A 57,671-nucleotide genomic window follows, 5' to 3' on the forward strand; every position below is an offset into this window, starting at 1 on the left:
GGTTCAAATCCAACCCCCGCAACCATCAAACCACACACAGCCGCCCCACACCGGGCGGCCTTTTTATTGCCCAACGCTCAGCGTTGAATCATGCGAAAAAGGCCGTCCCCTTCGGGACAGCCTTTTTGCGTTCTGCAGCCGCTTACACGTCAGGCCGGCGTACGAGCAGTTTGTCGCGAAGCTTCGCGATGCTCGCGGCGTCCATGCCTAGCTTCTCGCGATAATAGGCCTCAGGACCGCCGGGATAGGCATCGACCGTCGCGAGTGCAGCCTCGAGGTAGCTGCGATCGACGCCCATCAGTGCCTGACGGGCTTCGGTGGGCAGGCGGGCGAAGAAGGCGACCTGCGGATCCTTGGGGTTGGTCTCCGCTCCATCGGGTTTGAAATAGGTGTTTGAGAGCAGGTAATCTTCGACCACCGTCTCCCGCGGAACGCCGAGTGCGATGAGGAGAAGCGCGGAGGCGACGCCGGTGCGGTCCTTGCCGGCCGAGCAATTGAAGGCGAGCGGCGTGTCGCCGGCCAGAATTTCGGCAAAGATCACGCTGTACTGATCGGCAAAGCTGATCGGAACCTCGCGATAGAAGCGCGCCATCGTCGCCTTGACCTCGGCCGCGGTCAGGCCGGGCTTGGCGAGCGACGCGAAGAAGGTGCGATTGTCGAGCTCATAGTCCTTGGTATGGACCTGCGGCTTCATCGCTTCGGGCCACGCCACGGCTTCCCGGGTGCGTTCGCTGGTCGAACGCAGGTCGACCACCGTCTTGAGCCCGGCACTGGCGAGGAAGCGGAAATCGTCCGCGGTCAGCCGGTGCATCGTGCCCGAGCGGTAGATGGTGCCCCATTTGACGACCCGGCCGTCGGCGGTGCGGTAGCCACCCAGATCGCGGAAATTCTGGCCGCCCTGAAGGGGTAGCACGCGGTTGTGCTCGACCTTGGCGGTCTTCGGGGCCGGGGCGGCTGCCTGGCGCGCCGCGATCGGCGTCAGCGGAGCGCCGGCAGCGAGTGCGAGCGCGGCGGCGGAAAGTATCAACAGATTACGCATGGGGAGTTCCTTTCTCAAAAGGCGAAACGGGCGCCGAACAGGAAGCGGCGGCCGATCTGTTCGACCTCCGTCGGGCGGCTCTTGTCGCCCTCGTAAGCGAGGTAGACGGCGTCGGTGAGGTTGGAGGCGTCGGCGAACAGCGTGAACTGTTCGGTCACGGCGTAGCGCAGCGACACGTCGAGATTGTCATAGCCCTTGCGATACTCGCCGCTGCCGAAGCCGCCGAGCGTATCGAGCCAGTCGCTGCGCCACTGATAGCTGACGCGCGCCGAGAGGCCGTATTTCTCATAGTAGAGCGAGGCGTTGACGACGGTGTCGGACAGGCCCTGGAACGCGATGCCCTTGAGCGTCGGCGTGTCGAACTCGCCGCCGAGCAGCGCGAGGTTGCCCTGGAAGCCAAAACCGTCGATCGCGCCCGGCAGGAAGGTGAAGCGCTGCTGATAGTTGAGCTCGACGCCGTAGAGGCGGCCATTCTCACCATTGAAGGTCGAGGTGAGCAGATAGTTGGAGCGATCGACGCCGTTGCTGTCGAACACGCTGCTGCCGACGCGCTGCTGGTTCTGGTAGAGGACGTTGTCGACCCAGCGGTGGAAGCCCGACAGCGCAAGGATGCCGCCGCCGGGCAGATAATATTCGAGGCTGGCGTCGAGACCCCAAGTGTATTCGGGCTTGAGCATCGGGTTGCCGCCGCCGATCGTGCCGGGCGTGGTGGTGTCGTTGATCGCGCTGCCGACGCGAATCTCGCCGAACGACGGGCGCGCGACGCCACGCTGGCCGGCGAGGCGCAGGACGAGATCGTCCGACAGGTCGAAGCGCGCGTTGATGCTGGGGAAAAAGTCGGTGTGCTCCTGCGGTGCAGAGAGCGGACGCAGCCCGGTGGACGTGCGCGCGGTGCCCTTGTTCTCGAGCAGGAAGCGCTCGACACGGACGCCCGCGACGACCTGACCGCCGTCGAACTTGAACTTGCCCATCACATAGCCGGCGAGCGTGCGCTCGTTGAGCGTGTAGTAATTCTCCGCCGGGACGTTGTTGTTGGGATTATAGGCGCCCGTGCCCTGAAGCGCGGTGAGCAGCGCATCGACGTCTGCGCGCATCTTGACGTTGTCGACATAGTTGATGCGGAAGCCGAGGGGGAAGTTCGTGTCCCAGGTCTGGCTGGTCAGATAGTTGGCGATGCTGAACGGCTTGCCCACGGTGGCGCCGAGCGCGAGGGGGACGACGTTTGAGGTGGCGAAGGTGAAGCCGTTGATGTCGCGATCGGCGTAGAGCATGCCCGCTGACACGGTGATATCGCCCATCTCCTTCGAGAGGTCGAACTTCGCGGTATAGCTGTTCGAGAAGGTGTCCTGACGGGCGGGGATGACGATGCCGCTGGACGTGACCGCGGCCTGGTCGATCCCGGAAAGCGGCGCGCCGCGGACGCGCGTGGCACCGCTCATCACGGTCGAGAAGACGCTGACCAGCGGAAAGCGCGGATCGCTGTTGTCATAGCTGATCGACGGCGAGGCGAGCCCCGAGGTGCGCAGCTGGGTCAGTGGAAGATAGGTCGTGTTCTCGGTGCGGGTATAGTTGAGGTTGATCGTGGCCTTGAGGCCGTCGCCGCTCTCATAGCTGCCGCCGATCGTGTTGATGTAGTTGCGAGTACGGTACTGGCCGTAGTTGAAGGTCGACACGACCGGCACGCCGACCAGGTCGCCGCGCACCATGCTGCGCGTGCCGGTGGCCCCGCTGCTGTCGAGATCGAACTCATATTGGTTGCGCTGCTCGTCGTCCCTGAATTCGGTGTAGATGGTGCGCGCCCACAAGCGCTGCCCTTCGGCCGGCTCCCATTCCACCGCGGCGAACAGGCCGTTATTCTCGCGCTCGAGCAGGTAATTGCGGATGTCGAACTCGGTCGGTCCGAGTGCGTCATAGGCGCCCACCTCGCGATTGTCGGTGGTCTGCTTGCGGCGATAGTGCGAGGCACCGAGGACGATGCCGAGCACGTCGTTCGACCAGCTTGCGCGGATCGAGCCCTGACGCTGCTCGCCGCCGCCCAGTTCCATCCAGCCATAGCCAAGGTCGCCCTGAAGACTGAAGCCCTTCACCGCGAGCGGCGAATAGGTGCGCAGATCGATATTGGCGACGATCGCCTCGGCCTGAAGATCCGAGGTCAGCGATTTGTTGACCACCATAGAGCTCAGCAGCACCGCGGGGACCGCGTCGAAACGATAGGCGCGGGTCGTCCCGCCCTCGTCGACGCCGATCATCGGCACGCCATCGATGCTGACCGAGGTCCAGCGATTGGGGGCGCCGCGCACCTGGATATAGCGTTCCTGACCCTGATCGCGCTGTACCGCGACTGCGGGAAGGCGCGAAAGCGCTGCGGCGCTGTTCTGATCGGGGAAGCGGCCGACGGCATCGGCGGCGGCGATATCGACGAGGTTGTCGGCCTCTCGCTTCTCACGCACCGAGGCGGCCTGGGCCTGCGAGATCGAGCCGGTGACGAGGATCTCGGTATCCTCGCTGACGCTCTCCGCAGCGGCGTTGATCGCCTGCGCCTGGGCCTGGGCGGTGAGGCCGAGCGTGGCGGCGGTGGCGAGAATCGCGGCGCGGTGCCGGACAGGGTTGGACGAACGGAATCGCATTGCATTGCCCCCTTATGTGACTGAACTCGGGGTGCGATTAGAACGATCGTATGTCAGCCCGGCGACTCGGCTGTTACAGTTTGGCGCGCGTGGGATTTTGAACTTTGCTGGCGATCTGGTAGCGCCGCGCCGGCGGGTTTCCGCGGCAAGAGCAACGAGATAGCGACAATGCAGGGCGTATCCGTTCGAGAAGAATCGTCGAGACGCCGCGACCTGGTTGCCGCCGTACTCGCCCTTTGGCCGGAACAGGGAAGTGGCGAGATCTCTGCGCGAAACCTTGCCTCAGCTGCGGGGGTGAATGCCTCCTCTATCTATTATCATTTCAATGATTTTGAACATTTGTATGAAGCGGCTCAAGCCGAGGCGCTGACGCTTGCCGCGCAATGGGCGGACGGTTGGCGGGCGAAACTCGATGGGGTCGATGCCATGCCGTTGCAGGCATTGGGATCCCTGACCGCGCAGCTGATCGACGATTGGTGCGAAGGTGCGCGCGCGCTCGCCTTTGCCTGGCGCGAATGCCAGCTTCTCGCCGCGCGCAACCCGCGCTTCGTGCCGCTACGTGACGCATGGAACGCGCTATGGCGCGGATTCTGGGCCGATATCTGCGCACGCTTCGGTGCCGCCGCTTCGGCCGACGCGGCAGCGTTGTTCTTCGATGGTGAAGGCCTGCTCCACTTGATGCGCTGGCGCCGGCCGATCGACCGCGCCGCGCTCGAGGAATCCGCGCGTAGCTGGGCAGGGTGGCTGGACGGGCGGCTTCCGGAACCGGCGCCGTGGCGTGTTCACGCCCGCGCATGTGCCCGCGCGGCGGACCGGACAATGGCGATCCCCGAGGGCAATCTGCAGTTGATCGCAATGGCAGCCGCGCGCCTGCTCACACAGAAGGGGGCAGGGGCCGTGACTCACCGTGCGGTCGCGGCGGAGGCAGGGCTGACGCTTGGCGTGGTCTCGCACAATTGCAAGCGCACCAGCGACCTGCTCAAGCTCGCCTATTCGGAAATCTATGTGCAGCTGACGGGCGGCCTGCCCGACCGACCGGGTGCGAATCCGCAAGCGCCGGACAAGCAAACACTGGACAGGCGCGCGCAGCCGGACCTGTCGCGCATGCTGGCCATCGACGAGCTGGTGCTGGCCGTCGCGCGCGGGCGGGTCGGCGAAGATCTGATCGGCCTGCTCCGCTATCTTCGCGGAAGCACGAGCGTACATACGGTGCGCGAGCGGGTGAAGTGTACCGAAGCGCAGAGCGTGGCGCTGGCGGCGGTCTATTCGAGCATTGCCATGGGCTATTGGCGTTCTGCCGGACAGAGCGCGAACGCCGGCGCCGATTATGACCGCTTCCTGGACAGGCTGTTCGCGGTTTACGCTTGAGTTCGGATCGCGGCCGCCAGCGTACTGAATGCAGCGCTGCAGGCGTAGGGCGACGCGGGCCTGCCCGCTTGGCGAGGGCGGCGACTGTGACAGCGTGGTGACAGGCGAGCGTCTCACATTGCCGTCAAAGAGCCGAGGGGAGTGAGGGCTTGAGCGAGTTTCGTTACACGCGACGGCGTATCGGGCAGCTGACGATGGGTGCGGGTGCCTATCTGCTCGCAGGCGGCTGTGCGCGGCCGCTGGCGCAGGGCATGGGACTGCCGCCGGGCGTGGGGCCGGTCCGGCCCGACGATTATCGCGACGGCCTGCTGCGCAGCACGCCTGAGGCGCAAGGCGTCTCGTCCGAACGGATCCTGGCCTTCCTTGCCGATGTCGAGGCGGCGGGACTGGAACTCCACAGCTTCATGCTGATGCGCAACGAGCATGTCGTCGCCGAAGGCTGGTGGTGGCCCTATTCGCCCGGCCGGATCCATATCACCCATTCGCTGACCAAGAGCGCGACTGCGGCTGCGGCCGGGCTGGCGATCGACGAAGGCCGGTTCGGCTTCGACGACAAGGTGGCCTCCTTCTTTCCCGAATATGTGCCCGCGGACGCCAGCGCGAATTTGCGCGCGATGACGGTGCGCAACCTGCTGACGATGCAGTGTGGGCACGACCGCGAGACCTCCGGTTCCGCCTGGCGGCCGATCGATACGCCGTGGGTCGCCGAGTTCTTCAAGATCCCGGTCGTCCACCAGCCGGGTACGTATTTCAAGTACACCAGCGCGGCGAGCTTCATGCTCTCGGCGATCATCAGCAAGACCACCGGCCAGTCGATGGCCGACTATCTGCGGCCGCGGTTCATGGAACCGCTCGGGATCGACCGGTGGCATTGGGACAGCAGCCCCGGCGGGGTGAGTCCGGGCGGCAACGGCCTCACCTGGAACACCGCGGCCTCGCTCAAGCTGGGTGCTGTGCATGCGAGCGGGGGCATGTGGAACGGCAAGCGCATCCTGTCCGAAGCCTGGGTGCGTGCGGCGACGACCGAGCAGACGCCGGGCGATGCGGACGGCGCCTATGGCTATCAATGGTGGATGGGGCCGGGCCGCGCTTATTATGCGCTCGGACTGTTCAGCCAGTTCGCGATCGTCTTTCCCGAGCAGAATGCGGTGCTCGCGCTGTTCTCCGCAATCAATGGCAGCAAGAAGATCAAGCCGTTCATCTGGAAGCACTTCCCGGCTGCGTTCGGTGATGTGTCGCAGCCGGGTCCGGCGGCGGTCGAACTGCGGCGCAAAACCGCCGGGCTCCGGTTGCTCCCGCCGCTGGCGGGCGGCGGTGCGCCGACGGCGGCGGCTGCCGGGTTGAGCGGCAAAAGGCTGGCGGTCGGGCCCAATGATCAGGGGGTCGAATGGCTCTCGTTCGATTTCAGCCGCGGCGCCTGCACCTACCGGATGCGCGATGCGCATGGCGAGCATCAGGTCACCGCCGGGTTTGCCGACTATCTCGAGCAGGACACGAGCATGACCGGCAACCGCCTGCATCACGAGTACCGGCCGGCGCGCCAGCGCGTGGTCGCGGGTGCGCGGTGGCTGTCGCCCGGCCAACTCGAGATGAGCTGGCAGTTCGTCGAGACCGCGTTCCGCGACACGCTGGTGTGCAGCTTCATCGATGGCGGCGTGCGTGTGGACCGGCGGGTCAATGTGAACTCGGCCGAGACATCGCTGCCGACGCTGACGGCGCGCATCGCCTGATTGGATCATAAGAGGGGAGAGTAATGGGGAGCACGCTGCGATATCTGGCTGCGGGGGCGATGGCGGTGATGTGGCCGGGGCTGGCCGAGGCCGGGCAGAAAGAGCCGGCGATCCCCGAGCCGGCCGCCGAGTGCGAGGCGCGCGTCGGCTATGACCGCGACCGCAAGATGCCCGGCTATATTCTGCCGACCAAAGCGGGGCCGCGAACCTGCATCCCCTTTTCGACCGTCGCGGCGCGCCCGCCCGCGGGCTATCGCGGCGACTTCTATGTCGATGCGTTCAGCGACCGGGAACTCCGCGCGAAATGGGCGTCGTGCAAGAAGGACAAGAAGTGCCGCAAGCGCGTCGGCAAGCAGATCCATGCGCGCCGGCCGCCGAACAAGGAATATCGCACCCGCGATCCGCGGCATCTGCACCTGCTCGGCAAGCTGCCGTCGGACGAGACCGGCGACATCGATCTTGGTCGCGTGCGGCGGCCCGCCTTCTTCGCGGAGGCGCCATGGAACGAGGCGTTCGCGGCGCTCGATCCGCGTACCTTCACCGTCGAGTTCACCGCACCGCGCGACCCGCACGAGCGTATCCACCACAAGATGACCGGCGATGTCCGGTTGCGCGGCTGGTATGTGCGCGGGGAGGGCGTGGACGACGGCACGGGCGGGAAGAAGCGCGCGCTGATCGTGATGACGCCGGGCGGCGGCGGGCGCATCGCCGCGATCACCCATCCCGATGACCGGCTCTACCGGATCAAGGACGACGGCGAGACCAAGATCAACGATTTCCCCAGCGAGCGCAGCGGCGGAAGCGGGCAGCAATTGTGGCGCGACCTGGCGCGCATGTTCAATGCTGCGGGCTTCGACGTGCTGCTCTACGACCGGCGCGGGGTCGGGCTGTCGACCGGCTATGCCGACACCAATACGCTGCAGCAGGGCCGCGACATTCTGGCGATGATCGCCAGCCTGCGGTCGGGCGACGGGCTGCGCCTGCGTACCCCGGCAGGTGAGGAGCGGCGCGGCGCCGATGCTGCGGCGATGCTGCGCGGTGGCGATGCCAAGGGCGGGCTGCCGGTGATGCTGTTCGGCAATTCGCGCGGGACGATGGCGAGCGGCTGGGCGATGACGATGAACTTCGATCGCGACTGCAGCTACGACATGCCCAAGATCCGCTGTACCAAGCCGGTCGGTGACCGCAGCATCAAGGGCGCGATGCTGATGGCGGAGTTCACCAGCGGCCCCGGCTTCGTGATGAAGCATCCGAGCGAGGAGGATGAGGAACGCGGGCTTGGCCGTGACCGTCCCTACTTCATTGGCGGCAACGCGGTTGAGAACAATCTGGTGTTCTTCCCCAGCTCGGCGATCCTGGGCGGCGTCCACAAATGGCCGGCGGCGTTCTTCGCGCGCGGGTTGTGGGACTATGCCGCATCGCTCCAGGGGACGATGGAGAGCTACCGCCGCGTGCAGGGGCCCAGAGAGCTGGTCGTGGTGCGCGCGCCGCATCCGTACGAGGTGTGGCCGGAGGCCGAGCAGCAGCGCGTGCAGGCGCGGTTGGTCGCGTTCGCGACCGGTGTGATCCAGGGCAAGGCGAGCATTCCCGGCGCCCGGCCGTGGCGCGACATGAAGGAGCTGGTCGCGACCAGCTCGGACGTGTGGGAGCCCTCGACCAAGCCGACCGTGCTTCCCTGAACGATCCGCTCCGGAGGACCGTTGGCCCTCCGGAGCGCGGTATTCACTGCGCCGGCTTGTACGTCAGCACCGTGAAACTGTCGGGGTGGAAGGTCGGCGGGATCGCGGGCGCGCCCGCCGCCGACGCCGGGAAGGTCGCGTCGGCGGTGACAGTAAAGAGCCGTCCGCTGGCCGGATCGATCGCCATCACGCGCGCCTGAGGCCGGGTCTGGACATTGCCGAGCAGGCGATAGTCGTCCGGCCCGCGCTGCTCGATCACCGTCAGCGACGAATCGGCGCCGTTGCTGGTGATGATACGGTGCCGGGTCTCGTCCACCGCCATGCCGTCGATGCCCTTGCCGATCGGCAGCCGCGCCACTTCGGCGCCCGTCGCCGGATCGATCGCGAGGAAGACCGGCACATCGCCGCGGCAGCCGACGAGGATACGGTCGCTCGCCGCATGATATTCCACGGCAACGACCTGGTCGCATGCGATCTTCCACCGGGCCTGCTCGGTGAGCGTGGCGGAGTCGAGGCGCAGCAACAGATTGTCGTAGCGCGCGGGGGCGAAGAGGTGGCCCTTCCCGTCGGGCGCTGGGTCGTCCATCTTCCGGAACGGGAAGACGCGCCGTTCGATGAGCTTGCCGGTGGCGGCGTCGAGCACGAACCAGGCGGATTGTGCGGTTCGTGCGCCCACCACGGCATAGATGCGCTTCGTCGTCGCATCATAGACCACACCATTTAGTCCGCCATCGTCGGCCAGCCGCCGGCGTTCAATTACCTTGAGCGACTTGAGTTCGAAGATGAGCAGCGTGCCGTCGGTCATCGCGACATAGCCGCGGTCGAACTGCGGCAGCAGCAGCGGTCCGTTCGCGCCAGCCGAATCGGCGACCTGGCCGACCAGCTTGCGCGTCCGCACGTCGAACACGCTGAGCCCGTCCTTGCGCCGTGCGATGAACAGGCGGTCGCTTTCCGGGGCGTATTTGATATAGTCCCAGTCGGTATCCCCACTCGCCAGCACGGTTGCATTCTCGAGCGTGTAGAGCGGGTCGGCCGCGGCGACCGACATGGCCGCGACGCCGCCCAGCGCCAGTAATTTCCACAAGCGTGTCCGCATCTCTCTCTCCTTGTCGAATGATCGTTGGAGCAGACGGCCTAGGGGCGGCGGCTGTCATTGTGCTGTCAGCCGGATGATCCTGCCCGTGACAGGAGCATGACAGGACTGACCCCATAGCAAGGCGTTGGCGGACGATGCGCGATGAACAGGCGCAGCCGCAGAGATGGGGATGATGCTGACACTTCTCGCTTTCGCCATGGTCGCGACGTTCATGGTCCTGATCATGACCAAGCGGCTGTCCGCGCTGATCGCGCTGATCGTCGTGCCGACCGCCTTTGCTCTTGTCGCCGGGTTCGGCGCGGGGCTGGGCGACATGATGCTGCAGGGCGTGCGCGACCTTGCGCCGACCGGCGTGATGCTGCTGTTCGCGATCCTCTATTTCGGGCTGATGATCGACGTCGGGCTGTTCGATCCGCTGGTCAAGACGATCGTCAAGCTGGTGCATGGCGATCCGATGCGGATCTGCATCGGCACCGCGGTGATGACGCTGATCGTCGCGCTCGATGGCGACGGCACCACCACCTACATGATCACCGTCTCCGCACTGCTGCCGCTGTACCGGCACATGAAGATGGACGTGCGCATCATGGCGTGTCTGATCATGATGTCGGTCGCGGTGACCAACCTCGTCCCCTGGGGCGGGCCGACGACGCGCGCCGCGCTGGCGCTGGGCGTCGATCCGCGCGACCTGTTCGTGTCGCTGATCCCGGCGATGGTGACCACGGCGGTCTGGGTGCTGGTCGTCGCCTGGATGTTCGGGCTGCGCGAGCGTAAGCGGCTTGCCGCACTGCCCGCCGATGCGGTCGACGAGGACGCAACGGGCGAGGAGGTGATCCGCGAGCAGATGGACGGCGAGGATACACGCCGGCCCAAATTGTTCTGGTTCAACCTGGTGCTGACCGCCGCGCTGCTCGGCATGCTCGTCGCCGGATCCTTCCCGCTCGTCATCCTGTTCATGGGCGCCTTCGCGATCGCGGCGACGGTCAACTATCCCAACCTCCAGCACCAGAAGGCGCGGGTGCAGGCGCATGCCGGCAACGCGCTGGCGACGGTGAGCCTGGTCTTCGCGGCGGGCATCTTCACCGGCATCCTGTCGGGCACCAAGATGGTCGATGCGATGGCTGCGTCGGTGATCGCGGTGATCCCGCCTGAACTCGGCCCCTATATGGCGCCGATCACAGCGCTGCTGAGCATGCCGTTCACGGTGCTGATCTCCAACGACGCCTTCTATTTCGGCATGCTGCCGATCCTCGCGAAGACTGCGGCGGAATATGGCGTGACGTCGATGGAGATCGCGCGCGCATCACTGGTCGGGCAGCAGATCCATTTGCTCAGCCCGCTGGTCGCCTCGACCTATCTGCTGGTCGGCATGTCGGGCATCGAGCTGGGCGACCATCAGAAGTTCATCTTCCGCTGGGCAGTGGGTGCCTGTCTGGTGTTCCTGGTGACCTGCCTGGTGCTCGGCCTGTTCCCGCTGCGAGCGGGGTGACGGTGGCGCCGCCGCTACTTGTCCGGCTCGGCCAATGCGGTCTGCCACTGGTTGATGATGCGGCGGCGCTTGATCTGATCGAGATTGGCGATGAGCGCCGGGCCGATGCGCAGCGCGCGCGCGGTGTTCGCAGGCGCGCGGGCGCCGGCACGCGCCGGGACGTCGTCGCGTACCGGTGTCATGTAGCGCCGCGCGAGCTCGATCTGCCCCTCACGCGAGAGCATGAAATCGAGGAACAGCTTCGCCGTGTTGGGATGCCGCGCCTGATCGGGGATGATCGCGATCCGCGACATGATCAGCGTATAGTCGCTCGGCATCACCACGCCGATCGCAGGGTCGTGCGATTGACGCTCGAGCGCGTAGGAGCCGATCATGTTGTAGACGAAGATCAGCCGGCCCTCGCTGAGCCGGGTGAGCATTTCCTGGCTGGTGGCGTAGACCCCGACCTGCGCGCCGCCGAGCGCCGCCATCAGCGGAACGGTGTCGCGGCTGACCTGCAGGTCCTGGCTGAGGAACAGATAGCCCGCGCTCGACCGGCGCGGATCATAGGTCGCGATGCGGCTGCGGTAGAAGCGCGGCTTCGCCCGCAGCAGCCGGGTCAGCGCGGCATGCGTCTGCGGCACGTCCGCGGCCGGAACCAGCTTGCGGTTATAGGCGAAGACGATCGGCTCGGCCGTGGTGCCCCAGGCTTCGTTCTTCCACGACGCCCAGGAAGGCAGATTGGGCTTTTCGGGCGAGGCATAGGCCTGGGCGTAGCCATCGTTGACCAGCTTGGTCTGGAGATCCATCGCGGCGCTCCACAACAGGTCGGCACCGGGGCGCTTCAGCCGGTCGTCCGCGATCACGGTGCGGTGGAGCACCTCCGTCGAGAGTTCGCGATAGTCCACCCGCACGAACGGATAGCGCTTCGCGAACGCTGCGATCAGTCCCTCGGCCTGGCGCTTGTCGGTCGTCGAGTAGATGACCAGCGTCCGCTCGCCGAGCGCAGCTTCCATGATCTGGCGGTAGGAGCGCGGATAGCCCTTGGGCGGATCGCCGACCGGCGGAATCGCGGAGGCGAGCAGCGGCACGGCAAGGGCGAGCAATGTCGCAGATGCAAGCTTCCCCGGCCTGCGCAAATGCGCCACGCTTCCATCTCCCCAGCTGATTTTATCTTGTTGGTTGGCGAAGGAAACATGGTCAAGCTTTCAACCAGCTGTCACGGACCCATGGCATGGCACGCGTACTCCTGATCGAAGACGACCCCGCACTGGCGCGCGGGCTGGTCGCGGCACTCACCTCGGAAGGTTATTCGGTCGATCCGGCGCCCGATGGCGCGTCGGGGCTGATGATGGCCGCCGACGAACCCTATGCGATCATCACGCTCGATATCGGCCTGCCCGACATGTCGGGGTTCGATGTGCTCAAGTCGCTGCGCGCCAAGGGCTGCCGCGCGCCCGTGCTGATCCTGACCGCGCGCGACGCGATCGACGACCGCGTGCTCGGGCTCGACCTCGGCGCGGACGACTATCTGCTCAAGCCGTTCGAGCCGAAGGAACTCGCCGCCCGCCTGCGGGCGCTGCTGCGCCGGCCGCAGGTCGATCCGGCACCGGTGATCCGCGTCGGCAAGCTCGAGTTCGACCGGTCGCACCACACCGCCCGGATCGGCGAGCGCGACCTTGACCTGCGACGCCGCGAATGGGTTGTGCTCGAACGGCTGATCTCGCGCGTCGGCCAGGTGGTGTCGAAGGATCGGCTCGCGTCGGAAGTGTTCGGCTATGACGAGGCGGTCGCGCCCAATGCGATCGAGGTCTATATCGCGCGGCTGCGCAAGAAGCTGGAGCCCGACGGGCCGACGATCCGCACCTTGCGCGGTCTGGGTTATTTGATGGAAGAAGACTGAATATGGCGCCACGCCGGACGAGCTCGATCACGCGGCGCATGCTGCTTGGGGTCGGGCTGCCGATGGCCACACTGGCGCTGCTGCTCGGCATCGGCGGCGCGATCACGATCAATCAGGTGGTGGAAGGGGTCAACGACCGCCTGCTCGGCGCATCAGCGCGCGCGATCGCCGAGACGCTGGCGCTGGAAAATGAGGAGGTGACGCTCGATTTGCCGGCGTCCGCGCTCGGCATGCTGGAGAATGATGCGCGCGATAATGTCTATTACAGCGTGCGCGCTGGCGGCGAACTGATCACCGGCTATGCCGATCTGCCGCGGGTCCGTCAGTTGCCCGATGCCGACGGCGAGATGGTGTTCGAATACGCCCAGTATCGCGACTATCGCATCCGCATCGCCGCGCTGGCGCGCAAGGTGCCGCGGGTAGAGCAGCCGGTGATTGTCGAGGTCGCCGAGACGCTCGACGCGCGCCACGATCTGCGCGACCGGATGCTGCTCGCGCTGGCCGCGCTGGAAGCCTTGCTCATCGCGCTTTCGCTGGGGCTGCTGCCGCTCGCGGTGCGCTGGGGGCTGCGGCCGCTCAAGCGCGTGCTGCGCGCGATGGAGACGCGGCGTGAGGCCGATTTCACGCCGCTGCCGACCGACTATGTCCCCGCCGAGCTGCGGGGACTGATCGGCGCGTTCAACGACCTGCTCGGCCGTCTCGATGCCGCGGTGCGTGGAATCCGGCGCTTCACCGCGGATGCATCGCACCAGATGCGCACGCCGCTTTCGATCCTGCGCGCGCATGTCGATGTGCTGCGCTCCGCCGAGTTGCCGGATGGTGCCGCGCGTCAGTCGGTGGCCGATATCGAGACGGCGACCATCCGCCTTCAGCGCCTGTTGACCCAACTGCTCGCATTGGCCCGCGCCGAGGGCACCCGCAACGCGGCGATCGCGCGGCGCAAGCCCGTTGATCTTGTCCAGATCGCGCGGGCGGCGAGCCTCGAACAAGCGCCGCAGGCGGTGAAGGCGGGAATCGACCTCCAGTTCGATGCGCCCGACACCGCTGTCACCATCAGCACCCAGCCCGATCTGGCTGGTGAACTGATCGGCAATCTGGTGGACAATGCGATCCGCTATAACCGCGACGGGGGCATGGTTTCGGTCGCGGTCCGGCCGGACGGCACGGTGACGGTGGAGGATGAGGGGCCGGGCATTCCCCCGGCGGACCGTGCGCTCGCCTTTCAGCGCTTCGGGCGGCTGGCGGCGGATCGCGGGCGCGTCGGCAGCGGACTCGGACTCGCGATCGTGCAGGCGCTGGCCGACGGTCTGGGCGCGACCGTGGCACTGGACGACCGCGGCGACCTGCCCGGCCTGCGTGTGACCGTCCGGTTTCCCGGCGTCGAAGCCTGAATTCTTGGTATCGGACCGCTACCGTAACCGTCCCGAAAACGTGACAGCGCGGTGACAGGAAGGCGGCATAGGCTCAGCCGATAATCACCGCCCGAAAAGGGCGGGACGCGGGATCCGCAGCCCGCATCACTGCCTTAGCTGGCCTTCTTGGGAGGGGTGTTATCGTGCGTCCGTTCGACGTCGTTCGTCTACTATTGTCTCGCGCCGCGATCGCATGTGCCGTGCTGCTTGCGGTCGCTCCGGCCGCCGCCTTCGCCCAGGCCGAACTGGCCGAGGGGCCGCGGACCGTCATCATCAACTATCGTGCCGATGCCGCGAAGCGCACCGCGTTCCGCCAGCATATGGCCGGTCCGTTCGCCGCGAAGCTCGCCGCGATGCGCAAGGCGGGCAAGCTCGCAGCCTATGAGGTCTATTACGCCTGGTATCGCCAGCCCGAGGTGTGGGACGCGATGGCCGTCCTCCATTTCGAGAATTACGCCGCGGTACGCGAGTGGCTGGCGGTCGAGCGCAGCCAGCCGGGCGGGCTCGATGCCGCTGGCCTCGCGCTCGGCGCGCCGGTCGCCACCTATTCGGCGGACCTGAGCTGGGAGAAGAGCGCCGACGATCTCGACGTCGGCGAGGTCTATTACGTCATTCCCTATTCCTACCGCGAGGCGGGGGAGTATCGCGACTATGTGAAGGGCTATGTCCTTCCGCAGTTCGACGGCTGGATCCGCGAGGGCGCGCTGTCGGGCTACCAGCTTTACATGAACCGCTACTCGGTCGGGGCGCCCTGGGACTCGCTGTTCATCCAGCGCTACCGCGATTTCGACGCCTTCGGGAAGCGCCAGCAGGTGCTCGACAAGGTTCGCGTCGGTCTGCGCGAAAGCCCCGAATGGATGGGCTGGCACAAGCGCAAGGGCGACATCCGCAGCGAAACGGAGAACAGCATTGCCGAACTCATCGCGCATTGATCGCCGCTGGCTGGCCGCGGCGGGGGCGCTGGCACTGGCCACGCCCGCGCTCGCCCAGGCAACCGCGGATGCCGGTCAGATGCGTTTCCGCGACATCTACAAGGAGCTGATCGAGACCGACACGACGCTGTCGAAGGGCGACTGCACGCTGGCGGCGAACCGGATGAAGGCGCGGCTGGTCGCGGCGGGCTATCCCGACGGCCAGTTCCGCGTGGTGGTCGCGCCCAACTTCCCCAAGCAGGGCAATCTGGTCGGCGAGATCGCGGGCAGCGATCCTAAGGTGCCGGCGATCCTGCTGGTCGCGCATATCGACGTGGTCGAGGCTAAACGACCCGACTGGGAGCGCGATCCGTTCAAGCTGGTCGAAGAGAAGGACTATTTCTTCGCGCGCGGGGCGATCGACGACAAGGCGATGGCGGCGATCTTCGTCGACTCGCTGATCCGCTATCGCGAGGAGAAATACCGTCCGCGCCGCACACTCAAGATCGCGCTGACCTGCGGCGAGGAGACCGACGCCAATTTCGACGGGGTCGAATATCTTCTGGCGACCGAGCCGAATACGCTCAAGGCCGGGTTCGCGATCAACGAGGGCGGCAAGGGCTGGCTCGACGATCAGGGCAAGCCGCGCACCTTCGGCGTACAGGCGGGCGAGAAGATCTATCAGGATTTCAAGCTGGTCACGACCGGTCCGGGCGGGCACAGCGCGCGGCCGCACGCCAACAACCCGATCAGCCGCCTTGCCGAGGCGCTGGCACGGATCGGCCGCTATCGCTTCCCGGCGGCGCCGGGTGAGGTGACGCGCAACTTCTTCGCGCGTTCCGCTGCGCTCTATCCGGGCGAGAAGGGTGATGCGATGCGCGTCGCCGGCAGCGGCAAGGACGATGCTGCCGCGCTCGACCTGTTGAGCGCCGCCGATCCGGTGTGGAACGCGATGATCCGCACCACCTGCATCAACACGCTGGTGACCGGCGGCCACGCGCCCAATGCGGTGCCGCAGCGTGCCGAGGCCAACGTCAACTGCCGCATCCTGCCCGGTACGAGCATCGAGACGATCCGCAAGGCGCTGGCCGACACGATCGCTGATCCGGCGATCGAACTGACGCTGGCCGATGAACCGGGGCCGGTCTCGCCGCCGCCGCCAATCACCCCGGCGATCATGGCGCCGATCGAGAAGCTCGCCGCGGAGATGTGGCCGGGCGTGCCGGTGATCCCGCAGATGAGCACCGGCGCAACCGACGGGCGTTTCCTGATGGCGGCGGGCATCCCGACCTACGGCGTTTCGGCGATCTTCGTCGATCCCGACGGCAATGGCGTGCACGGGCTCAATGAGCGCGTGCGGGTCAAGTCTCTCTATGATGCGCGCAGCTTCCTGCACCGCCTCGTCAAGACCTATGCGAGCGCGAAATGAAGCAGCTCAAGCCAAAATTGCTCAAGCTGCACCGCTGGGTCGGGCTGACGCTCGGTGTGCTGCTGTTCGTCCAGGGGCTTACCGGCGCGCTGCTGGTGTTCCGCGACGATATCGAGCGGGTGATCCACCCATCGCTGGTGGTCGAACCGATGGCGGCGCGGGTTCCGATCCAGGCGCTGATGGACACGGTGGAAAGGCTGCATCCGGACATCCCGGTCAACCGCGCCGAATTCTCAGACGCCGCCGACAGCGCGGTGCTGTTCAAGCTGGTCGCCAAGGACGGATCGCGCTGGCTGACCGCGGTCGATCCCTATCGCAACATCGTCGTGCGCGATGGACCGATGGCGGTGTGGCCGGGCGAGTGGATCTTCTACATCCATTATGGCCTGCTCGCCGGGCCGGTGGGACACATCATCGTCGGGATCGAAGGGCTGAGCCTGTTGTTCCTCGCCGTGACCGGGCCGATCGTGTGGTGGCCGGGGCGCAAGCGGCTGAAGCAGGGGCTGAAGGTCGTCACCGATCGGGGCGCCGACCTCAAATGGCGCTCGCTGCACCGGGCGGTCGGCGCGGTCGCTGGGATCGTGCTCGGCGCATCGGCCCTTACCGGCGCGTCGATGGTGTGGAAGGACGAGTTCCGCGCGGTGCTGCGGCTCGCCACCACGGTGACCGACAAGCCGTCGCCCAAGGTCGCCGAGCGACCGGGCGCAACGATGGTCCCGCTCGACCGGCTCGTCGTACAGGCGCAGGCCGACTATGGCGCGACGACGCTGCGCCAGATCCGCTTTTCGAGCGGGGAGCGCGTCGCCGCAGTGTATTTGGACAGCGACCTCACCATCCGTGCCGACGGCACCAAACAGGTCTTCTACAACCGCTATGACGGCAGCGACGTCGGTCACTATGTCGCGGGCGCCTTGCCGGTAGGGACCGAGATCGTCGACTGGCTGTTCCCGCTGCACACCGGTCTGTTCGGTGGCGTGGCGACGCGGCTGCTTGCGGTGATCTTCGGCCTTGTGCTGGCCGGGCTGTCCGCCAGCGGCCTGTGGCTCTGGTATTCGCGCACCTCGCGCAAGCGGAAGCGCAAGCCCGCACCCGCGGCGGCCATGGCGGAGAACGCATGATGCGCGTCGTCCGCCCGATCGAAACCCGTGACCTGGCCGCGCTGGTCGACCTGGCCGCAAGCCTGGGGCCGGGGATGACCACCTTGCCCGCTGACCCTGCCGCGCTGGCCGACAAGGTCGAGCGGTCGGTGGCGAGCTTTGCAGGCAGCGTTGAGCGCGCCGATGCGCATTACATGCTGGTGCTCGAGGATGCGGAAGGACGCCTGCTTGGTACCTCGGCGGTTTATCCGCATGTCGGATCGCCGTTCGGCTTTTTCTCGTACAAGCGGCTGAGGCTGGTGCAGCGCAGTCAGGCGGTCGGCGCGAGTTGCGACGTCGAGATGCTGACGCTGGCCAACGACTATACCGGAACGACCGAGGTCGGCACGCTCGCGGTACGGCCGGGCGAGAAGGGCAGCGGGGCGGGGCGGTTGCTGGCGCGGGCGCGCTACATGCTCGTCGCGATCCGGCCCGACCTGTTCGCGCCGCTTCTGATGGGCGAGATGCGCGGCTGGCAGGATGGGCAGGGCCGCAATCCCTTCTGGGATGCGGTCGGCGCGCGCTTCTTCAACATGGATTTCGCCACTGCTGACAAATTGAGCGCGATCCGCGGCAGCGACTTCATCGCCGACCTGCTGCCCAAGCATCCGATCTATATCGACCTGCTGCCCGAAGCGGCGCAGGCGGTGATCGGCCGCCCGCACCAAGCTTCCGCCCCGGCAATGGCGCTGCTCAAGCGCGAGGGGTTCCGCTACGAAGGCTATGTCGACGTGTTCGACGTCGGGCCGCAGGTGCATTGCGAGCGCGACCAGATCGCCACCGTGCGCCGATCGCGTACCGGGACGCCGGCCCAGCTTTCGCCCAATTTCGCGCCCGGCGCGGCCGAGCATCTTGTCTGCACCGAGGATCTGGCGCGCTTCCGTGTCGCCTCGGTACCCGCGCAGGTTGATGGCGAAGCGATTGCGCTGACCGATGATGCGCTGCGCGGGCTGGGCGGCGACCGGGGCGAGCGGCTGCGCGCGTCGCCGGTCCAGCTGGAGGCGGCGGCATGAGCCACGCCCGCTCAGCGCTGCGCGGCAGCCTCTGCGAGGATCCAGGCGCGCAGGCGTTCGAACTGCGGGCGCTCGCGCTGCCCGGCGGGATGGACGAGATAATAGGCATCCTCTCCGACCACGGCTTCGTCGAAGGGGCAGACCAGCGTTCCGGCTTCCAGCTCGGGCTCGACCATGAAGCTTGGCAGCAGCGCTGCGCCGGTGCCGGCGACGGCGGCCTGGGCGAGCATCAGGAAATGCTCGACCACCGGGCCGGCGATCATCTGGCCGTCGGGGACGTCCATGTGACGGAACCACTGACGCCAGGCATCGCGCCGCGCGGCCTGCGCCAGCAGCGGGAAGTGGAGCAGGTCGGCAGGGGTTCGCACCGGATGCTCGCGCAGCAGCGCCGGCGCGATCACCGGGATCGCCCGCTCACGGAACAGCAGGTCATGCTGCGCGCCCGGCCAGCTCGGCAAGCCGTAGTGGATCGCGGCATCGAAGCCTTCATCCGCGAAGTCGAACTCATGGCTGCGCGCAGCGAACTCGATCACGAGATCGGGCAGGTCGCGGGTAAGGCGGCCGAGCCGCGGTCCCAGCCAGCGCATGCCGAAGGTCGGCAGCGTTGCGATGCGCAGCGTGGTTTCGGCGGGCTCCGCCAGCGCACGCGCGGTGGCGAGGCGGATCGACGCCAGCGCCGGGCCGATCGCATCGGCATAGGCGCGGCCGGCTTCGCTGAGCTGCACCCGGCGGCCGTTCCGTTCGAACAGCTGCGTCTGCAGCCAGTCCTCCAGGGTCGCGATCTGACGGCTGACCGCGCCCTGTGTCAGGCCGATCTCGGCCGCGGCCCTGGAGAAGCTGCCATGGCGGGCAGCCGCCATGAAGCTGTGGAGCGCCGCCATCGGCGGCAGCAGGCGGCGGGCATGCTCATTCATGAGCATTACGCATATTCAATTGCGAAAGAATCACAAGACGCGAAGCGCAATTCGTGCGAGCAAAGAGGGTTTTGACAGTGGAGATCGGAAAATGACCCGCTTGTCTGAAAAACAAGGTTCAGGACATGGGAAGGCCGTTATCATGACAAACATGCATAAGTCAATACTCCTTGCCGGTGCCGCGCTGTGCGCGGTGCTGGCGCCGTCGGCCGTCTGGGCGCAGGAAGCTGCGCCGGAGCGGCAGGGCCCGGAGCTCGAAGAGATCGTCGTCACCGGTGACCGCACCGGTACCGAAGTCGTCCAGGTGGGCAGCTTCCGCGGCGCCAAGCAGCTCGACACGCCGCTGACCGTCGCGGTGATCCCGCGCGACGTGCTCGACACGCAGCAGGCGACCAGCCTGCTCGACGCGCTGCGCAACACTGCAGGCGTCACCACGTCGCAGACCTCGCCCACCGTGTACAACAACATGGCGATCCGCGGTATCGACGTGGAGAACCGCGGCAACTACCGCCTCAACGGCACGCTGCCGATCGTCAACCTCACCGACCTGCCGCTCGAGGACAAGGAGCGCGTCGAGGCGCTGAAGGGCGCGTCCGCGCTCTATTACGGCTTCACCACGCCGTCGGGCATCATCAACCTGACGATGAAGCGGCCGACACAGTCGCCCTATCTGGCGGCGAAGCTGTTCGGCAACAATCACGGCCGGATTGGCGGGCACGTCGATTTCGGCGGTACCAGCGGCATCCTCGGCTATCGCATCAACGCTGTGTACGACACGCCCGATTCGGGCATCGACAATACCGGTGGCCGCCGCACGGTGCTGGCTGGCGCGTTCGACATCAAGCCGACCGACAACCTCACCATCCAGATCGACGGCGAGCACCTCTACAAGAAGGTCAATGAGCCCGGCATCTACCGCTTCATTCTGGTGCCGACGCCGACTGCGACCAATCTGTATCCGGCGATCAAGCTCCCGTCGCTGATCGATCCGCACACCAATTTCGGTCCCGACTGGGCGTTCAACCGGACTGAGGCGACCAATTTGCTGGGCAAGGTGATCTGGAAGTTCAGCCCGGCCTGGGAGTTCATCGCCAGCGCGGGCATCTCGCAGCTGGAGCGGGCGCGTCACTTCAACACGATCGATCCCAACAACCCCAATACGAACGCCGCCAATGGCCCGTTGGGCGAGTTCCCTCTGGCGGTCAGCTACCAGCCGGTCGCGCGCTTCAAGAACCAGAATTATCGCGCCGAGATCGCGGGCGCGTTCGATACGTTCGGCGTCCGGCACGAGCTGCTGATCGGCGTGTCGAAGAATATCCGTGCCAACCGTTCGGCGGCGAACACCGCGCAGACCTGTTTCTACAACAATACGACGGGCGCGCTGGTCGGCGCGGGCTTCCCGACGACGCCGGTGCCCACCGGCACCACGCGCCGGACCTGCTACCAGAGCATCAGCAACCCGCATGCGATCCCGCAGCTGGGCGAGCCGCTGGCGGCGGAGAACAATCCCACCCAGATCACCGACACCGGCGCGTTCTTGTTCGACCGGATGGAGTTCAGCGAGTGGCTGCAGCTGCTCGGCGGGGTGCGCATCTCCGACTATCAGGAAAAGCGCCTCGACACCGGCGTGAAGACCTTCTCCGCCAAGCCGACCTCATGGTCGTTCGGCGCGGTGGTCAAGCCGGTCCCGTCGGTGAGCGTCTACGGCACCTATATCGAGGGGCTTGAATCGACCCCGGCGGCGCCGACCACCGCGGTCAACGCCAACGAGCAGCTGCCGCCGAGCCAGTCGATCCAGTATGAAGCCGGCCTCAAATGGGAGCCGTGGCGCGGCCTGTTGTTCCAGGCGGCCTATTTCGACATCAGCCGCGACTCCGCGGTGATCAACGGTGCCAACCGCTGGGTCAAGGACGGCCGCTCCTCCTATCGCGGCGTGGAGCTGAGCCTGACCGGCAACGTGACGCCGGACTGGTCGGTCTATGCCAGCGCGCTGTTCCTCGATGCCAAGTACAAGTCGGGCGCGCCGACGATCATCAACGGCGCCACTGTATCGCCGACCCTGGTCGGCAACCGGATCGAGAACTCGGCCAAGCAAACTTGGTCGCTCGCGACCGAGTATCGCTTCAGCAAGATGCTGCCGGGCCTCAGCGTCAATGCAGCGGTCTATCACACGGGCAACCGTGCGATTAACTCGCTCAATCAGGCGATTATTCCGGGGCATACGCTGCTAGACTTGGGTGCCGGCTACAAGACCGAGATCTCGGGGGTCGAGACGACCTTCCGCGTCAGCGCGGAGAATGTTACCGGCAAGCGTTACTGGGCATCGACCGCCGCGAACCTGCTGTCGCAGGGCGCACCCTCGACGATCAAATTCTCGATCGAGACGCGGTTCTTCTGAGCCGTGGAGCGGGGCGGGTGGCACCCCCGCCCCGCTCATTACCGTTACGAATATAGAGCCGACAAAAACTCCTAAGAACGGGTCGCGTATCCCATTCCTTATTGATCAATAGGAATTAGATTGGTGGCATCGCCGCCATTCGAGGATCCCATGACCAGCTCGCTCATGAACGTCTATGCCCGTGCCCCGATCGCGTTCGACCGTGGGGAGGGGGCCTGGCTCCATCCCGTCGGCGGCGGCGAACCCTATCTCGACTGCGTCGCGGGTGTCGCCACCAACGCCCTTGGCCATTGCCACCCGGTGCTGGTCGCCGCGCTGGAGGCGCAGGCGGCCAAGCTGTGGCACATCTCCAACATGTTCGAGATGCCGGGACAGGATGCGCTCGCCGAACGGCTGACCACCGCGTCCTTTGCCGACACCGTCTTCTTCACCAACTCAGGGACTGAGGCGGTCGAATGCGCGATCAAGGTGGCGCGCCGCTACCATGCCGCGCGGGGCGAGCCGCAGCGCCAGACGGTGATCGGCTTCAACGGCGCGTTCCACGGCCGCACCTATGGCGCGATGAACGCCGCGGGGAACCCGGCGCATCTCGACGGGTTCGGCGATCGCCTTCCCGGCTTCGTGCACTTCGCGGTCGATAACTGGCCGCCGCTGGCATTGGCGATCGCCGACCCGGCGACGGCTGCAGTGGTGGTCGAGCCGGTGCAGGGCGAGGGCGGCGCGCGTGCGATGATCGAGCCGTTCCTCGACAAGCTGCGCGCGGCCTGCACTGCGCGTGGCGTGCTGCTGATCTATGACGAGGTGCAGACCGGGATGGGCAGGACGGGCAAGCTGTTCGCGCATCAATGGTATCCCAATGCCACGCCCGACATCATGGCGCTCGCCAAGGCGCTGGGATCGGGATTCCCGGTCGGCGCATGTCTTGCGACCGCCGAGGCGGCGAGCGGGATGGCGCCGGGCACGCACGGCACGACCGCCGGCGGCAACCCGCTGGCGATGGCGGTGGCGATCGCGGCGTTCGACGAGATCGCCAAGCCTGAGACGCTGGCACATGCCCGCGCAGTTTCGCAGCATCTGCGCGCGGGCCTCGACCAGCTGGCGGCCGCGCACCCCGGGGTGATCGCGGAAATCCGAGGCAAAGGGCTGTTGATCGGCATGCGGCTGGTACCCAACAACCGTGCGTTCATGGCGGCGGCGCGCGAGCAGCGTCTGCTGGTGGCGGGCGGCGGCGACAATTGCATCCGGCTGCTGCCGCCGCTGACGCTTACGCTCGCGGAGGCGGATCAGATACTCGATCGGCTTGATGCAGCATGCCACGCGATGGCCACTGTGCAGGTGGCGGCATGAGCGCGGTGTTCGCTTCGACCGATCCCGCCACCGGCGAGACGCTGTGGGAAGGCACGTCGGCGACGGCGGAAGATTGCGCGGACGCCGTGGCGCGGGCACGGGCAGCTTTCCCCGGCTGGGCGGCGCGATCCGGCGACGAGCGCGCGGCGATCCTCTCCCGCTATGCCGCGCTGCTTGGCGAGCGAAAGGACGCGCTGGCCGAGGCGATCGCGCGAGAGACCGGCAAGCCCTTGTGGGAGACCCTGACCGAGGTCGCCTCGATGATCGGCAAGGTTGCGATCTCGATCGAGGCGATGGCGGCACGCACCGGCACGCGCGAGAGCGCAATGCCGTTCGGGCGCGCGGTGCTGGCGCATCGGCCGCATGGCGTGATGGCCGTGCTCGGGCCGTATAACTTCCCCGGGCACCTGCCCAACGGCCATATCGTGCCGGCGTTGCTCGCCGGGAACACGCTGGTGTTCAAGCCGTCGGAGGAAACCCCGCTCGTCGGCCAGTTGATGGTCGAGGCGCTGCATGCCGCAGGGGTTCCGCAAGACGTCGCAATCCTGCTTCAGGGCGGACGCGAGACCGGCGCCGCGCTGGTCGCGCAGGATATCGACGGGCTGTTGTTTACTGGATCGGCGGGAGCGGGAATGCACTTCCGCCGCGCCTTTGCCGAGCGGCCCGCGGTGATCCTCGCGCTTGAGCTTGGCGGCAACAATCCGCTGGTGGCGTGGGACGGCGAACGGGAAGCGGTTGCGTCGATCGTCGTGGCGTCCGCCTTCATCACCACCGGACAGCGCTGCTCGTGCGCGCGGCGACTGATCGTGCCGGAAGGCCCGGCGGGCGATGCCATCGTGGAGGCGGTGGCGACGCTGTCCGATCGTCTGCGCATCGGGCAATGGGACGAGACGCCCGAGCCGTTCATGGGGCCGCTCGTCTCGGCGCAGGCGGCCGGGCGCGCCGCGGCACAGGTCGCGGCGTTGGTCGAGCTTGGCGCGCGGGAGATCCGTCCGTTCGGCGGGGTCGAAGGGCGCTCGGGTGCATTCGTTCGGCCGGCGATCCTCGACGTGTCCGGGCTGAGCGTGCCGGACGAGGAGATCTTCGCGCCGGTGCTGCAGGTCCGCCGCGTGGCGGATTTCGACGCTGCGCTTGCCGCTGCGAACGATACGCGCTTCGGGCTCGCCGCGGGGCTGATCAGCGACGACGATGCACTATGGGTGCGCTTCCAGGTGGAGGCCCGCGCGGGCGTGGTCAATCGCAACCGGCCGACCACGGGCGCAGCCTCGTCGATGCCGTTCGGCGGGCTTGGCGATTCCGGCAATCACCGGCCGAGCGCCTATTATGCCGCCGACTATTGCGCCTATCCGGTTGCCAGCCTTGAGGCGGAGCGGGTGGTCGATCAGCTCGACGGGTTGCGCGGGATCAGCTGAACCCGATGCCGGCGGCGAGCCCGTGCTCGACCGCCGGCGGACTGGTGAAGAATCCGCCGACGAGGGCGCGCCATTCGGCGAAGTCGCGCGAGGCACGGAACGCCGCGTGGTCCTCGACGCGGCGCCAGTCGATCAGCAGCCAGTAGCGTCCGGCGATTTCGTGCGAGCGGAGCAGGTCCATGCGGATGCAGCCCGGCGCGCGGCGGAACAGCGGCACCGCGCGGCCGGCAGCGTCCTCGAACGCGCGCGTGCGTTCGGGATCGACGTCGAGGCGTGCGATCTCGCGCGCCATCTATTCCGCGTCGATGCGCGTGGTGATCCCGGTCGCGATCACCGTGCGGGTCGCGTCGATCGAGGCATAGGTCCAGAAGATCACCAGCGGCTCACTGCCCTCGAGATTGAGGAAGCAGTGCGGCACCTCGGGCGGGATCCAGCTGGTCACGCCGGGCGACACCGGATGCTCGGCGCCGTCGATATGGACGCGCCCCGACCCCGAGAGGACGACGACGCTCTCCTCGCAATTATGGATGTGCAGCGGGACCGCAGCGCCCGGCGCGATGCGGGTGATGCCGTTGAGCATCGATCGCGATCCGCGCCCGGCGGTGACGAGCGGGGTGGTGACCACGCCATTGCCGCGATCCTTGACCGGGAGTCCCTCGGGGATGAGGATTTTGGCTTCGCTCATGCCGCTTCCGCGACGCGGATCGTCTTCATGTTGGTGAACTCCTTCATCCCGGCCTCACCGAGCTCGCGGCCATAGCCCGAGCGCTTGATCCCGCCGAACGGCACGCGCGGGTCGGACGCGACCATCGCGTTGACGAACACCGCGCCGGCATCGATCCGCCGGGCGAGTACGCGGCCGCGATCGAGGTCGGCGGTCCAGATCGAGGCGCCTAGGCCAAAGCTGGTGCGGTTGGCGAGCGCGATTGCGGCTTCGGCGTCGGGCGCGCGGATGACCGCAGCGGCCGGACCGAACGTCTCCTCGTCGAACGCGGCCATGCCCGGCGCGACATGGTCGAGCAACGTGGCGGGGTAGAAAAAGCCCGGGCCGCCAGGGATGGCGCCGCCAGTGTGCAGCCGAGCGCCCGCGGCGACGCTGCGCTCGACCTGATCGTGGATCGCGTGACGCAGGTTGGCGCGGGCAAGCGGGCCGAGCGTGGTGGCGGTCTCGCGCGGATCGCCCAGCCTCAGTTCGGCGATGCCGGCGAGGAAGCGTTCGACAAAGGCGTCGGCGACGCTGCCCTCGACGATGAAGCGCTTGGCATTGACGCAGCTCTGCCCGGCATTGGTGAAGCGTGCCGTCACCGCCATCCGTGCGGCACGGTCGAGATCAGCGTCCGCGAGCACGATGAAGGGGTCCGAGCCGCCGAGTTCAAGCACCTGCTTCTTGAGCGCAGCGCCTGCCTGCCCGGCGACGATCGCGCCGACCTCGGTCGAGCCGGTCAGAGTGACGCCCGCAACGCGCGGATCGGCGATCACCATGGCCACCGCGGCTGGCTCGACGAACAGGTTGGCGAACAGGCCCTCGGGGAAGCCGGCCTCCGTCATCAGCCGCTCGAGCGCGAGCGCGGACTGGGGGACATTGGCGGCGTGCTTGAGGATCGCGCCATTGCCCGCCGCGAGCGCGGGCGCGACGAAGCGGATCACCTGCCACAGCGGATAGTTCCACGGCATGATCGCGAGGATCACGCCGAGCGGCTCGAATGCGATCGTGGTGCCGGGAACGGCGACGACGGGGGCGTCGGCGAGCATCGCGGGTGCGTTCTCGGCGTAGAAGTCGCAGTTGAGCGCGCATTTCTCGACCTCGGCGAGCGCTTCGCCGACCGGCTTGCCCATCTCGGTAGTGATCAGCGCAGCGAGCGCCTGCTTCTCGCTGCGCAAAAGGGCTGCGAGGCGGGGGAGGAGCGCGGCGCGCTCTGCAACTGGCCGGAGGCGCCATTGCGCCTGCGCGCGTGCTGCACGCTCAATCCGGGCATCGACCTCGGCGGGCGTGTGGACGTTGAACCAGGCAAGTGCCTCGCCAGTCGCGGGATCGACGGTTGCGATCATAGCGCGGCGATCACCGCATCGGTGAAGCCGCGCGTGTCGAGCGGTCCGCCGACGTCGCGCGTGCGGGTGGCGGGATCGGCGAGTGTCGCCTCGATCGCTGCCTCGATCCGGCGCGCGCAGCCGGACAGTGCGGGGTCGTTGCGGTTGCGGCCGAGCCAGTCGAACAGCATCGCCGCCGATAGGATCAGTGAGGTGGGGTTGGCGATACCGCGGCCGGCGATGTCAGGCGCCGAACCGTGCTGCGCCTGCGCGACGCAGATCGTGTCGCTGGCGTTGATCGACCCGCCCAGGCCGAGGCTGCCGCTCAGCTCCGAGGCTTCGTCGGACAGGATGTCGCCGAACATGTTGGTGGTGACGATGACGTCGAACCGCTCGGGATCGCGGATGAGCAAGGCGGCGGCGGCGTCGACGATCACCTCGTCGAGCGTCACGCCGGGGAAGTCCTGCGCCACCGCGCGCACCTCACGCAGGAACAGGCCATCGGTCAGCTTGAGCACGTTCGCTTTGTGGACCGCGGTGACCTTCCGGCGGCGCTCGGCCGCGAGCTCGAAGGCGGCACGGGCGACGCGACGGACGGCAGCTGCGGTGATCTTGCGGATCGAGAAGGCGCTGTCGGGATCGGGCATGAACTCGCCCGGGCCCATGTGCATCGACCGGTCGGCGTAGAAGCCCTCGGTATTCTCGCGCACGATGACCAGATCCATCGGCTTGCGCAGGAGCGTGAGGCCGTCGCGCGAGCGGCACGGGCGGATGTTGGCGAACAGGTTGAACTTGACGCGCAGCGCCGCCGAAGGGTTGGGCTGGCCTGCGGGATAGTCATAGTGCGACACCGGGCCGAGGATGACGCCGTCCGCTTCGGGGATCGCGGCAAGTACCGCATCGGGGAGCGTACTGCCTTGCGTGGCGAGGCTGGCAAGGCCGATGTCCATCGTCTCGAAGCGGAGCAGGTCGCCGGCGGCGGCGCGGGCGACAGCGAGCGTGGCTTCGGTGATTTCGGGGCCGATGCCGTCGCCGGGAAGGGTGAGGATGCGCGTCATGGCGTGGTGATGCATCAGCCTGGCTGTCATGTCGCTGACACGACCGGCGATTTTGCTTGAAGATTGCATTTCGGCAATTCAAGATTCCTCAATGCGCGAGCGCCTAGCCGACCGGATCGCACGTCAGATCATCGATCACATCCGCACCGCGGGGCTGGTGGAGGGCGATCACCTCGCCGCGCAAGCGCTTGCCGACCGCTTCCATGTTTCACGCGCGCCGGTCACCGCGGCGCTCAAGGTTTTGGCTGCGAAGGGCATGGTCGAAGCGGTGCCGAACCGCGGTTTCTTCGTGAAGGCCGCGCCCGCCGCGGCGGCGGATCCGGCGATCGACGAAGAGCCGCTCTATACCGCGATCGTCGAGGCTCGGTTGACGGGCGTGCTCCCGGACCGCGCGAGCGAGAACGAGATGATGCGCCGCTTCGGTGCGACGCGGGCGCGGCTGCAGCGCGTGCTTGCGCAGATCTCTGAGGAGGGGTGGGTGGAACGGCTTCCTGGTCATGGCTGGCTGTTCCGCGCAACGCTGGATTCGGCCGAAGCCTATGAACAGGCGTATCATTTCCGTGCGACGATCGAGACTGAAGCGCTGCTCCAGTCCGGCTATCGCTTCGTGCCGGCCGAACTCGACCGGCTGCGCCATGAACAGCAGGAATTGCTGGCGGGCGCGTTCCGGACGCTACCGCGCGCGCGGCTGTTCGAGATCAATGCCGGGTTCCACGAGACGCTGGTGGCCTGGTCGGGCAACCGCTTCTTCCTCGATGCGCTCAAGCGGGTGAACCGGTTGCGCCGACTGATCGAGTTCCGTGCCACCGCCGACCGCAGCCGGCTCGAGCAGCAATGCCGTGAGCATCTCGCGCTGCTTGATCTGATCGAGCGCGGCGACATGGCGCTCGCCGCCGATTTCCTGCGCGGCCATGTCGGTCACGCACTCGCGCTCAAGATGCGCGCAGCCGAATAATTGCATTATGAATTGACAAATATCGTCCAGCGGTCGAGCCATCGGACGATTTTTCGACGAGGTTTGGCATGATTCTCGACCTGGCAGGGCAGCGGCTGCGAATCGCCGATCTGGCCGCGCGGCTCGGCATCCGATTGGGCGCCATGCCGGTGATCCATCGGCTGATCGCGGAGAATCTGCTGCGCGCCGGGGGTGAGGACGGTGCCGCGGCGCTGGCGCGATGGATCGAGGGTGGGGACGACGGCGTGGAGCTGGTGTTCCACCCGGGCCGGATCATGATGCACGACACGACCTGCGTGCCGGCGCTGGTCGACCTCGCCGCCGCGCGCGACGCGGTCGCGGAGGCGGGCGGTGATCCGGGCCGCGTGGGTCCGGTGCTGCCGGTGGACGTATCGACCGATCACTCGATCGCCGTCGATCATTTCGCCCGAGCGGATGCGGCGTCGCTGAACATGGCGCGCGAGCGGGCACGCAACGCCGAACGGTTGCGCGTGATGAAATGGGCGTCGGGGGCGATGCCCGGGCTGGTGGTGCATCCGCCCGGGACCGGGATCATGCACACGCTCAACCTCGAGAAGCTCGCCAGCGTGGTGCGGATCGAGGAACGCGACGGCGAGCGCTGGGCGGTGCCCGACACGCTGATCGGTACCGACAGCCATACGCCGATGGTGAACGGCATCGGCGTGCTGGGCTGGGGCGTCGGCGGGCTGGAGGCGGAGGCGGCGATGCTGGGGCTGCCGGTGGTGCTGCGCGTGCCCGAGGTGGTTGGGGTGCGGCTGACCGGCGCGCTCGATCCCGCGCGGATGGGAACCGATCTCGCGCTGGCGGTGACCGAGCGGCTGCGCGCGCATGGCGTTGCGGGGCGGTTCGTCGAGTTCTTCGGGCCGGGCGTGGCGACACTCTCCGCCGGGACGCGCACGGCGGTGGCGAACATGGCGCCCGAATATGGCGCGACCATGGGCTTCTTCCCGGTCGATGCGCGGACGATCGACTATCTGCGCGACACGGGGCGAGACGCCGGGGCGCTGGCGCTGGTCGAGGCCTATTGCCGGCGACAGGGGTTGTGGTTCGATTCCGCGGCCGAGCCTGCCTATCGCGAGACGCTGACGATCGACCTGTCCGAGGTGCGGATGGGACTGGCCGGTCCGGCGCGGCCGCAGGACCTGCGCGCCGTTGGCGACACGCAGCAGCTGATCGCCGGCGGCATGGCGGCAGGCGCGGTGCCGGCGGGCGCGGTGGCGATCGCCGCGATCACCAGCTGCACCAACACCAGCGATCCGCGCATGCTGGTCGCCGCCGGCCTGCTCGCGCGCAACGCGGTACGCGCCGGATTGAAGCCCAAACCCTGGGTCAAGACCTCGCTTGCGCCCGGATCGCCAGCCGCGGCGGCGCTGTTGGAGCGCGCGGGGCTGCTGGCGCCGCTCGAGGAGCTGGGCTTTGCGATCGTCGGCGTCGGCTGCACGACGTGCATCGGCAATTCGGGACCGCTGGTGCCGATGATGGCGGCGGCAGTTGCGGGCGGGGTCGAACCGGTGGCGGTCCTTTCGGGCAATCGCAATTTCCCCGGTCGTGTGCATGCCGATGTGCGTGAGAGCTTCCTCGTCTCTCCGCCACTGGCGATCGCCTTTGCGCTGGCGGGCGACGCTGCGCGCGATATCTCGGCCGATCCGATCGGACGCAGTCCGGACGGAACCCCGGTGTTCCTCGATACGCTGTGGCCCGGCGCGGGCGAGATCGACGGCGTGCTCGCGGCGGCGCTGTCACCCGCGGATGTGCCGGCGCGCTATGCCGCGGTGGAGGCCAATCCCGACTGGCAGGCGCTCGCCGCGCCGGACGGCGCGCGCTTCCCATGGGATGCGGACTCGACCTATTTGCGTCCGCCCCCCTTTGTCCGTGCCGAGGGCCGCACGCCGCTTGACGGCGCGGAGGCGCGGCCGCTGCTCGTGCTGGGCGACGACATCACCACCGATCATATTTCGCCGGCCGGTTCGATCCCGGCTGACAGCGAGGCGGCGCGCTATCTGATCGAGCGCGGCGCGGCGCCGGGCGACCTCAATGTCTATGCATCGCGGCGCGGCAATTGGGAGGCAATGGTCCGCGGCCTGTTCACCAATCCCTCCGTCCGCAACCTGCTCGGCCCCGGGCCGGGGCGGACGATCCACGCCCCCAGCGGGCGCGAAATGCCGCTATGGGATGCCGCGCAGGCCTATGCCGTGGACGGCACGCCACTGGTGATCGTGGCGGGCGAGCGCTACGGCACGGGATCGTCGCGCGACTGGGCGGCGAAGGGACCGTGGCTGCTCGGCGTACGTGCGGTGATTGCGGCGAGCTTCGAGCGGATTCACCGCAGCAACCTGATCAACATGGCGATCCTGCCGCTGACGGTTTCCGGGGCAGACAGCATCGCACTGCGCACGCTTTCGCCCGACGCGCGGATCGTGTTTCCCGAGACGGTCATGCTTGCGCCGGGAGCCGAATTGATTCTGCGGATCGAAGATGGCGACGACAGCCGGGAACTGGCCGCCTGTCTGGCGGCGGACACGAAGGTCGAGTGCGAGGTGACCGCGCGGGGCGGAATGCTGCCGGCCCTGCTGCAGCGGCTGCTCGCTGCGCCGAGCGAGGCGGCGGCATGAAGCGCGGGTTGCTGCCCATGTTGGCGGTGCTCGCGCTGTGGAACGGGGCGGCTGCTGCGCAGCGCCAGGCCGAGATCGCGGCGAAGACCGTGCGGCGCGACGTCTTTCCGCAGACAAGCGTGCGCTTCCCCGGCGGCGTCGTCGCGACACCGCAGGTCGAGATCTCCAATCTTGACGGCTTCCGCCCGGTGCGGATGGATATCTACGCACCCGTGCGCCGTGCAGGGCCGCGTCCGGCGGTGCTGTGGGTACATGGCGGCGGGTGGAGCCGGGGGGATTCGCGGACGTCGGGCGCCTATGCCGACTGGCCCGAGGTGCTCGCGTCGCTTGCGGGCCGGGGCTTTGTCGTCGCCTCGGTCGACTATCGGCTGAGCGGTGAGGCACGGTTTCCGGCGCAAATCCAGGATGTGAAGGCGGCGATCCGTCATTTGCGCGCGCATGCCGCAGAACTGGGAGTCGACCCTGCCCGTGTCTATCTGTGGGGCGGATCGGCGGGCGCACACCTTGCCGCGCTGGCGGCGACCAGTTGCGGCGAGCCGGCATTTGCGCCGCCGCCTTCAACCGGCCGGCTGGAACGAAGCGAAATCGCTGCGTTGAAGGCGAAGGTGGCGCCTGCCGGCAGTGATTGCGTGCAGGGCGCGGCGCTCTGGTATGGCGTGTTCGATCTTTCGCAGGTGCCCAGGGTCAATGTCGCGGGGCTGCTTGGCTGCGATCCCGCGGCCTGTGTCGAGACGGCGCGTGCGGCGAGCCCGTTCCATCGCGTCGGGCCGGACGCGCCGCCGATGCTGCTGATCCACGGCTCGGCGGACGAGACTGTGGCGCGTGCCCAATCGGTCGAGATGGCGACCGCGCTGCGGCGTGCGGGCGTTCGCGCCGAGCTGGTGACGATCCCCGGTGCCGATCATGGCTGGCTAGCCGCAACGCCGGAAGCGACGCGCGATGCCAGCCTGTTGGCGCTACGCCGGACCTTCGACTTCTTCGAGTCACTCGCCAGGCGTTGATAGGGGAGCGTTGAGCCTCGCGAGCCGCATCAGCAGCAGCGTGGAGAGCTTGGCGCGCTCGACCAGCGAGGGGACGATGAGGAACTCGCGGTCGGAATGGATCGCACCGCCGCGCACGCCTAGCGTATCGACGACTGCGAGGCCGTGTGCGGCGAGGTTGTTGCCGTCGCACGCACCGCCGGTCGCCTGCCAGGCGATATCGAGCTCGAGTGCCGCCCCGCAATCGCGCACCAGCTCGAACAGCCGGCGCTGGCGCGCATCGAACGGCTTGGGCGGGCGCTGGATGCCGCCGTGAAGCGTGGCCTCGACATCATGGCGTTCGGCGATTTCCGCAGTCAGGGCATGCAGCGTGTCAAGCGCCCATTGCTGGTCTGCGGGATCGGCGAGACGGAGGTTGAAGCGCAGCACGGCGCGGTCGGGAACGATGTTCTCCGGCCCGCCGCCGTCGATCCGCGACGGGTTGGCGGTGAGGCCAGGGCGTGCGCCGTTGAGCAGGGCGATGCGCCCGGCAAGCTCGGCCGCGGCCACGATCGCGTTGCGGCCGTCCTGCGGGTTGCGGCCGGCATGCGCGGCGCGGCCGACGACGGTGACGGCGAAGTTTGCGCAACCCTTGCGCGCGCCGGCGAGTACACCCTCGGGCGTCGCCGAGGGTTCATAGGCGAGGCCGACGGTGCAGCGCTGCGCGGCCTCGGCGAGCAGGGGGGCTGAGCCGATGGAGGAGACTTCTTCGTCGGCGTTGACGATTACCTCGACGCCGAGCCGGTCGGCGTGCGGCGAGCGGTAGAATGCGCCGAGCGCGGCGAGCATGACGACGATGCCGCCCTTCATATCGGCGACGCCGGGGCCGCAAATGGTATGTTCGTCGAGCCAGCGGGCGGTCTGGAACGGGTGATCGACGCCGAACACCGTGTCCATATGCCCGACGAGCAGGACGCGGTTCGCTGCACCCGGCGCGTCGCGGCGGAAGTGGAGATTGCGGCCGTGCGCGACCGGCTGGAGATCGCCGCGCGCGTCGGGATAGGCGAAGGGGGCGGGGTCGCGCAGGGTGACCGTGCCGCCAAGGCGATCGAGCTCGTCGCCGATCAGCTCGGCCATCCGCTCCAACCCCGGCAGATTGGCGCTGCCCGAGTTCACGGACGACCATGCCAGTGTCTGTTCGAGCAGGGCCGGGGCGAGGCTGTCGATCCAGGCGAGCGCTTCCGCTTCGTCGCGGTCGAGATCCAGTTCAATCATATGAAGGTCCTAATTGGGCGCCACTTTCACCGCGCTGTCGCGACAGCGCGGGGACAGGCTCGCATGGCTAAAGAGACGGCAGGAGGTTCCCGCATGACGCTTGCACTCGACCGTATGGTTGGCGCCACTGCCTTTGGCGCTGATGTCGCGGGCTATGCCGCGGGGCGGCTCGATTATCCCGAAGCGCTGTTCGAGATTCTGGGCGACCGGTGCGGTCTTGGACCGGGCGCGCGGGTGCTCGAGATCGGACCGGGTACCGGCCAGGCGACACGCCGGATGCTGGACGCGGGCGCTGCCGTCACCGCGGTCGAGCCCGATCCGGCGCTGGCCGGGCATCTGCGCGGCTGGGGCGAGGCGCGGCTGACGGTCGATTGCCGGATGTTCGGCGAGCAGGTGCCGGGCGATCATGCCTTCGATCTGATCGTCGCGGCGACCGCCTTCCACTGGCTCGAAGCCGGTCCGGCGCTTGCGCAGGTCCGGCGGCTGCTGCGGCCGGGCGGGGCGTTCGCGATGTGGTGGAACGTGTTTCACGAGGCCGGCGAGGATCCGTTGTTCGACGCGCTGTTCGACGGCCTTGCGCGGCCGCCCTCGCTGTTGTCCGGCCAGCATTATTCGCTCGACGCCGACGCGCGCTGCGCCGATCTCGCCGCCGCAGGCCTGCAGCAGGTGAGCCATGTCATGCTGGCCCGCCGGCTCGAAATGACCCCGGCATCGCTGCGCGCGCTGTTCTCGACCTTCTCCGCGGTGCGGCAGCTTCCGCCTGCCGAACGCACCGTGCGGCTGGATGCGGTCGAGGCGATGGCGCTGCGCGACCGCGGCGAGCGGTTCGAGCGGGTGTTCCGCACGCCGCTCTACACTGCCCGCACGCCGGACTAGGCGATGAGTCATCCGACTGCGCGGAGGAACAGGTCCAGCGCGATGTTGCGGCCGCACAGCACCACGGCAACCTTGCGCCCGCGATAGCGATCCGCCTGCTGGATCAGTGCGGCGAAGGCGACGCCGGCGGCGCCTTCGACCATCCAGCGCTCGGTTTCGGCGATACGGCGCATTGCCCCTGCGATCTCGGGCTCGCTGACGGCAATGCGGGTGTCGATGACGCGCTGACAGGCGGGGAAGGTGATCGAACCCGGCTCGATCGCGCCGGTGGTGCCGTCGGACAGTGTCGGGAATTCCTCGGTCGGAACGATCCGGCCCGCCTCGAGTGCGCGCAGCATGCAGGGCGAGGCTTCGGGCCATGCGCCGACTACCTCGATCTCCGGGCGAAGCGTCTTGAGCGCGATCCCGGCCCCGCCGATCAGTCCGCCCGCGCCGACCGCGATGAACACCGCGTCGAGGTCAGGGCCCTGTTCGCCGAGTTCGATCCCGATCGTGCCTTGCCCGGCCATCACCGCGGGGTCGTTATAGGGCGAGATATAGACCATGCCTTCCGCCTCGCCGCGCTGGCGTCCCGCGCTCTCGGCAGCGAAGGCGGGGCCGTCGACCGTGACGACCTCGGCACCGAGCGCGCGGATCCCGGCGACCTTCGACGACGCGGCATCGCTGCCGACATAGACGGTGACCGGCACCCCCGCGATCGCGCCGGCGCGCGCGACCGCCATGCCGTGATTGCCGGTCGAGGCGGTCAGCACGCCGCGGCGCCGGGTATCGGCATCGAGCGTGCGGATCTTGTTGGTCGCGCCGCGGATCTTGAACGAGCCCGTAGGCTGGAGGTGATCGAGCTTGAGCGATACGTCGCAGCCCAAAGCGGCGGAGAGTGCCGGGCTGGGCACCAGCGGCGTGACCGCCACCTGCGGTCGGATCGCCGCATGCGCAGCCTCGATCTGCTCGAAAAAGGGATCCAACTCTGCCTCCGTCACCGATGAAATTTGGTGGCGACTGTGCAGATGCAGGTCCGGGTCAGCCATCCCTCCGGAGAGGGATCAGTTGGGGCGGCGGGCCGAGGCGAAGAGTTCGGCGAGCGAGCCGATGCGCATCTTGCGGAAGATCTGTTTGCGGTGGTCCTTGACGGTGTGGCGGCTGATGCCGAGCCGCAGCGCGATCGCCTCGCTCGAGCAGCCGGCGATCAGCAGCTCATAGACCTCGGACTCGCGGACGGAGAGCTGTGTGGCCGCAGCCGACGGCCGCACCGCCGCATCCCGTTTGAACGCCGCGGCGACCGGGGCGGCGAAGGCATCCAACTCGTCCAGTTCGCCGGCGGACAGGCCGGCGTGGCCGCGCGCGCGATAGAAGCTCAATTCGACGACGCCGTCCCAGGCGGGAAAGTAAAGGCCGATCTCCTCGCACCGCTCGGGCCAGCCGAGGGTGCGGAACCCCATTTCCTCGTCCTGCGTCCACACCAGGTAGCGGTCCGCCCCGGCAAAGGGTTGGTGCGGGCGCAGCGCGAAGTCGCTGGCACGCACCGCGCCGCAAACGGAGGCGGGGGCGAGCATCGGGTTCATCCGGTGCGTGAAGCGGACATAGTTGCGGATGCCCTGCGCATGCCCGGCAGGCTCGAAATCGTCGAACAGCAGCCGGGCCTCCGCGTCGCGACGATGCAGAACGGCGGCGGCAAGGTCGAAGCCGATGGCATGGCGCAGCGCGCCTGCCGTGGTTGCGGCGAAGTCCGTTTCGCCGATTGCGCCGATGATCTCCGTCAGGGCCGTATGCAGCATGATCCGGTCACCCCTCCATCAGGGGGATAGACTAGCGCGCGATAGCTGACACGAACTTGTCGCGAACCATTCAAGGGAGACGGGTGTGCGGATCGTGGAATTGCCGGAAATCGAGGCTGCGCTGGACGAGGACGCCGCGATGGCGGCGGTCGAGGACGGTTTTCGCCGGATGCAGCACGGTGGCGTCCATCTCGCGGACGTGTCGCATCTCGCCTTCGAGGATCCGCCGGGCGACTGCCATGTGAAGGGCGGCCACATCACCGGCGACGACGTGTTCGTCTTCAAGTTCGCGACCAGCTTCTATCGCAACCCCGAGCTGGGCCTGTCGTCGAGTAACGGCTTCATGATCGTGGTGAGCGCGCGAACCGGCGAGCAGCTCGCGATGCTCAAGGACCAGGGCTATCTGACCGATATGCGGACCGCGCTGGCGGGCGCGATCAGCGCGCGGGCGATCGCACGGCCGGGCAGCGCTGTGCTGGGGATCGTCGGGACCGGCATCCAGGCGCGGATGCAGGCGCGGATGATCGGACGCCTGCTGGGGCTGAAGCAGGTGCTGGTCCATGGCCGCAGCGCGGACAAGGCGGAGGCGCTCGCCGCGGAGATCGGCGGGCGCGCGGTCGATCTGCCCGAGCTGTGCGAGTGTGCGGACCTGATCGTCACCACGACGCCCTCGACGACGCCCTGGCTGCGCACGGAGATGGTGCGGCCCGGCACGCGGATCGTCGCGGTGGGGGCGGATACGCCGGGCAAGCAGGAGTTGGAGACCGGGCTGACCGGGCGGGCGCGCGTGGTCGTCGACTCCCGCGTCCAGTGCGTCGATCATGGCGAAGCGGGATGGGCGGTCCGCGCGGGGCTGATCGCGCCCGAGGCGCTGATCGAGCTCGGCGAATTGCTTGGGCGGCCGGTCGCCTTCGGGCCGGACGAGATCGTGGTGGCGGACCTTACCGGGGTCGCGGTGCAGGATATCGCGATCGCCAAGACGGTGTGGAACCGGCTGGCGGTGGCGTGAAACGGCCGGTCCGGATCGCCGGACCGGCCGCAAGGGCTCATCCGCGCAGGGCGGCGGAGATGGCGGTGAGCCCGGCTTCGAGCTCGTCACGGGTCGCCCAGCCATAGCCGAGTCGGAAATAGCTGTCGGGCAGGTCGAACCAATGGCCTGGCGCGACATAGGTGCCATGCTGGTTGAGCAGACGATCGTAGAAGGCGGCGACACCGCCCGCCGGCTCACCGCGCATCCGCACGAAGCCGACCACGCCGCCTGCCGGGGCGTTCCATTCGAGCATCTCTTCGCCGGCCATCCACTCGCTGACCAAAGCGAGGCGGATGCGCATTTCGGCGAGCGTTTCGGCGAGGATCGCGTCCTTGCGCGACAGCACCTGCTCGGCGATCCATTCGTCGACCACACTGCCGCAGATTGCGATCTGCTCCTTCGCCGCGAGGAAGATCTCGTGCAGTTCGGGGTTCCTGACGATGAGCCAGCCCATGCGCGTGCCGGGGATGCCATAGGCCTTGGACAGCGACGAGACGCTGATGACGTGGCTGCCCAGTGTCGCGGCGAGCGGGGTGAGGTCCCCGAAGCAAAGCTCGCGATAGGTTTCGTCGACGATCAGATAGGCGCCATTGTCGCGGGCGATGCCGGCGATCCGGCGAAGCTCGCTCTCGCTGAGCAGGATGCCGCTCGGGTTATGCGGGTGGGTGATGCTGACGATCTTCGTCGCCGGGGTGACCGCCGCGGCGAGCGCGTCGATGTCGATGCGGAAGCCGGTGTCGAAGGTCAGGTCGATATGAGTGATGTCGCAGCCGATGGCGCGCGGCGTCTCCAGGTTGAGGCCGTAATTTGGGCGCACCACGACCATATGGTCGCCCGGCGCGAGCAGGGCCGTAGCGATGATGAACAGCGCGCCCGCCGCACCCGTGGTGACGAGGACATCGTCGGCGGTGAGGCCTTCACCGTCGCGGGCGATCAGCGCACGCAGCGACGCGCTGCCGCGATGCTCGGTATAGAGCAGGGTCAGGTCGGGGATGGTCAGCCCGAGATCGGAAAGCCTGCGATCCGATATCGAGCTTTCGGCGAGATTGTTGCGGATATTGCCGTAGCCGAACTCTTCGGGAGATTCGACTTCGATCGGAAGTCTTGCGTAGCGCATGGCGGCCCTGCTTCAGATGATTGACGATGCGCCATCATGGAAGGCGGCGGGTGCCCGCTCCATCCCTCCTTAGGGGGAGGGGCCTCGGTTCAACCGCGATCGATCACGCAGAGGATGGGTTCCAGTCGCGGGCCGATGAACAACGCATGCTCGCGCGCCCATGCGAACGGCGTCCACTCGTTCCGCGTCCATCTTTGCGCCGCGACAATACGCCCCGGCGGACAGGCGTGTTCGGCTAGAACGAGCCGGTAGCGGCGCACCGCTTCGCTCTGAACAGGAAGCGCCGCCACGCTCGGCATCAAGGCCAGGGTTCTTCGCGTCCATTCGTCGGTCGCGACGTTGCCGGGGCCAAGTCTGGCGACCCACGCGTCCGCCACGGCAGCCATATTGCCCGGATTGGGCCTGTCGTAGCTCAGCAGGAGACCGCGTGCGAGGATCAGGACGAGCAGAGCGACAGGGAGCAAGCGGCGGCCCGTCTTCCAGGCGCCGGCGGTAATGACTCCAACCACGGCCGCGGCGCTCGCGAATTCGATCCAGAACATCCGCGGTTTGGGATCCACCGCCAGGACATAGGTCAGCACGACGAAATGGAGCGCCGCATAGCCGCTGACGCGCATCAGCAGGCGATCGGCGCGCCACACGTCCCGGTAGACGATGGCAAGACCGAGCGCGCCCGATAGAGTGAGGCCGCATTTCGGATCGGCCAGCAGATTCAACACCGGGTCGACCGACCAATGGACTTGGATGCCCATGCTGGGCCGCCAGCCGGCGATGAAGTCCGGGTTCAGCAGCGGGCTCCTTGTCGTATCGACCCAGGGCGCCAGTTCCGTGCTCGGTATCCGCGCGTGGCGAAGCATGAGCCGCCAGCTGTAGAACGGGTCTCCTGCCGCGATCCAATAGGTTGCGGCCTCCACCGCGAGGATCGCTGCCATTCCTGCGCAGAACGGGAGTATGAGATGGCGAGCATCCCGCGGCAGCTGCAACCAGATCAGACCGAAGATCGGCAGCATGACGATCGATGTCGTGCGGCTGAAGATCGCGAGGGCGAGGCAAGCGCCCGCCAGTGCAGCAAGGTTTCGGGATCTGCGTTCGAGCGCCCATTGCCCCGCCAGCAGGGCCGCCATGCACCAGGCGAACTCGACGGCATCGACCATCGGCTGGAGCGCGTGCATCGAAAGGGCGGGGGTGGCGGCGAGCACGATTCCGGCGATCGCCGCTGCGGCCGTGCCGAACAGCCGCCGGACATTGAGCGAGAAAAGGACCAGTCCTGCGAGCGTGTAGAGCAGCGGCGCCAGCTGGACCGGGGCAGCGCTTTCGCCGAAGAGCCGCATGGCGAGCGCCATCGGCAGGACGAGCGGGAACCGCGCCTCCCAATGGGTTTGGGGGAGGCATAGTCCCTCGCGCACGGCGCAGCGCGCGCCCTGAAGATAATGCCAGTCGTCGCCGCCGCCGCCCATATAGCCGATCGGGTTGATGAAGGTCAGCGCGAGCAGGGCAATTGCGGGCAGAAGCCAGGCGGAGGCTGGCGGCAATTCAAGGCCGGCATGCTTGGCTGGTGCTTGCATGAAATTCACGTGAGCCCGGCCCCGACCGTTGGAGCGGCCGTTAAAGCATGAATATATCGATCAATCCTTAAGGGGCAGGTGGCCGCCGCCTGTGCAGGCAGCGAATGACGGCCTGTATCCCTAGTCGGTCCGTGTCAGCGCTTGCCGGGCGGCCGCGGCCAGTTCGCAGTTCTGCCGGGTGGTTCGACATTGCTGCTCGAGCATCTCCACGACCTTGAGCTGTTCCCGGCGAACATGCGCGTCGTTCCGGATATCCGGCGAGAAGAAGTTGCGTCCGGGCGACCCGGGAGCGGCGTGATCGGGGAGGCTTGTCGCGCCGGAACCTGACGTGACCTGCGCAGTGCGCGGAATGGCAAATCCGATCGCAACGCCCGCGATCAGGAATGCCCCCGCGATGGCAGCGGTCTTCAGGCAATGGCGACGCATCACGACTGGTCTCCAGCCCCGTTCGGGCACAAGCACCAAGGATAGCCGCCACCGCGCGCGGTAAAAGGGCAATTCGGGTGCCGGTACGCGGCTAGCGCTCTCCGGGGGACGGCAGCAGGATCGTGGCGAGGCCGAGCAGGGGCAGATAGGCGCAGAACTTGTACACCCAGACGATGCCGTTGAGGTCCGCGAGCTGACCCAGACCCGCGGCCCCGACTCCGCTGATCCCGAACATCAGGCCGAACATCAGCCCGGACACCAGTCCGACCCGGCCCGGGACGAGCTCCTGCGCGTAGACGACGAGCGCGGCGAAAGCCGATGACATGATGAGGCCGATCAGGATGGCGAACGTGGCGGTCCAGAAGAGATTGGCATGGGGCAGGACCATCGCGAACGGCGCGACCCCCAGGAACGACGCCCAGATCACCGCCTTCCGGCCGATCCGGTCGCCGACCGGCCCGCCGGCGAAGGTTCCGACGGCAACCGCGGCGAGGAAGCAGAAGAGATAGAATTGGGATTCGCGCGCGGTCAGGTCGAACCGTTCGATCAGGTAGAAGGTGAAGTAGTTGGTGAAGGCGCCGATATAGATGAACTTGGCGAACATCAGGATGCCGATCGCGGAGAGCGCACGGACGATCTCGCGGCGGCTGTGCGGCGAAACGATCGAGGCAGTGGTCGTGCCAGCCTGTGTCCGGCTGTGGTGCATCCGCCACTTTGTGACGCCGAAGAGCACCCAGATCGCCGCGATGGCAACGAAGGCGAGCCAGCCCACGGCGGTCTGCCCGAACGGCAGGATGATCACCGAGGCGATGATGGGGCCAAGCGCGGAACCGGTGTTCCCGCCGACCTGGAAGGCGGACTGGGCCGTGCCGAAGCGGCCGCCCGATGCCATCCGCGCGACGCGCGACGCCTCCGGGTGGAAGGTCGCCGATCCGACCCCGATCACGGCGGAGGCCAGGATCAGGGCCGGATAGCTTGCGGCCATCGCCAGCCCGCCGATCCCGGCAAGGGTGACGATCATGCCGAGCGGGAGCAGATAGGGCAGCGGCCGCTTGTCGGTATAGAGGCCGATCCAGGGCTGAAGCAGCGAGGCGGTGAACTGGTAGACCAGCGCGATCCAGCCGATCTGGCCGAAGCTCAGCCGGTATTTCTCCTTCAGCATCGGATAGATGGCGGGCAACACGGCCTGGATGAGATCGTTCAGCAGATGCGCGACCGCGACCGCGCCGACGATCTGCACGACCAGCTTCGATCCGTCAGGATAGGACGGCGCCGGCGGGGCGATGTCGGGGGAGGCAATCAGGCTGGCGGTGGTCTCGGTCACGACGGGGTCTCTCGGTCGGTTGCGAGCGTGCCCTAGCAAGCGCATATCGTTCCCGCTTCGTTGTGTGAGCCATTCATTTCTGCGAACGGGACAGTATGGACTTCTATCCTGACGAGAATGACGATGTCGCGCGCCCGGTGATCGCGATCGGGCACGCCTTTCCGGACTCGTTCGAACTGGCTGAGCACCGGCACCGCCGCAGCCAGTTTCTCTATGCGGCGACGGGGGTGATGGCGGTCAGCACCCCGGACGGCGCATGGGTCGCACCGCCCGAGCGCGCGGTCTGGATTCCGGCGGGGACGCCGCATTCGGTCCGGATGGTCGGGGCGGTGCAGACGCGCAGCGTCCTCGTCGAACCCGGCGAGTGTCCGGGGCGGGGCGTGCGATGCCAGGTCGTCGGCGTGTCGCCTTTGCTTCGCCTGCTGCTCTCGGCCGCCGCCGATGTCGCGCCGGCATATGAAATCGACGGACGCGACGGTCTGGTCATGCGGCTGCTGATGGCGGAGATCGACCGCGCGCCGAAGATCCCGCTGGCGGTGCCGTTCCCGTCGCACCCCGCGCTCGCGCGGCGGTGCCACGCCTTTCTCGAACGCCCCAGCGCCGCCGCGACGATCGACGAATGGGCGGACGCCATGGCGATGAACCGCCGCAGCTTCACCCGGCTTTTCCGGCGCGAGACGGGGATGAGCTTTGCGGAATGGCGCCAGCAGGCCTGCCTGTCGGCGGCATTGCCGAAACTGGTGTCGGGGGAGCCGATCACGTCGATCGCCTATGACCTCGGCTATGACGGGCCGGGTAATTTCTCGACGATGTTCAAGCGTGTGCTGGGTGTCCCGCCGAGCCGGTACAGGTCACCGTGAAAGCGCGCAAAATGCGCGGTATGAACGCAGGCCGACCCCGGTTTTAGTCTCGCTGCTCCGGCATAGGATGCGGGCAGATAACAGCTGGAGGGAGGGATGCGGCATCTCGTGCGCGACCTGAGGATCGCCGCAGGGACGGCATTCATGGCGCTGATGTTGCTCGCGCCCGGCAGCGTTGCCGCACGGACCATCGTCCTGATCGGCGGAACGACGCCGCATAATCCCGGCGTGCATGAGAGCCGGAACGGCGTGCGCCGGATCGCCGCCCTCCTCGAAGCCACGCCTGCCATCGCGAAGAACTTCGCGATCCGCGCCTATCCCGACGGCTGGCCCGCCGATGCTAAGGCATTGGACGATGCCGCGACGATCCTCTGGTATTTTGACGGGCTCGAGCATCATCCGCTTCGCGATCCCGCACGGCGCGCACATTTCGCCACGCTGATGAAGCGCGGGGTGGGGCTGGTCACGCTGCACCAGGCGTCGACCTTGCTGCCCGAGGATCGCGCGATCGATCTCGCCGGCTGGCTGGGCGGGGTGCGCTACGGGATGATCGACCGCACGGTCGAGACGGTCGCGCTGACGCCGACCCGGCATCCGGTCGCGCGCGGGGTGGGGGCCTTCGCCTATCGCGACGAATTTTATCCTACCCTCCACTATGCGCCGAGCGGCGTCACGCCGGTGCTGACCGGCATGCTCCATCTGGAGGCCGCGCCGCAGCTGCCGCCCACCCGGCGCACGATCGCCTGGGCGTTCGACCGGCCCGGCGGCGGGCGCGGGTTCGGGACAACCGGAGTCCATTACCTCGCGGCGCTCGACCGGCCCGAGGTGCAGCAGATGCTGGTCAACGCCGTCGCATGGACCGCGGGTCTGCCGGTCCCGCGCGGCGGGATCGTTCTGGCGAACAGGGAGAAAACCCGATGAGAACCGCCGTCACGACGACGTTGCTCGGGCTGGGCCTAGCCCTGGCACCGGCCGCGCTGAGCACCGATAAACCGGCCTTTCATGGTGATGCGCAACGCACCGGCTGGAACAGCGCCGAACGGCTGCTGACGCCAGCGGCGGTCGCGAGCGGCCGCTTCGGCCCGCTCTGGCAGTCGCCCCCGCTCGATGGATTCGGCGACGTGCCCGCACGGCTCTATGCCACGCCGCTCTATCTGGGGTCGGTCGGCATGACCGCCGGCCGGTACAGCGGCCGCACGCTGGCGGTGGTCTATGCGGTCACCTCGACCGGCTATGCCTATGGGATCAACGCGTCGCCCGGGACCAACCCCGCGCCGGGTACGATCCTCTGGCGTGCGAAGCTGGCCGACAAGCCGTGCGAGGGTGGCGAATGGGGCAACCTCGCGACGCCGGTGATCGACCGTACCGCGCAGCGCATCTATGTCACCAGCTGCGACGACACCGCCAAATGGCGCGTCCACGCGCTCGACATCCGCGACGGCAGCGCCGTCCAGGGCTGGCCCGTCAGCCTCGGCGGTGATGCGCTCAACCGGCCGGGGATCAACCGCAACGGCGCCAACCGGTTCGACGATCGGCGGACGATCATCCAGCGCGGCGCGCTCAACCTCAGCGCCGATGGCGCGCGCCTCTATATCGCGATCGGCCCGGATTCGAGCGGATGGATGGTCGCCCTCGATACGGCGCGTGCGGCAGTCGTGACGGCTTTTTCGTCGACCGCCAGCACCGATGAGGATCAGGGCGGCATGTGGGGATCGGGCGGCCCCTCGGTCGATGCGCAGGGGCGCGTGCATATCGCTACCGGCTCGAAGTTCCTCGCCCGCGCGCGCAAGGGCGTTGCCGGCATCTTCCCCGACAGCGCGCATAACTGGGGCCATTCGGTGCTGCAGTTCCGCGACGACCGCGACGCCGGCTTGACGCTGGCCGGGACCTATTCGCCGTTCAACTATTGTCAGGCAGGATCGGCGGACATCGATCTGGGCGCGGGCGGGACGATCGCCATCGATCTTCCGGGCGAGGCGACGGCGACCCCGCATCTGCTGGTGTTGGGCGGCAAGCAGGGCAATCTCTATTTGCTCGACCGCGACCATATGCCCGGCGGGACGGTCAAGCGCCAGGCGTGCGCGACCGATCCCGATACCGACGGCTCGCTGCTGGCCCCCGAACCGCAACCACATTTCGGGATGCGCGGGCCGGTCAATCTGTTCGGCCCCTATTCCGACTATGTGAGCATGCTCGATCAGGCGAAGAGCCGAAGCACGCCCGCCTATTTTCAGGCGGCGAACGGCGCGGCCTACGTCTTCGCGACCGGAAGTGCCAAAGCGGGCCGGGACTTTTCGGTCAGCGTCCCGCCGGGTCTGGCGCGGGTCCGGATCGTGACCGAGCCGGGCAAGCCGGCCTTCCTGCGCGTCGATGCGCTCGAGGAGACGCAGGCCTTTCAGAATCCGGGCTCGCCGGTGATCAGCAGCAATGGCGGCGCCGGCGGGATCGTGTGGGTGCTCGACACAAACGCCCCGCGCAGCGCATCGCTCTATGGCGAGACCCCGCCCAAGCCGGTGCTCTATGCTTTTGACGCGCTGTCGCTGAAGCTGTTGTGGAAGAACGCGCCGGGCGTGCTGTTCCCGACCGGCAAATATAATGAGGCGACCGTCGCCGATGGGATGGTGCTGGTCGGGACCGACAGGATCCAGGCCTTTGGCCTGCGCAGCGGGATGGCCCCGGTCGCCCGCACCGCGAAACCGCCCCAACCTGTGGCGAAGCAGCCTGCCGCAGTCCGGAAGCCGGTGCGTGCTGCCCAGCCGGTCCCGGCGGCGCAGATGATCGCGCGGGGGCGCACCATCTATCAGGCGCGCTGCGCCGCCTGCCACAATGCCCGCCAGCCCGGCACGCCGACGCGCGCCGATCTCAAGGCCATGCCGCGGCAGCGGATCACCTACGCGATGCTCACCGGGGTGATGCAGCCGATGGCGAGCGGCATGTCGCGTGCCGATGCGGAGAATGTCGCGCGTTTCCTGAACGAGGGACCGTAGCGGGCACCGCGGTCACCCCAACAAAAAAGCGGGCGGAGAATCCGGCGCTGCGCGTCTAATGTCCTCACGATTGCGATCTGAGGGTGCATGGGCGCTGCTTACGGAAAGGATGTTGTCGAGCTCAGCCGGGAATTCCGTCCCGCGCTGATGGCGTTCTTTCTCCGCCGCGTACACGATCATGCCGAGGCGGAAGACCTGACGCAGGAAGTCTTTTCGCGCATCGCCGCGCAGCCGGACATGCCGATGCGTTCGGGCAGCGCCTATCTGTTTCAGGTCGCGGCGAACCTGTTGCGCGATCGGGCACGGCGCCGGCAGGTCCGGCGCACCTATCGCGAGACGCTGGGGCAGATCGACGGCGAGGCGATCGAGCTGATCGACCCGTTCCGGGTGACCGCGGCGCGCAGCTCGATCGCGGCGCTGCGCGCAGCGCTGGACGAGCTCGATCCGACGACCTCGGCGATCTTCGTGCTGTATCGCCTCGAATATATGAGCAAGGATGTGATCGCGGAGAATTTCGGCATCACGGTGCGTACGGTCGAGAAGCATCTGACCAGGGCGATGGCGCGGCTGACGATGCAGTTGGGAGACGCGATTTGAGCCCGCGCGCGCCTGTGCCCGAGCGGTTCGAGGCCGCTGGCGCCTGGTGCCTTGAGCTGGCGGACGGACCGCTCTCGGACGAGCGGCAGCGCGCCTTCGACGCATGGCTGGACGAGAGCCCCGACAACCTCGCCGCCTTCGAACGGTCGAGCAGCCTGTGGCGGCAGGTGGGCGAGGTCGCGGCTTCGCCCGAGCTGATCGAGGTGCGCGAGCGCGCGCTGGCGACATTCCGGCGGCGCAACCAGTGGCGCTGGGCACGGCGGGCGATGACCGGCCGCGCGATAGCCGCCGCGGCGGCTGTGCTGATCGCGATCGGAGCGGGGGCGTGGTGGTGGAACAGTGTCCCCGATATCTACCGCACCGGGATCGGCGAGCGGCGGGTGGTGATGCTCGACGACGGGTCGCGCGCATCGCTGGATGCCGCGACCGAGGTGGATGTGCGGATGCGCGGGGACCGGCGCGAGCTGCATCTCGTGTCTGGCCGGGCGAAGTTCGATGTGGCCAAGGACCCGTTGAAGCCGTTCAGCGTGCGTGCCGGCGACAAGCTGGTGGTGGCGACGGGCACATCGTTCAGTGTCGAGATGATCAACGGCAAGCTGCGCGTGATCCTCTATGAGGGCCGGGTTGTGATCCTCGACCAGCCGGCGGGACAGAAGGCGGCGGAAGTGTTGCCCGCCCTGAACCGCGGCGGCCAGGAGGTAGCGCTGACGCCGGGCCGCGAGCTGGTGGTCGGTATGGCGGGCCAGTCGCCAGCGCAGCTTGGCAGGGCCGATCCGGTTCGCTCGCTGGCATGGGAGGGCGGCCAGCTGGTGTTCGAGGACGAGCCGCTGAGCCTCGCGGCCGGGCGGATCAACCGCTATTCGGCGCGGCGCATCGAGCTGATGGGCACGGCGGGCCGGCTGCGGGTGAACGGCGTGTTCAACACCGGCGATGTCGAGGCCTTTGCGACGGGCGTCGAAGAGACGCTGCCGGTTCGCGTGATCCGCGAACGCGACACGATCACGATCACCCCGCAATAAAGTTACACATCCTTTGGTCCGTGCATTTTTTCCGGATTGGCCCGGACGGTGTTTCGGACATGGCGCGTCTTATTCCCCCAGGCGCACCCAGACGCCGGTTCAGGGGGACGTGACGATGATCAGGACGCGAAACATCAGGACGGCAGCATGTTCGGCGGCGGCGATCGCGCTGGCCGTGCCGGTAGCGGCGGTTGCGCAGGCTCAGACCTACAGCTTCGACATCCCGGCGCAGGATCTGGGCTCCGCGCTGCGGCAGTTCGCGCAGACCGCACGCCAGCAGGTCTCGTTCAGCGGCGATGTCGTGCGCGGGATGCGTAGCGTGCCGCTGAAAGGGGCGCACAGCGTCGATGGCGGTCTGACGATCCTGCTGCGCGGAACCGGCCTCAGCGTCCGCCGTACCGGCCGGGTCCTGGTGATCCACAGGGCCGGGCCGGCGCTGTCCGCGGTGTCTACGCAGCCATCCGCAGCTCGAGCCCAGGACACCGCGGCGCAGGAGCAGCCGGACGAGGCTGAGGCGCGCGAGGCCGAGATCGTTATCTCCGGATCACGCATCGACCGGCCTGGCTTCGAATCGCCGACCCCGCTCACCCGGGTCAGCGCCGAGGAGCTGGGCGTTGGAAGCCGTGCCAATGTCGGAGCCGCGCTCGCCGATCTGCCGCAGTTCAAGGCGGGCCAGTCGCCGCAGACCTCGGGCACGAATGCGCAGGCGGGCCGGATGCCGGTTGACCTGCGCGGGCTTGGCGCGACGCGCACGCTGGCGCTGCTCGACGGGCGCCGCTTCGCCAGCGAGAATGACCTGAGCACCATCCCCTCCATCCTGGTCAAGAATGTCGATATCGTCACCGGCGGCGCGTCGGCGGCCTGGGGGTCGGGCGCGGTCGCGGGGGTGGTCAACATCCTGCTCGACCATGATCTGAAGGGCTTCCGGCTGGGCGCCGAGGCCGGCATCTCGACCGAATATGGCGATGCCGGGCAGCGCCGGCTCGAGGCTGCGTTCGGCACCGACTTTGCCGGCGGCCGCGGCCATTTCATGATCGGCGGCGAGTTTCTGCAGAATGATGGTCTGATGACCAAGACCGCGCGGCCGAACACCGGGCGCTGGGTGCTGATCACGCAGAACGGCGTGTCCACGCTGACCCCCGATGTCGGCTACGCCAACGCGCTGATCGGCGGCATCATCCTGAGCGGCGTCAACGCGGGCAAGGGCTTCAACCCCGACGGCACGCTGCGCACCCCGTCGCTTGGCACCACGGTCGGCGCGAACATGATCGGCGGCGAGGCGCCGTCGGACGACAATTACAGCCCGCTGGCGACGCCGCAAAAGCGCGTCGCGGGGTTGATCAACCTGTCCTACGAGGTTTTCGACAACGCAAAGCTGACGGTCGAAGGCCGTTATTCGCGCTATTGGGGCAACTATACCTGGTTCGGCGACCACAATCGCGGCGGCCTCACGATCCAGCGCGACAACGCATTCCTGCGGCCCGAAATCCGCGATCAGATGCTTCTGGCCGGGCAGACCAGCTTCACCATGGGCCGGTTCAACTCCGACCTTTCCTACACCACGATCGATCTGGAACGCGAAGCCTATCAGGGGACGATCGCGCTCGACGGCAGCTTCGGCGGCGGCAAGTGGCGCTACGGTCTCTATTACAGCCATGGCGAGTATCAGAACAACATCGACACCCCCGGCTTCCGCCTGACCACCGAGTTCGCCAATGCGGTGGATTCGGTGGCCGGGCCGGGCGGAACGCCCATCTGCCGGATCGCGCTGACCAATCCATCGACCAACTGTGTGCCGATCAACCTGTTCGGTCAGGGCGCGCCGTCGCAGGCGGCGATCGACTATGTCACCGGCACGCCGCAGCAACGCTCGACCACCAAGCTCGACACGTTCGGTATCAGCCTGCGCGGCGAGCCGTTCGAGCTGTGGGCGGGCCCGGTGTCGATCGCGGTCGGCGTCGAGGGACGCTGGGAATCGGTGCAGTCGGTGTCCGGCGCGCTCGACCGGGCACGTGCCTTCACCACCTTCCAGTTCGGCGAGTTGTCGGGCAAGGATTCGGTCAAGGAAGCCTTTGGCGAAGTGGTGATCCCGCTGCTCAAGGGCGTGCCGTTCTTCCACAAGCTCGAGTTCAACGGTGCGGCGCGCTATTCCGACTATCGCAACAGCGGCGGCATCTGGTCGTGGAAGCTGGGCGCGACCAACGAGTTCGTCCCCGGCGTGATCGGCCGCGTGACCCGATCGCGCGATATCCGCGCGCCATCGTTGAGCGAGCTCTACAGCACCCAGACGATCAGCTACGTCAATATCGTCGACGTCAATCCGGTCACCAACGTCAGCTCGACGGTGAATGTGCTGATCCATGGCGGCGGCAACCCCGATTTGCTCCCCGAAGAGGCGGATACCTGGACTGCGGGGGTCACCACTTCGCCGCTGCGCGGGCTGACCGCGTCGCTCGACTATTTCGACATCACGATCAACGGCGTGATCGCGTCGGTCGGCGCGCAGGATCTGGTCAATCGCTGCCGCGGCGGCAATCAGGAATTGTGCGCGCGCGTGTTCCGCGATGCGGGCGGCAATCTGCTCCGCGTGCAATCGAACTCGGTGAACCTGCAGCGCTACAATACCAACGGTATCGACGGCGAGATTGCCTATACGACCTCGCTGGGCGGCGATCCCGGCCGGCGGCTCAACTTCCGGCTGGTCGGCACTTGGGTGAACAGCCTGAGCATCGACGACGGCCTCGCCCGGATCGAATATGTGAAGAATACGAGCTACGCCTTCGTGACCGGCATGCCCGACTGGCGGATCAATGGCAGCATCGGCTATTCAGACAACGGCTTCAACGCGCTGGTGCGCGCGCGCTATATCGCGCCGGGCTATTACAACCGGAACCAGAACATCACGAACAACCGGGTGCCGGCCTATACCTATGTCGACCTGCAGCTGAGCAAGACGATCAAGGCCGGCACGCGCGAGATCGATGTCTACGCCAACGTCTCGAACCTGTTCGACAAGGATCCGCCGATCGCCTCGCTGTTCTCGCCCTTCTACGATACCGTTGGGCGGTTCGTGACCGTCGGCGCGCGTATCCGGCTTTAAGGGGGTAAGAATGCAGGAGCGCCGCTCGCTTATTTGTGCGGCCATCGTCGGGGCTGCGGCATTTGCCGCCGTCCCCGGCATGGCACAGACCCCGCAGGACGGGCGGCTCCGGTTCGAGGCGCGCGAAGGGACGTGGATGGCGCCCGACATCGCGCCCGACGGGCGGACGATCCTGTTCGACCTGCTCGGTGACATCTACGCGCTCGATGCGGCGGGCGGCGCGGCGCGGCCGCTGCTGGCTGGCGACGCGTTCGAGACCCAGCCGGTCTTCTCCCCCGACGGCAAGCAGATCGCCTTCATCTCCGACAAGTCCGGCGCGGCGAACCTGTGGGTCGCCAATGCCGATGGCAGCAATGCGCGCAAGCTGTCGGGCGATACCGATCCGGCGATCTACACTTCACCCGCCTGGTCGTCCGACGGTCGCTTCGTCTATGTCTCGCGCGCGATCCACAACATCCTGGCGTTCGAGCTCTTCGCCTATGACCCGCGCGGCGGTGCCGGGATCAAGGTCACGCAGGCGCGGCCGACGGGAACAGAGAGCAACGCCGATCGCATCAACGCGATGGGCGCTGTGTCATCGCCCGACGGCAAATATCTCTATTATGCCCGCAAGACCGGCGGGCTGTGGTCGGACAAGGTGTTGCCGCACTGGGAGATCGTGCGGCGCACGCTGGCGACCGGGGTCGAGGATCGCATCATCACCTCGCCCGGTGCGGCAATGCGGCCCGCGCTGTCGCATGACGGCAAGCGGATCGTCTATGCCAGCCGCTCGGGCGCGCAGACGGGGCTGCGCATTCGCGACCTGGAGACCGGCGCGGACCGCTGGCTGAGCTTCCCGGTCGATCCCGACAGCCAGATGGGCGGCTACTACAACGACCTCGTCCCGCGGGTGGCGTTCCTGCCCGGCGACAGGGAGGTGCTGACCGCGATCGACGGCAAGCTGACGCGTATCCGTGTCGCCGATGGTGTGCGCTCGCCGGTGCCGTTCACCGCGCCGGTCGATCTCACGGTGCGCGCGAACACGCGTGTCGAGGTGCCCGACGAGACCGGGCCGGTGCGTGTGCGAGTGATCCAGGCACCGCGCCTGTCGCCGGATGGCGCGCGCATCGCCTTCGCCGCGCTCGGCAAGCTCTACGTGCAGGATCGCGCGGGCCGCGCGCCGCGCGCGGTGGCTGGTGTCGAGGGGCTGGCGTTCCAGCCAGCCTGGTCTCCGGACGGCCGCACGCTGGTCTATGTGACGTGGACTGGCGAGGGCGAAGGCGGCGGTGCGCTGTGGGCGATCCCGGCGGGGGGCGGAAAGCCGCGGCGGCTGTCGCAGGTCTCGGCCTATTACAGCGAGCCGACCGTGTCGCCGGACGGGCGCTCGGTCGCGGTGCTGCGTGCAACCAGCATCGAGCGGCTGCAGTCGGCGTCTGATCTTCAGGCCAGCCGGCCGACCGACATCGTGCTGCTGCCGCTGGCCGGCGGCGAGGGGCGGGTGGTCGCCAGCAAGTCGGGGATCAAGTCGCTGTCGTTCGACGGCAAGGGCGAATGGCTGCGCTATATGAGCGGGCCGTCGGTCGAGGCGGTGGCGGTGCAGGGCGGCATGCTCCGGCGGATGTTCGACCTGCGCGTTCCCAACTCCAACCGCTATTTCAACAATATCCAGACTCCGCCCGAGGATATCCGCTTGAGCCCCGACGGGACGCGGATGCTGGTCAAGGCGGCATCGCAGGCCTGGCTGCTCGATGTGCCGCCATCCTTCTCGGCCGACCCGCAGGCGCTGGAACTGACCCGGCCGGTGGTGTTCGGGGTGCGGCTGACCGATATCGGCGCCGACTATGTCGACTGGTCGCGCGACGGCAGGACGGTGATGTGGTCGCTCGGCGCGAGCGTGCGGACGATCGATGCGGGGCAGGCGGCGGGTCTTGGGAAGGGCGTTGCCGAGAAGCAGGCGGCCAAGGTCGAGGCGGTGGTCGAGCTGCCGCGCGATATTCCGCAGGGCACGGTGGTGCTGCGCGGCGGCACCGCGATCACAATGCGCGGCGATGAGACGATCGCAGGTGCCGATGTCGTGGTGACCAACAACCGCATTGTCGCGGTCGGCAAGACCGGCGAAGTGACGGTGCCTGCGGGCGCGACCGTCATCGATGTCACCGACAAATATCTGACGCCGGGCTTCGTCGATACGCACGCACACTGGTTCGAACTGCCCCGGCAGGTGCTCGAGGCGAACCATTGGAGCCTGCTCGCCAACCTTGCCTATGGCGTGACCAGCGGGCTCGACGTCCAGCCCTTCACGATCGATGTGTTCGGCTATCAGGACATGATCGACGCCGGGATCATGGTGGGTCCGCGCGCCTTCTCGACCGGGCCCGGGATCTTCGTGAACAGCGAGATCAACTCGGCGGCCGAGGCGGAGGCGGTGCTGACGCGTTATCGCGACTATTACCGCACCAGCAATCTCAAGGCCTATCTTGTCGGCAACCGGACGCAGCGCAAGCTGGTGGTCGAGGCGTCGGGCAAGATGGGGATGATGGCGACGACCGAAGGCGCCAGCGACTTCAACCTGAACCTCACCCACGCACTCGACGGCATGGCGGGCAACGAGCATAATCTGCCGATCACCCCGCTGCGCGACGATGTGGTGAAGCTCTATGCGTCGTCGCGGATCGGTTACTCGCCGACCTTCGGCGTGCTCTATGGCGGGTTCGCACCGTATGACGATCAGGTGATCGCGGGCGGGATCGACAAGGACGCGAAGCTCGCGCGCTTCGTTCCGTGGGGGATCATCGAGGGCAAGATGCGCAACCGTGTCTGGACGCCGCCGATGGACCGCACCTCCGCATCGTTCGCGGCGGACGCGCTGCGCATCCGCAAGGCCGGCGGGCTGATCGGGATCGGCAGCCATGCGGTGATCCAGGGACTTGGCTATCATTACGAGATGCGCGCCTATGCCGAGGGTGGCGCGACTCCGCATGAGGTGCTGCGCGCCGCGACGCTCGACAGCGCCGAGGTGATCGGGCGCAAGGGCCAGATCGGCAGTATCGAGCCGGGTAAATATGCCGACATCCTGATCCTGAACGCCAACCCGCTGGAGCGGATCGAGAATGCTGCGGCGATCGACAAGGTGATGAAAAACGGGCGCGTCTATGATGCGGCGACGCTGAGCGAGGAATGGCCGCGCAAGCAGGCGCTGCCCGATCGCTGGTTCGCCAAGGCGCGGCCGAACTGAACGGGGAGGTGTAAGCGATGAAGATGACGCGGCGTGAGCTGTTGGCGGCCGCTCCGGCGGCGATGGCCAGCCAGGCTCTGGCAAGCCCGGTGCATGCGGTGGGGGGGAGCGATATCCTCGCGATGACCGCGGTCGATCTGGCGGCGGCGATCCGGCGGCGCGACGTGTCGAGCCGCGAGGTGATGTCGGCGCATCTGGCGCGGGTCGACGCACTCAACTCGAAGTTCAACGCCATCGTCTCGCGCGTCGATGGCGCTCAGCTGATGCGCGAGGCTGCTGCGCAGGACGAGGATGCGGCGAAGGGGCGGTTCCGTGGCGTGCTGCACGGCTTTCCCCATGCGGTGAAGGACACCGCGCCTGCCAGGGGGATTGCGCATACGCAGGGTTCCCCTCTGCTGCGCGACAATATTGCCGCGGCGGACTCGCTGGTGGTGGGGCGGATGCGCGCGGCGGGCGCGATCTTCACCGGCAAGACCAACGTGCCCGAATTCGCGCTCGGCTCGCACAGCTTCAACCCGGTCTTCGGCGTGACGCGCAACGCCTATGACCCGCGCAAGTCTGCGGGCGGCAGCTCGGGCGGCGCCGCGGTTGCGCTGGCGTTGCGCATGATGCCGCTGGCGGACGGCAGCGACTTCGGCGGATCGCTGCGCAACCCCGCGGCCTGGAACAATGTGTTCGGCTTCCGCCCCTCGTTCGGACGCGTGCCGTCGGCGCCGTCGAGCGACGTGTTCGGCCAGACCTTCGCGACCTCCGGCCCGATGGCGCGGACGGTGCGTGATACCGCGCTGCTGCTGTCGGTTCAGGCGGGACCGGATCCGCGTGCGCCCTTCTCGCTCAAGGACGATCCGTCCGTGTTCGCGGGCTCCCTCGATCGCGACTGGAAGGGCAGGCGCATCGGCTGGCTCGGCGATCTGGGCGGTGCGCTGGCGATGGAGCCGGGCGTGCTCGAGACGTGCGAGAAGGCGCTGGGGGCCTTCAGCGCGATCGGGATGCGCGTGGACGCGGCGGCGCTGGACGAGCCGGCCGAGACGATGTGGCGCACCGCGGTGACGCTGCGGCACTGGTCGGTCGGCGCGGATTTGCTGCCCTTCGCCGACGATCCCGCAAAGCGCGCGCTGATGAAGCCCGAAGCATTGTGGGAGGTCGAGGGCTATCGCAAGCTCAGCGCGATCCAGATCACGGAGGCGCAGAGGGCGCGCACGCGCATCTACGAAGCGTTCCGCAAGGCGTTCGCGACCTTCGATTTCCTGATCCTGCCGACTGCCCAGGTGTTTCCGTTCGACGTCGAGCTGCGCTGGCCGACCGAGATCGCGGGCCGCAAGATGGACAGCTATCATCGCTGGATGGAGGTGACCCTGCCGGTCACCATGGCCGGCCTGCCGGCATTGTCGGTACCGGCCGGCTTCGGCGGCGTACACAAATTGCCGATGGGCATGCAGATCATCGGCCCGGCTTATGCCGATCTCGCCGTGCTGCAGGTCGGCCACGCCTACGAGCAGGCGTCACCCTGGATCGGCCGTGCTCTCCCTCCGTCGGGATTGCCGCGCTGAAGGCAGACAATCCCGACGGAGGCGGTTCTCAATAGGATACGGTGACCGTGAGCGTGTCGCTGTAGTTGCCGGGGCGTGGCAGGGTCTGGCCTGACGGAATGCGCCCGAAAACGGTAACGGTCTGCGCCTGGCCGTTGCCGGTGTTGCTGGCGGGGCCGCTGCCTGGCGTGCCGGCGACTGTGGGAAACGGCACCGACCGGCCGTTGTCCGTGAAAATGTCGTAGTTCAACGTGTCGGCCTGCGACGCATGCTTCATCCGCTTCTGCGCGCCCGATGCGTTGATGCCGTCGTCGGTATGCAGAACCCAGGGCGTGGTGGCCGTGCAGACGAGGCTGACCGCGCCCTGATTGTCGATATTGGCGGCCGACTGATCGACGCTGCCGAACGCGAGTGTCGATGTTGAAACAATGTTACAGGATGATAGCACCTCCGCCGTTACGTCGAGCGAACCGGTGTCCTGAGCGAATGAAGGAGTCGCGGATGCCGTAAGGGCAAGTGCGACGGTCACAGTCATCTTTTTCATTTCTTCCATCCTATCCCGGAATCAATTGATGCACTTCTCCATGTCTTCATTTTGCGAGTCGAATTTTGACTCAAACATGTGAATCAATAGGTAACAGTGATCAGGACGGTGTCGGAGTAGTTGCCCAATACCGAGGGAACTGCCGTCCCGGCGGCTATCCTGCCGTAGACAATGTGATTCTGGTTGGCGCTCGTTCCGGTGCCATTGACCCCGCCGCTGCCGCCGGTGGTGGCGGTCCCGCCGGTCGCGTCCCAGATCGCAGCGTAGGCGTTGGTCTTGTAGAGCTGGTAGGGCAGCCGCCCGGCGCCATTCGCCATCTGGCGATTGCCGCTGCCGGGCGCGACCCGGTTGGCGCCGTCGCCGATATAGATGGTGTAGCTGGCGCCCGTGCTGCAGATGACGGTGATCGTGCCCTGAGCGGTGACGTCGGCTGCGACCGTGCCGATGCCGCTGATCGTCCCGAAGGCGATGGTGGGCGTGGCCACCAGATTGCAGGTCGCCGTTACCGTCGCCGTGACCGTGCCGTTTCCCGTCACCGTATCCGCGAAGGCTGGCTGTGCCTGGGACGTGCAGGCAAGCGCCGCCAGGATCAGCGAGGCCCAATTTCGTCTGGTCGTATCGAACATGCTACTCTCCAGATGAGTCTCAGTAGGTCACGGTGATCACCACCGTGTCGGTGTAGGTGCCCGGTGCGGGCAGCGCGGTTCCTGCGGGGATCGATGCGAAGACCGTCTTGTTCTGTGGAGCGCCGGTGCCCGTGTCCGAAACGCCGCCGCTGCCACCGATCGCGGCGGTACCGCCGGTCGCGTCCCAGACCTGGGTACGTCCTGCATCCTTGAAGAGCTGGTAGGGCAGCCGGGCGGCGCCCTGCGCCATCTGCCGGTTGCCCGATCCTGGCGAGACGCGGTTCTGCCCGTCGCCGATATAGATGGTGTAAGGCGTGTTGCATTCGACGGTCACGGTGCCTTGCGCATCGATCCGGGCCGGTGTCGGACCGATGCTGGTGACGTTGTTGAAATTGATCGCGGGCGTCGCGTTGAGCGTACACATTTTGGGAATGACGAAGTTGGCGGTGTAGTTGCCGAAGGCCTGCGCGCCGGTCAGTGCGCCGAAGAGTCCGCACAGGCCGAGCAATGTCGTCGCCGTCTTGGCCTCATAGATGGTGAAGCTGTTGGTATAGGTTCCCGCAGCCTTTCCGCTGGCAGCGCCGCCGGGAATGACACTGGTGATCGTCGTCGATGTCGATGACGGTCCAAGCGCGATCAGGGCGCCATATGGCCCGTACATCCCGCCCGCATTGTCCATGTCGGTGATGGTGATGCTGTGCGCCGGAATGACGGCGTCGAGACGCATGGTGACGCTGTTCGATCCATTGGTGACGCTGCGCGTGTAGGTGGCCCCGACGCAGACATTCTGACCGTCGAGGATGCCGGTGCAGTTGATGACGAAGGGGAAATCGATCCGTGCCTCGTTGCCGAGATTGGCGACCGTATAGGTGTAGGTCCGGTTCTGCGACGAACCCGAGCTGTTGGTGCAGGCCGCCTGCACCGGCGTTGCCGTCAACAGCAGCAGGGGCACTGCTACAAGCGATGCGGACAGCGCGTTTGTGCCAAGGCCGAGGACCGACAGCAGGGCGGTCAGCCAGCGTGACAGAGAGCGGGGTAGCGTATCCATCGCCGTCAGCTTCCTTGCCGTACCGGAACGTCGCCGGCGGGGTGTGAGAGGTCCGCACATTACTGACATGTCAGGGGTCCGATCCTTGCCTGCGGCGATCCGCCGTCCTGATAGGTGAAGCTGGCGTGGCACTGGCCGGCGATACCGCGGTCGACCGACAGCCGGTTGCTCGGCTTGAGGCCGCGCAGATAGACCTCGCCGTCATAGCCGATCACAGCGCTCTCGCCGCCTTCGAGCACGGCGA

General features: G+C 67.4%; 46 protein-coding genes (1 of these 46 running past the window's edge). 26 read left to right on the plus strand and 20 right to left on the minus strand.

The features are described from left to right. Window positions 1-142 precede the first annotated feature (142 nt). Complete coding sequence (locus tag AC07TU_RS13305; RefSeq protein WP_495188400.1) at window positions 143-1,039, minus strand: tyrosine-protein phosphatase; 897 nt, start codon at window positions 1,037-1,039, stop codon at window positions 143-145. 14 nt (window positions 1,040-1,053) lie between these two features. Next, a complete protein-coding gene (locus AC07TU_RS13310; protein ID WP_495188401.1) occupies window positions 1,054-3,666 on the minus strand; it encodes a TonB-dependent receptor in 2,613 nt (870 codons plus the stop codon). Window positions 3,667-3,834: 168 nt separating this feature from the next. Here AC07TU_RS13310 and AC07TU_RS13315 point away from each other — a divergent pair, with 168 nt between their 5' ends. The 3 genes from AC07TU_RS13315 to AC07TU_RS13325 all read left to right on the plus strand — a co-directional run bounded on the left by AC07TU_RS13315 (window position 3,835) and on the right by AC07TU_RS13325 (window position 8,443). Continuing rightward, a complete protein-coding gene (locus AC07TU_RS13315) occupies window positions 3,835-5,034 on the plus strand; it encodes a TetR family transcriptional regulator (RefSeq protein ID WP_495188402.1) in 1,200 nt (399 codons plus the stop codon). A gap of 149 nt (window positions 5,035-5,183) precedes the next feature. Continuing rightward, window positions 5,184-6,764 (plus strand): serine hydrolase domain-containing protein, encoded by a 1,581-nt coding sequence (locus AC07TU_RS13320; protein WP_495188403.1) that lies wholly within the window; start codon window positions 5,184-5,186, stop codon window positions 6,762-6,764. 23 nt (window positions 6,765-6,787) lie between these two features. After that, complete coding sequence (locus AC07TU_RS13325) at window positions 6,788-8,443, plus strand: alpha/beta hydrolase family protein (RefSeq protein ID WP_495188404.1); 1,656 nt, start codon at window positions 6,788-6,790, stop codon at window positions 8,441-8,443. Between the two features lie 43 nt (window positions 8,444-8,486). On the opposite strand, the gene AC07TU_RS13330 is transcribed toward AC07TU_RS13325, so the two are convergent. After that, window positions 8,487-9,539: a YncE family protein gene (locus tag AC07TU_RS13330; RefSeq protein ID WP_495188405.1), complete on the minus strand. Its 1,053-nt coding sequence runs from the start codon at window positions 9,537-9,539 to the stop codon at window positions 8,487-8,489. Between the two features lie 172 nt (window positions 9,540-9,711). On the opposite strand from AC07TU_RS13330, the gene AC07TU_RS13335 reads away from it, so the two are divergent. Continuing rightward, on the plus strand, window positions 9,712-11,028 hold the full coding sequence (locus AC07TU_RS13335) for a CitMHS family transporter (protein ID WP_495188406.1): 1,317 nt from the start codon (window positions 9,712-9,714) through the stop codon (window positions 11,026-11,028). Between the two features lie 14 nt (window positions 11,029-11,042). Here AC07TU_RS13335 and AC07TU_RS13340 read toward each other — a convergent pair whose 3' ends face one another. Next, the gene (locus AC07TU_RS13340) at window positions 11,043-12,155 is read right to left on the minus strand and encodes an ABC transporter substrate-binding protein (protein ID WP_495188407.1); all 1,113 of its coding nucleotides are present in this window, start codon (window positions 12,153-12,155) and stop codon (window positions 11,043-11,045) included. Between the two features lie 86 nt (window positions 12,156-12,241). Here AC07TU_RS13340 and AC07TU_RS13345 point away from each other — a divergent pair, with 86 nt between their 5' ends. The 6 genes from AC07TU_RS13345 (at window position 12,242) to AC07TU_RS13370 (ending at window position 18,811) form a co-directional block, all read left to right on the plus strand. Beyond that, the gene (locus AC07TU_RS13345) at window positions 12,242-12,910 is read left to right on the plus strand and encodes a response regulator transcription factor (protein WP_495188408.1); all 669 of its coding nucleotides are present in this window, start codon (window positions 12,242-12,244) and stop codon (window positions 12,908-12,910) included. 38 nt (window positions 12,911-12,948) lie between these two features. Then, the gene (locus tag AC07TU_RS13350; RefSeq protein WP_495188409.1) at window positions 12,949-14,301 is read left to right on the plus strand and encodes a sensor histidine kinase; all 1,353 of its coding nucleotides are present in this window, start codon (window positions 12,949-12,951) and stop codon (window positions 14,299-14,301) included. A gap of 164 nt (window positions 14,302-14,465) precedes the next feature. Then, the gene (locus tag AC07TU_RS13355; RefSeq protein WP_495188410.1) at window positions 14,466-15,254 is read left to right on the plus strand and encodes a hypothetical protein; all 789 of its coding nucleotides are present in this window, start codon (window positions 14,466-14,468) and stop codon (window positions 15,252-15,254) included. Further along, complete coding sequence (locus AC07TU_RS13360; RefSeq protein WP_495188411.1) at window positions 15,232-16,662, plus strand: M20/M25/M40 family metallo-hydrolase; 1,431 nt, start codon at window positions 15,232-15,234, stop codon at window positions 16,660-16,662. Before AC07TU_RS13355 ends, AC07TU_RS13360 begins: the two co-directional genes overlap by 23 nt. Further along, entirely contained in the window at window positions 16,659-17,780 is a 1,122-nt protein-coding gene (locus tag AC07TU_RS13365) for a PepSY-associated TM helix domain-containing protein (protein ID WP_495188412.1), read from the plus strand. Before AC07TU_RS13360 ends, AC07TU_RS13365 begins: the two co-directional genes overlap by 4 nt. Further along, window positions 17,777-18,811, plus strand: coding sequence for an arginine N-succinyltransferase (locus AC07TU_RS13370; protein ID WP_495188413.1), 1,035 nt, complete (start codon window positions 17,777-17,779; stop codon window positions 18,809-18,811). Before AC07TU_RS13365 ends, AC07TU_RS13370 begins: the two co-directional genes overlap by 4 nt. 11 nt (window positions 18,812-18,822) lie before the next feature. Here AC07TU_RS13370 and gcvA read toward each other — a convergent pair whose 3' ends face one another. Then, window positions 18,823-19,725: a transcriptional regulator GcvA gene (gene gcvA, locus AC07TU_RS13375; protein WP_495188414.1), complete on the minus strand. Its 903-nt coding sequence runs from the start codon at window positions 19,723-19,725 to the stop codon at window positions 18,823-18,825. A gap of 142 nt (window positions 19,726-19,867) precedes the next feature. Between gcvA and AC07TU_RS13380 the strand changes: the two genes are divergently transcribed. The 3 genes from AC07TU_RS13380 to astD all read left to right on the plus strand — a co-directional run bounded on the left by AC07TU_RS13380 (window position 19,868) and on the right by astD (window position 24,882). Then, window positions 19,868-22,123 carry a TonB-dependent siderophore receptor gene (locus AC07TU_RS13380; protein WP_495188415.1) on the plus strand — a complete coding sequence of 752 codons (2,256 nt, stop codon included), beginning with the start codon at window positions 19,868-19,870 and terminating at the stop codon, window positions 22,121-22,123. A gap of 150 nt (window positions 22,124-22,273) precedes the next feature. Beyond that, entirely contained in the window at window positions 22,274-23,470 is a 1,197-nt protein-coding gene (locus AC07TU_RS13385; RefSeq protein ID WP_495188416.1) for an aspartate aminotransferase family protein, read from the plus strand. After that, on the plus strand, window positions 23,467-24,882 hold the full coding sequence (gene astD, locus AC07TU_RS13390; RefSeq protein WP_495188417.1) for a succinylglutamate-semialdehyde dehydrogenase: 1,416 nt from the start codon (window positions 23,467-23,469) through the stop codon (window positions 24,880-24,882). Before AC07TU_RS13385 ends, astD begins: the two co-directional genes overlap by 4 nt. On the opposite strand, the gene AC07TU_RS13395 is transcribed toward astD, so the two are convergent. The 4 genes from AC07TU_RS13395 to AC07TU_RS13410 are packed head-to-tail and all read right to left on the minus strand — an operon-like array spanning window position 24,875 to window position 27,983. After that, window positions 24,875-25,174 carry an antibiotic biosynthesis monooxygenase family protein gene (locus AC07TU_RS13395; protein ID WP_495188418.1) on the minus strand — a complete coding sequence of 100 codons (300 nt, stop codon included), beginning with the start codon at window positions 25,172-25,174 and terminating at the stop codon, window positions 24,875-24,877. The two genes, astD and AC07TU_RS13395, sit on opposite strands and share 8 nt — an antisense overlap. Continuing rightward, window positions 25,175-25,567, minus strand: coding sequence for a cupin domain-containing protein (locus AC07TU_RS13400; RefSeq protein WP_495188419.1), 393 nt, complete (start codon window positions 25,565-25,567; stop codon window positions 25,175-25,177). Further along, window positions 25,564-26,931 carry an NAD-dependent succinate-semialdehyde dehydrogenase gene (locus AC07TU_RS13405; RefSeq protein WP_495188420.1) on the minus strand — a complete coding sequence of 456 codons (1,368 nt, stop codon included), beginning with the start codon at window positions 26,929-26,931 and terminating at the stop codon, window positions 25,564-25,566. The genes AC07TU_RS13400 and AC07TU_RS13405 overlap by 4 nt, the downstream gene beginning before the upstream one ends. Continuing rightward, entirely contained in the window at window positions 26,928-27,983 is a 1,056-nt protein-coding gene (locus tag AC07TU_RS13410) for an isocitrate/isopropylmalate dehydrogenase family protein (RefSeq protein ID WP_495188421.1), read from the minus strand. Before AC07TU_RS13410 ends, AC07TU_RS13405 begins: the two co-directional genes overlap by 4 nt. 76 nt (window positions 27,984-28,059) lie before the next feature. Between AC07TU_RS13410 and AC07TU_RS13415 the strand changes: the two genes are divergently transcribed. The 3 genes from AC07TU_RS13415 (at window position 28,060) to AC07TU_RS13425 (ending at window position 32,557) form a co-directional block, all read left to right on the plus strand. Beyond that, window positions 28,060-28,923, plus strand: a complete 864-nt coding sequence (locus AC07TU_RS13415) for a GntR family transcriptional regulator (RefSeq protein ID WP_495188422.1) — start codon at window positions 28,060-28,062, stop codon at window positions 28,921-28,923. A gap of 68 nt (window positions 28,924-28,991) precedes the next feature. Beyond that, window positions 28,992-31,556 carry an aconitate hydratase AcnA gene (gene acnA, locus AC07TU_RS13420; protein ID WP_495188423.1) on the plus strand — a complete coding sequence of 855 codons (2,565 nt, stop codon included), beginning with the start codon at window positions 28,992-28,994 and terminating at the stop codon, window positions 31,554-31,556. After that, complete coding sequence (locus AC07TU_RS13425) at window positions 31,553-32,557, plus strand: alpha/beta fold hydrolase (protein WP_495188424.1); 1,005 nt, start codon at window positions 31,553-31,555, stop codon at window positions 32,555-32,557. The genes acnA and AC07TU_RS13425 overlap by 4 nt, the downstream gene beginning before the upstream one ends. Here the strand turns inward: AC07TU_RS13425 and AC07TU_RS13430 are convergent. Further along, window positions 32,540-33,790 carry a hydrolase gene (locus tag AC07TU_RS13430; protein WP_495188425.1) on the minus strand — a complete coding sequence of 417 codons (1,251 nt, stop codon included), beginning with the start codon at window positions 33,788-33,790 and terminating at the stop codon, window positions 32,540-32,542. The two genes, AC07TU_RS13425 and AC07TU_RS13430, sit on opposite strands and share 18 nt — an antisense overlap. 93 nt (window positions 33,791-33,883) lie before the next feature. Between AC07TU_RS13430 and AC07TU_RS13435 the strand changes: the two genes are divergently transcribed. Next, window positions 33,884-34,666, plus strand: a complete 783-nt coding sequence (locus tag AC07TU_RS13435; protein ID WP_495188426.1) for a class I SAM-dependent methyltransferase — start codon at window positions 33,884-33,886, stop codon at window positions 34,664-34,666. Window positions 34,667-34,674: 8 nt separating this feature from the next. On the opposite strand, the gene AC07TU_RS13440 is transcribed toward AC07TU_RS13435, so the two are convergent. Then, window positions 34,675-35,631, minus strand: coding sequence for a threonine/serine dehydratase (locus AC07TU_RS13440; RefSeq protein ID WP_495188427.1), 957 nt, complete (start codon window positions 35,629-35,631; stop codon window positions 34,675-34,677). Between the two features lie 78 nt (window positions 35,632-35,709). Further along, window positions 35,710-36,441 carry a helix-turn-helix domain-containing protein gene (locus tag AC07TU_RS13445; RefSeq protein WP_495188428.1) on the minus strand — a complete coding sequence of 244 codons (732 nt, stop codon included), beginning with the start codon at window positions 36,439-36,441 and terminating at the stop codon, window positions 35,710-35,712. A gap of 85 nt (window positions 36,442-36,526) precedes the next feature. On the opposite strand from AC07TU_RS13445, the gene AC07TU_RS13450 reads away from it, so the two are divergent. Further along, window positions 36,527-37,450 carry a Rossmann-fold NAD(P)-binding domain-containing protein gene (locus tag AC07TU_RS13450; protein WP_495188429.1) on the plus strand — a complete coding sequence of 308 codons (924 nt, stop codon included), beginning with the start codon at window positions 36,527-36,529 and terminating at the stop codon, window positions 37,448-37,450. 37 nt (window positions 37,451-37,487) lie between these two features. Here the strand turns inward: AC07TU_RS13450 and AC07TU_RS13455 are convergent, their stop codons facing one another. The 4 genes from AC07TU_RS13455 to AC07TU_RS13470 form a co-directional block, all read right to left on the minus strand. Beyond that, window positions 37,488-38,588 (minus strand): aminotransferase class I/II-fold pyridoxal phosphate-dependent enzyme, encoded by a 1,101-nt coding sequence (locus AC07TU_RS13455; RefSeq protein ID WP_495188430.1) that lies wholly within the window; start codon window positions 38,586-38,588, stop codon window positions 37,488-37,490. Window positions 38,589-38,677: 89 nt separating this feature from the next. Next, a complete protein-coding gene (locus AC07TU_RS13460) occupies window positions 38,678-40,153 on the minus strand; it encodes a glycosyltransferase family 39 protein (protein WP_495188431.1) in 1,476 nt (491 codons plus the stop codon). 120 nt (window positions 40,154-40,273) lie between these two features. Next, complete coding sequence (locus AC07TU_RS13465) at window positions 40,274-40,582, minus strand: hypothetical protein (RefSeq protein WP_495188432.1); 309 nt, start codon at window positions 40,580-40,582, stop codon at window positions 40,274-40,276. 88 nt (window positions 40,583-40,670) lie between these two features. Continuing rightward, window positions 40,671-41,903: an MFS transporter gene (locus AC07TU_RS13470; protein ID WP_495188433.1), complete on the minus strand. Its 1,233-nt coding sequence runs from the start codon at window positions 41,901-41,903 to the stop codon at window positions 40,671-40,673. A gap of 95 nt (window positions 41,904-41,998) precedes the next feature. On the opposite strand from AC07TU_RS13470, the gene AC07TU_RS13475 reads away from it, so the two are divergent. The 8 genes from AC07TU_RS13475 to AC07TU_RS13510 all read left to right on the plus strand — a co-directional run bounded on the left by AC07TU_RS13475 (window position 41,999) and on the right by AC07TU_RS13510 (window position 55,230). Further along, window positions 41,999-42,763, plus strand: coding sequence for an AraC family transcriptional regulator (locus AC07TU_RS13475; protein ID WP_495188434.1), 765 nt, complete (start codon window positions 41,999-42,001; stop codon window positions 42,761-42,763). 96 nt (window positions 42,764-42,859) lie between these two features. Further along, window positions 42,860-43,684: a ThuA domain-containing protein gene (locus AC07TU_RS13480; RefSeq protein WP_495188435.1), complete on the plus strand. Its 825-nt coding sequence runs from the start codon at window positions 42,860-42,862 to the stop codon at window positions 43,682-43,684. Further along, on the plus strand, window positions 43,681-45,750 hold the full coding sequence (locus AC07TU_RS13485; RefSeq protein ID WP_495188436.1) for a c-type cytochrome: 2,070 nt from the start codon (window positions 43,681-43,683) through the stop codon (window positions 45,748-45,750). Before AC07TU_RS13480 ends, AC07TU_RS13485 begins: the two co-directional genes overlap by 4 nt. Window positions 45,751-45,837: 87 nt before the next feature. Continuing rightward, window positions 45,838-46,347, plus strand: a complete 510-nt coding sequence (locus AC07TU_RS13490) for an RNA polymerase sigma factor (protein WP_495188437.1) — start codon at window positions 45,838-45,840, stop codon at window positions 46,345-46,347. Further along, window positions 46,344-47,366 carry a FecR domain-containing protein gene (locus tag AC07TU_RS13495; RefSeq protein ID WP_495188438.1) on the plus strand — a complete coding sequence of 341 codons (1,023 nt, stop codon included), beginning with the start codon at window positions 46,344-46,346 and terminating at the stop codon, window positions 47,364-47,366. The genes AC07TU_RS13490 and AC07TU_RS13495 overlap by 4 nt, the downstream gene beginning before the upstream one ends. Window positions 47,367-47,481: 115 nt before the next feature. Continuing rightward, window positions 47,482-50,466 carry a TonB-dependent receptor gene (locus AC07TU_RS13500; RefSeq protein ID WP_495188439.1) on the plus strand — a complete coding sequence of 995 codons (2,985 nt, stop codon included), beginning with the start codon at window positions 47,482-47,484 and terminating at the stop codon, window positions 50,464-50,466. A gap of 10 nt (window positions 50,467-50,476) precedes the next feature. Then, a complete protein-coding gene (locus tag AC07TU_RS13505; protein ID WP_495188440.1) occupies window positions 50,477-53,680 on the plus strand; it encodes an amidohydrolase family protein in 3,204 nt (1,067 codons plus the stop codon). 17 nt (window positions 53,681-53,697) lie between these two features. Next, window positions 53,698-55,230, plus strand: coding sequence for an amidase (locus tag AC07TU_RS13510; RefSeq protein WP_495188441.1), 1,533 nt, complete (start codon window positions 53,698-53,700; stop codon window positions 55,228-55,230). A 28-nt stretch (window positions 55,231-55,258) separates the two neighbouring features. Here the strand turns inward: AC07TU_RS13510 and AC07TU_RS13515 are convergent, their stop codons facing one another. From AC07TU_RS13515 to AC07TU_RS13530, 4 genes are all read right to left on the minus strand, one after another. Further along, window positions 55,259-55,744, minus strand: coding sequence for a Csu type fimbrial protein (locus AC07TU_RS13515; protein ID WP_495188442.1), 486 nt, complete (start codon window positions 55,742-55,744; stop codon window positions 55,259-55,261). A 92-nt stretch (window positions 55,745-55,836) separates the two neighbouring features. Beyond that, window positions 55,837-56,379, minus strand: a complete 543-nt coding sequence (locus AC07TU_RS13520; RefSeq protein ID WP_495188443.1) for a Csu type fimbrial protein — start codon at window positions 56,377-56,379, stop codon at window positions 55,837-55,839. 19 nt (window positions 56,380-56,398) lie between these two features. Beyond that, window positions 56,399-57,427, minus strand: a complete 1,029-nt coding sequence (locus tag AC07TU_RS13525) for a Csu type fimbrial protein (RefSeq protein WP_495188444.1) — start codon at window positions 57,425-57,427, stop codon at window positions 56,399-56,401. Window positions 57,428-57,486: 59 nt separating this feature from the next. Beyond that, window positions 57,487-57,671 carry the 3' end of a fimbria/pilus outer membrane usher protein gene (locus AC07TU_RS13530; protein ID WP_495188445.1) on the minus strand. 2,221 nt of this gene lie beyond the right edge of the window, so only the last 185 of its 2,406 coding nucleotides appear in the window; its start codon lies beyond the right edge, outside the window; it ends in the stop codon at window positions 57,487-57,489.

The sequence above is a fragment of the Sphingomonas sp. GW821-FHT03E12 genome (assembly GCF_059420685.1).

What these genes read in the sequence shown, in the direction of transcription:
- AC07TU_RS13305 (WP_495188400.1), bottom strand. Translation starts at nt 1,039, where the DNA reads ATGCGTAATCTGTTGATACTTTCCGCCGCCGCGCTCGCACTCGCTGCC.
- AC07TU_RS13310 (WP_495188401.1), bottom strand. Translation starts at nt 3,666, where the DNA reads ATGCGATTCCGTTCGTCCAACCCTGTCCGGCACCGCGCCGCGATTCTC.
- AC07TU_RS13315 (WP_495188402.1), top strand. Translation starts at nt 3,835, where the DNA reads ATGCAGGGCGTATCCGTTCGAGAAGAATCGTCGAGACGCCGCGACCTG.
- AC07TU_RS13325 (WP_495188404.1), top strand. Translation starts at nt 6,788, where the DNA reads ATGGGGAGCACGCTGCGATATCTGGCTGCGGGGGCGATGGCGGTGATG.
- AC07TU_RS13330 (WP_495188405.1), bottom strand. Translation starts at nt 9,539, where the DNA reads ATGCGGACACGCTTGTGGAAATTACTGGCGCTGGGCGGCGTCGCGGCC.
- AC07TU_RS13335 (WP_495188406.1), top strand. Translation starts at nt 9,712, where the DNA reads ATGCTGACACTTCTCGCTTTCGCCATGGTCGCGACGTTCATGGTCCTG.
- AC07TU_RS13345 (WP_495188408.1), top strand. Translation starts at nt 12,242, where the DNA reads ATGGCACGCGTACTCCTGATCGAAGACGACCCCGCACTGGCGCGCGGG.
- AC07TU_RS13350 (WP_495188409.1), top strand. Translation starts at nt 12,949, where the DNA reads ATGCTGCTTGGGGTCGGGCTGCCGATGGCCACACTGGCGCTGCTGCTC.
- AC07TU_RS13365 (WP_495188412.1), top strand. Translation starts at nt 16,659, where the DNA reads ATGAAGCAGCTCAAGCCAAAATTGCTCAAGCTGCACCGCTGGGTCGGG.
- AC07TU_RS13370 (WP_495188413.1), top strand. Translation starts at nt 17,777, where the DNA reads ATGATGCGCGTCGTCCGCCCGATCGAAACCCGTGACCTGGCCGCGCTG.
- gcvA (WP_495188414.1), bottom strand. Translation starts at nt 19,725, where the DNA reads ATGAATGAGCATGCCCGCCGCCTGCTGCCGCCGATGGCGGCGCTCCAC.
- AC07TU_RS13380 (WP_495188415.1), top strand. Translation starts at nt 19,868, where the DNA reads ATGACAAACATGCATAAGTCAATACTCCTTGCCGGTGCCGCGCTGTGC.
- AC07TU_RS13385 (WP_495188416.1), top strand. Translation starts at nt 22,274, where the DNA reads ATGACCAGCTCGCTCATGAACGTCTATGCCCGTGCCCCGATCGCGTTC.
- astD (WP_495188417.1), top strand. Translation starts at nt 23,467, where the DNA reads ATGAGCGCGGTGTTCGCTTCGACCGATCCCGCCACCGGCGAGACGCTG.
- AC07TU_RS13395 (WP_495188418.1), bottom strand. Translation starts at nt 25,174, where the DNA reads ATGGCGCGCGAGATCGCACGCCTCGACGTCGATCCCGAACGCACGCGC.
- AC07TU_RS13400 (WP_495188419.1), bottom strand. Translation starts at nt 25,567, where the DNA reads ATGAGCGAAGCCAAAATCCTCATCCCCGAGGGACTCCCGGTCAAGGAT.
- AC07TU_RS13405 (WP_495188420.1), bottom strand. Translation starts at nt 26,931, where the DNA reads ATGATCGCAACCGTCGATCCCGCGACTGGCGAGGCACTTGCCTGGTTC.
- AC07TU_RS13410 (WP_495188421.1), bottom strand. Translation starts at nt 27,983, where the DNA reads ATGCATCACCACGCCATGACGCGCATCCTCACCCTTCCCGGCGACGGC.
- AC07TU_RS13415 (WP_495188422.1), top strand. Translation starts at nt 28,060, where the DNA reads ATGCGCGAGCGCCTAGCCGACCGGATCGCACGTCAGATCATCGATCAC.
- acnA (WP_495188423.1), top strand. Translation starts at nt 28,992, where the DNA reads ATGATTCTCGACCTGGCAGGGCAGCGGCTGCGAATCGCCGATCTGGCC.
- AC07TU_RS13425 (WP_495188424.1), top strand. Translation starts at nt 31,553, where the DNA reads ATGAAGCGCGGGTTGCTGCCCATGTTGGCGGTGCTCGCGCTGTGGAAC.
- AC07TU_RS13430 (WP_495188425.1), bottom strand. Translation starts at nt 33,790, where the DNA reads ATGATTGAACTGGATCTCGACCGCGACGAAGCGGAAGCGCTCGCCTGG.
- AC07TU_RS13435 (WP_495188426.1), top strand. Translation starts at nt 33,884, where the DNA reads ATGACGCTTGCACTCGACCGTATGGTTGGCGCCACTGCCTTTGGCGCT.
- AC07TU_RS13445 (WP_495188428.1), bottom strand. Translation starts at nt 36,441, where the DNA reads ATGCTGCATACGGCCCTGACGGAGATCATCGGCGCAATCGGCGAAACG.
- AC07TU_RS13455 (WP_495188430.1), bottom strand. Translation starts at nt 38,588, where the DNA reads ATGCGCTACGCAAGACTTCCGATCGAAGTCGAATCTCCCGAAGAGTTC.
- AC07TU_RS13460 (WP_495188431.1), bottom strand. Translation starts at nt 40,153, where the DNA reads ATGCAAGCACCAGCCAAGCATGCCGGCCTTGAATTGCCGCCAGCCTCC.
- AC07TU_RS13475 (WP_495188434.1), top strand. Translation starts at nt 41,999, where the DNA reads ATGGACTTCTATCCTGACGAGAATGACGATGTCGCGCGCCCGGTGATC.
- AC07TU_RS13480 (WP_495188435.1), top strand. Translation starts at nt 42,860, where the DNA reads ATGCGGCATCTCGTGCGCGACCTGAGGATCGCCGCAGGGACGGCATTC.
- AC07TU_RS13485 (WP_495188436.1), top strand. Translation starts at nt 43,681, where the DNA reads ATGAGAACCGCCGTCACGACGACGTTGCTCGGGCTGGGCCTAGCCCTG.
- AC07TU_RS13490 (WP_495188437.1), top strand. Translation starts at nt 45,838, where the DNA reads ATGGGCGCTGCTTACGGAAAGGATGTTGTCGAGCTCAGCCGGGAATTC.
- AC07TU_RS13500 (WP_495188439.1), top strand. Translation starts at nt 47,482, where the DNA reads ATGATCAGGACGCGAAACATCAGGACGGCAGCATGTTCGGCGGCGGCG.
- AC07TU_RS13505 (WP_495188440.1), top strand. Translation starts at nt 50,477, where the DNA reads ATGCAGGAGCGCCGCTCGCTTATTTGTGCGGCCATCGTCGGGGCTGCG.
- AC07TU_RS13510 (WP_495188441.1), top strand. Translation starts at nt 53,698, where the DNA reads ATGAAGATGACGCGGCGTGAGCTGTTGGCGGCCGCTCCGGCGGCGATG.
- AC07TU_RS13515 (WP_495188442.1), bottom strand. Translation starts at nt 55,744, where the DNA reads ATGACTGTGACCGTCGCACTTGCCCTTACGGCATCCGCGACTCCTTCA.
- AC07TU_RS13520 (WP_495188443.1), bottom strand. Translation starts at nt 56,379, where the DNA reads ATGTTCGATACGACCAGACGAAATTGGGCCTCGCTGATCCTGGCGGCG.
- AC07TU_RS13525 (WP_495188444.1), bottom strand. Translation starts at nt 57,427, where the DNA reads ATGGATACGCTACCCCGCTCTCTGTCACGCTGGCTGACCGCCCTGCTG.